The following is a 55477-nucleotide window of genomic DNA, read 5'->3' as shown; positions in this document are numbered from 1 at the left end:
CGGGGCCTTGTGGTCCTCGTGCACGATCAGGGTCAGGCCGTTGGCCAGGGTGAATTTCGTGAACGGAATGTCGATCGGCGGCAGGGGCGCGAGCCGCTCGCCGCGCTGGGTGGCCGTGGAAGCCGGGGCGGCGGGTTCGGGCGCGGCCCAGGCGGCGGAGGCGAAGACGACAGAGGCGGCGACGCCTCCCATCAGGGCCAGACGGCGGGCGGTCGAACGCATGAAATCCTCCGGAATGCGAGGGGCCCAGCTGGGCCGTTACAGCTGCCTAGCCCGCACCCGCCGACCGGGAAAGCGACGTTTCCTGAACTTTTGGTCATGTTCCGGCGCCTTATCGCGAACCATTCGCAAACAAGCGTCGCTACACAGGGTCGGTTCGTCCTCAGGTTTGCACATCGTCGGCAAGATCATGCCGAATACCGTCCGAAAACCCCACTCTCGAGAAAATCATTTGCCGAAAAGCCTGTTTTTGGCTTTATGCGCGTATGCAGAACAAGGGATCATCCGGGCCGCAGGGCTTCGTCGTGCAACCGCGTCGTCTTCCCAAGACGACAGCGTCCGTCCGCGTGCAGGATTTTGGCGAGATCATCGTCAAACCGACGACCGAGAATATCGAGGTCCAGGCCGGGCGTTGCACCGACTGCGGCGTGCCCTTCTGCCAGAACGCCTGCCCGCTGCAGAACAACATCCCCGACTGGCTCGGCCTGTCGGCGGAAGACGAGATGCGCGAGGCCTGGCGCATCGCCTCCGCCACCTCGACCATGCCCGAGATCTGCGGCCGCATCTGTCCGCAGGACCGTCTGTGCGAGGGCTCCTGCACCCTGAACCAGTCCGGCTGGGAAGCCGTGACCATCGGCTCGGTCGAGGCCTTCATCGGCGACACCGCCTTCGACAACGGCTGGGTCGAGCCCATCCGTCCGGCGCATGAGCGCGGCCAGTCCGTCGGCATCGTCGGCGCCGGCCCGGCCGGTCTGGCCGCCGCCGACCGTCTGCGCAGCGCGGGCTACGCCGTCACCGTCTATGACCGCCACGACCGCCCCGGCGGCCTGCTGATCTACGGCATCCCCGGCTTCAAGCTGGAAAAGCGCGTGGTCCAGCGCCGCACCGACCGCTTGGTCGAGGGTGGCGTGGAGTTCGTGCAGAACTGCAACGTCGGCGTCGACGTGACGCTGGAGCAGCTGCGCGAGCGTCATGACGCCGTGCTTCTGGCCATGGGTGTCTATCAGGCGCGCGCCCTGTCGGTTCCCGGCGGCGGCCCCGGCGACACCGTCCCGGCGCTCGACTTCCTGATCCACCAGAACCGTCGTGATCTGGGCGAGACCGACAACGACACCTGGCACAATGCCAAGGGCCGCAAGGTCGTCGTCATCGGCGGCGGCGACACCGCCATGGACTGCGTCCGCACCGCCATCCGTCAGGGCGCGGAATCCGTCGTCTGCCTGTATCGCCGCGATCGCGACAACATGCCGGGCTCGGCCCGCGAGGTTCAGAACGCCGAGGAAGAAGGCGTCGTCTTCGAATGGCTGGGCGCGCCCAAGGCCCTGATGTCGCGCGACGGCGCCGTCTCGTCCGTCCGCGCCGCCCGCATGGCCCTGTCCGAGCCCGAGTTCGGCAAGCGCCGCGAGATCGTCACCGTCCCCGGCGGCGACTTCGACCTGCAGGCTGATCTGGTCATCGAGGCCCTGGGCTTCGAGCCGGAGCAGTTCGCCGCTCACCACAACGACCTGTCGCTGACCGAGTGGAACACCGTGGCCATCGCCCGCTCGGGCTTCGCCACCTCCCTGCCCGGCGTCTATGCCGCTGGCGACGCCGTCCGCGGCGCCTCGCTGGTCGTGTGGGCCGTGCGCGACGGCCAGGACGCCGCCGCTGAAATCGACCGTTATCTGCGTACCCAGACCGAGGAGCAGGCCGCATGAGCTGGCTCGCCCAATACACCGCCGACCGCCAGCGTCTGATCGACGCCAATGCCTATGAGCCCGCGTCGGAAAAAGACGCCTGCGGCGTCGGCCTCGTCGCCGCCATCGACGGCAAGCCGCGCCGTGAGGTCGTCGAGTACGCGATCAAGTCGCTGAAGAACGTCGCCCACCGCGGCGCCGTCGACCCCGACGGCCTGTCCGGCGACGGCGCCGGCCTGATGGTCGAGGCGCCCCAGGCCTTCTTCGCCGAACAGGTGCGTGTCATCGGCCAGACCCTGCGTCCGGGCCCGATCGCCATCGGCCAGATCTTCCTGCCGCGCACCGATCTGGGCGCTCAGGACCGCGCCCGCGCCATCGTCGAGACCGAAGTCCTGCGCGCCGGCTTCTACATCTACGGCTGGCGTCAGACCCCGATCGATCTGTCGGTCGTCGGCTCCAAGGCCGGGGCGACCCGGCCCGAGATCGAACAGATCATGCTGGCCACCCCCGCCCATCTGGCGGACCCGGAGGCCGGCGAGGATCTGGAGCGCGAGCTGTATCTCTGCCGCCGCCGGATCGAGAACGCGGTCGCCGCCGAGGCCGTGCCCGGCTTCTACGTCTGCTCCCTGTCGGCCCGGTCGCTGATCTACAAGGGGATGGTCCGCGCCGAGCTGCTGGACCAACTCTATCCCGACCTGCTGGATCCGACCTTCCAGTCGGCCTACGCCATCTTCCACCAGCGCTATTCGACCAACACCTTCCCCGAATGGCGGCTGGCCCAGCCGTTCCGGATGCTGGCCCATAACGGCGAGATCAACACGCTGAAGGGCAACCTGAACTGGATGCGGTCGCACGAGATCCGCATGACGGCCCAGGCCTTCGGCGACCACGACGAGGATGTGAAGCCGGTCGTTCAGGCTGGCGGTTCCGACTCGGCCGCCCTGGACAATGTGTTCGAGGTTCTGGTCCGGGCCGGACGTCCCGCGCCGATGGCCAAGGCCCTGCTGATCCCCGAGGCATGGGCCCGCGACGAAGGGCTGATGAAGGCCGACCATCGCGCGCTCTACGCCTATTGCAACGCGGTCATGGAGCCGTGGGACGGTCCCGCCGCCATCTGCGCCACCGACGGCCGCTACATCGTCTGCGGCAAGGACCGGAACGGCCTGCGTCCGCTGCGCGCAATGGTCACCCACGACGGCCTGCTGCTGGCCGGGTCGGAAGCCGGTCTGGCCGGCCTGCCCGAGGCCCGTATCGCGCGCCGCCTGCCCATCGGCCCGGGCCGGATGATCGTCGCCGACCTGAAGACCGGGACCATCCTCGACGAATCCGAGGCCATCGACGCCCTGGCCGCCGCCCACCCCTATCAGGAGTGGCTGGACAATATGATCGATCTGGAGCCGGTCATCGGCCCCGGACCCGAGCCGCGCGCCGCCACCGGCGAGGCCCTGACGCGTCGCCAGATCGCCGCCGGCTACAGCCGCGAAGACCTCGACATGCTGCTGGACCCCCTGATCCGGGACGGCAAGGAAGCGGTCGGCTCCATGGGCGACGACACCCCGCCGGCGGTGCTGTCGGACCTGCCGCGCCCGCTGGCCCACTACTTCCGCCAGAACTTCTCCCAGGTCACCAACCCGCCCATCGACCCCCTGCGTGAAGCCGGGGCCATGAGCCTGAAGACCCGGTTCAAGAACCTCGGCAACATCCTCGCCGAGGAAGAGGCCCAGACGAACGTCTTCGTCCTGAACAGCCCGATCCTGACCACCGGCATGTACGAGCGGATGCTGGGCGTCGTCGGCGCGGGCACGACCGTGACCATCGACTGTTCCTATCCGCTGCCGGCCGAGGGCGATCGTCCGGGCGCCGGGATGCGCGCCGCCATCGACCGGATCCAGACCGAGGCCGAGGCCGCGGTGAAGGCGGGTTCGGCGCTCGTCGTCCTGACCGACGAACGCGCCTCGGAAGAGCGCATCACCATCCCGATGATCCTGGCCACGGCGGCGGTTCACCTGCGCCTGACCGACAAGGGGCTGCGCAGCTTTGTCTCCATCGTGGTCCGCTCGTCGGAGGCGCTGGAGCCGCACGGCGTCGCCGTCCTGGTCGGCGTCGGGGCCACGGCCGTGAACCCCTGGCTGGCCCAGGAGATGTTCCAGGATCGTCTCGACAAGGGTCAGTATCCCGGCCTGTCGCTGCGCGACGCCTGCCTGAACTACAAGGCGGGCCTCGAGGCCGGCCTGATGAAGACCCTGGCCCGCAAGGGCATCTCGGTCATCTCCGCCTATCGCGGCGGCTGCGAGTTCGAGGTCCTGGGTCTGTCCCGCGCCCTGACCGCCGAGTTCTTCCCCGGCGCCCCGTCGCGCATCTCGGGCATCGGTCTGGCCGGTCTGGAGCAGCAGGCCTTGCGCCGCCACGCCCAGGCCTGGACCGAGGCCGTCCCCTCCCCGGCCATCGGCGGCTTCTTCCGCATCCGCGCCGGTCAGGAGAGCCACGCCCACGACGCGAAGACGATCCACCTGCTGCAGGACGCCTGCAACCGCGGCGACTACAAGCGCTTCAAGCAGTACACGGACGCCATCCGCGCCCAGCCCGACAACGCCCCGCGCGACCTGCTGGACTGGCGCGAAGGCTTGTCGCCGGTGCCGGTCTATGAGGTCGAGAGCGTCTCGGAAATCCGCAAGCGCTTCCTGACCCCCGGCATGTCGCTGGGCGCGCTGAGCCCCGAGGCCCACGGCGTCCTGAACGTCGCCATGAACCGCATCGGCGCCCGCTCGGTCTCCGGCGAAGGCGGCGAGGATCCGGAGCGCTATGCGACGCGCGCCGACGGCGACAACATGAACTCGGCGGTCAAGCAGATCGCCTCGGGCCGGTTCGGCGTCACCGCCGAATATCTGAACCAGTGCCGCGAGATCGAGATCAAGATCGCCCAGGGCGCCAAGCCCGGCGAGGGCGGCCAGCTGCCCGGCTTCAAGGTCACCGAGTTCATCGCCCGCATGCGTCACTCGACGCCGGGCGCGACCCTGATCTCGCCGCCGCCGCACCACGACATCTATTCGATCGAGGATCTGGCCCAGCTCATCTACGACCTGAAGTCGATCAATCCGGACGCCCGGGTGACGGTCAAGCTGGTCTCGGCCTCGGGCATCGGCGCCATTGCGTCCGGCGTGGCCAAGGCCAAGGCCGACGCCATCCTGATCGCCGGCCACAACGGCGGCACCGGCGCCTCGCCCCAGTCGTCGATCAAGCACGCCGGCCTGCCCTGGGAAATCGGCCTGGCCGAGACCCATCAGGTGCTCAGCCTCAACAATCTGCGCAGCCACGTCGTGGTTCGCGCCGACGGCGGCATGCGCACCGGCCGCGACATCGTCATCGCCGCCATCCTGGGCGCCGAGGAGTTCAACATCGGCACCGCGTCCCTGATCGCCATGGGCTGTCTGATGGTGCGTCAGTGCCACTCGAACACCTGCCCGGTCGGCGTCTGCTCCCAGGACCCGCGCCTGCGCGAGAAGTTCACCGGCACGGCCGACAAGGTCGTGAACCTGTTCAGTTTCATCGCCGAGGAAGTCCGCGAATACCTGGCCATGTTGGGCGCGCGGACGCTGGACGAAATCGTGGGCCGCACCGACCTGCTGCGTCAGGTGCGTCGCGGCGGGGCGCATCTCGACGACCTCGACCTCAACCCCCTGCTGGTTCGCGTCGAGGCCCCCGAGAAGAAGCTGTGGGCCGAAAAGGGCCGCGCCGAGGTTCCCTCGACGCTGGACGCCCGTGTCCTCAACGACGCCTGGGCCTTCCTCGACCGGGGCCAGACCTCGGAGCTCAGCTATCCGATCTCCAACGTCATGCGCACCATCGGCGCGGGCGTGTCCTCGGCCATCGTGCGCCGCTGGGGCCCGACCGGTCCGACCGGCGTCCTGACGCTGAAGCTGCAGGGGTCGGCCGGCCAGTCCTTCGGCGCCTTCTGCGCCAAGGGCCTGAAGCTCGAGCTGACCGGCGAGGCCAATGACTATGTCGGCAAGGGCCTGTCCGGCGCCGACATCGTGGTCAAGCCGATCGAATACCGGGAGAACCAGCCGGCGGTGGGCAACACCACCCTGTACGGCGCGACCTCGGGCCGGCTGTTCGTCGCCGGTTCGGCGGGCGAGCGGTTCGCGGTGCGCAACTCCGGCGCCGAAGCCGTGGTCGAGGGTCTGGGCGCTCACGGCTGCGAATATATGACCGGCGGCCGCGTCGTGGTCCTGGGCCCTGTGGGCTGGAACCTGGCGGCCGGCATGTCCGGCGGCGAGCTGTTCGTGCTGCAGGACCGGGCCCAGATCGACCTGGCCCTGAACGGCGACCTGGCCTCGGTCGCGGCCCTGACCCCGGCCGCCGCCGACCGTCTGGAAGCCCTGATCCGCGCCCACGCCAAGGCCACGGGTTCGCCCCTGGCCAAGCGCCTGATCGCGAACTGGGCCGAGAGCGTCACCCGCTTCGTGCGCATCGTTCCGATCCCGGTCGCCGAGGCGGAGGCCAAGCTTGACCATCCGGAGGCCGTGCCCGCATGATCCGGGTTCCTCCCTGTTTTCTCTAGTCGATAGGCCTCCCCGCCGATGACCCTGATCCGCCGCCTCGCTTCAATTCCATTGATGGGGGCGGCGCTTCTCGCCCTCTCCGCCGCGCCCGCTTCAGCGGCGGCGCCCGCGCTTCTGGGGCATCAGGCGGTGCTCGACCTGAACTCCGGAGCCAGCGCCTGGCTGCTGACGTCGACGGCCCTCGTCCTGATGATGACCCTGCCGGGTCTGGCCCTGTTCTACGGCGGCATGGTCCGCAAGAAGAACATCATCTCGGTCATCGCCCAGTCGACGGCGGCCTTCGCCCTCGTCTCGGTGCTCTGGTTCATCGCCGGCTACAGCCTCGCCTTCGGCAAGGGCCCTGACGCGGTCAACGGCTATATCGGCGGGCTACAGGCGGCCTTCCTGAACGGCGTCACCTCGACCACGGCCCACAGCCTCCTGCCCGGCATCCCGGAACTGCTGTTTGTCAGCTTCCAGATGACCTTCGCCATCATCACCCCGGCCCTGATCGCCGGCGCCTTCGCCGAGCGGATGAAGTTCTCGGCCTCCCTGCTGTTCTTCGGCCTGTGGCACCTGATCGTCTATGCGCCGATCTGCCATCAGGTCTGGGGCGGCGGCTATCTGGGCTCGCTCGGCGTGCTCGACTTCGCCGGCGGCGCGGTCGTCCACGTCAACGCCGGGATCGCCGGTCTGGTCTGCTGTCTGGTGCTGGGGCCGCGTCACGGCTTCGGGCGCGACAACATGGCCCCGGCCAATCTCGCCTACACCGCCATCGGCACCGGCCTGCTGCTGGTCGGCTGGCTGGGCTTCAACGCCGGTTCGGCGGGCGCCGCCGATGCGCTGGCGGGCACGGCCTGTTTCAACACCATCCTCGCCGCCGCCGCCGCCTCGCTCGGCTGGCTGGCCATCGAATGGATCGAGAAGAAGAAGCCGACCCTGCTGGGCCTGCTGTCCGGCATCGTCGCGGGTCTGGTCGCCATCACCCCGGCGGCGGGCTTCGTTGACCCCAAGGGCGCCTTCTTCATCGGCGTCATCGCGGGCCCGGCCTGCTATGCGGGCGCCGTCTGGCTCAAGCACGCCCTCAAATACGACGACAGCCTCGACGCCTGGGGCATTCACGGCATCGGCGGCATCGTCGGCGCCCTGCTGACCGGCGTCTTCGCCTCGACCGCCGTCAATCCGCTGTCCGAAGGCGCCTCGATCGTGAAACAGGCCATCGGCCTGGGCGGCGCCATCGCCTGGAGCGCGGTCGGCACCTTCATCGTCCTGATGATCTGCAAGTTCACGGTCGGCCTGCGCGTCACCAAGGAAGGCGAGGTCGAGGGCCTCGACTACTCCGAACACGGCGAAAGCATTCACAGCTAGGGCTCACCGGCCATTGACGAAGCCCCTTCCATCCGGCCCCATGCGCGCCGTCTGGAAGGGGCCTTCACATGAACTCTCGCGTCGCCATCGGCATCGCCGCACTGCTGCTCACGACCACCGCGAGCGCGGCCTTCGCGCAGGTCCCTCCAGCGCCCGCGACGACGCCCGCGCCCAACCCGGCGCTCGCAACCCTGCTCACCGACTATGAGGCCTTCCTCAAGGCCAACGACCCGATCTCGGCCGGGTTCGAGGGCGATCAGGCGGCCAAGTCGAAACTGCCCGACGTCACCCGCGCCGCCGAGATCGCCCAGCAGGCGCCGCTGGAAGGCTTCCTCGCCCGCGCCCAGGCCATCCCGACCGAGGGCCTGTCCTCCGACGACCGGCTGAACCGAGACTTCCTGATCTGGGTGCTCAGGCGCGCCATCGAATCGATCCGCTTCGACAGCGGCCGCCTGGCCTTCACCTCCGAGGGCGGGATCGGCCAGAACATGGCCTATGTCGCCTCCTCGACCCGGATCACCAATCGCGCCGACGCCGACGCCTGGATCGCCCGACTGGAAGGCCTGCCCAAGCTCTATGACGACAGTCTGGACAACGCCCGGCGCGGCCTCGCCACCGGCTTCACCCAGCCGAAGTCGGTGACCGAAAGCTACCTCGTCTCGCTGCGGAACGAGGTCGCCTTCACGCCAGAGACCGACCCGCTTCTGAAGCCCTTCGCCGCCCTGCCCACCACGATCCCGGCGGCCGATCAGGCGGCGCTGAAGGCGCGGGCGGCGGCCATCGTCGCCGACCAGATCAACCCGCGCCGCCGCCAGTGGCTGGCCTTCGTCCAGGACGACTACCTGCCCGCCGCCTCGGCCGCGGTCGGCATCGGCTCGCGCCCCGGCGGCAAGGACTACTACGCCTTCCAGGCCCGCTCCTACACGACCACCGACCTGACCCCGGAGCAGATCCACCAGATCGGCCTCGACGAAGTGGCCCGCATCCGCGCCCGCATGGATGTGGAGATGAAGGCCGCCGGCTGGACCGGGGACTTCGCCGGCTTCCTCCAGCACCTGCGCACCGACCCGCGATTCTATGCGACTTCGCGCGAGGACATGATCGAGAAGGCGTCGGAGATGGCCAAGCGCGCCGACGGCGGCCTGCCGGCCCTGTTCCGCACCCTGCCGCGCCTGACCTACAACGTCCGGCCCGTGCCGCTGGACATCGAGGACACCTACACCACCGGCCGCTACAACGGCGGCTCGCTCGCCGAGGGCGTGCCCGGCGGCTATATCGTCAACACCGGCAAGCTGGACCAGCGCCCGCTCTATGAGCTGCCGGCGCTGACCCTGCATGAGGCGGTGCCCGGCCACCACATCCAGATCGCCCTGCAGCAGGAAGCCGCGCAAGGTCCCTACTTCCGCAGGAACGTCGACGTCACTGCCTTCACCGAGGGGTGGGGACTGTATTCGGAGTTCCTCGGCGAGGAGATGGGCTTCTACCGCACGCCGGAAGAGCGCTTCGGCCGCCTGTCCTACGAGATGTGGCGCGCCTGCCGCCTGGTCGCCGACACCGGCATGCACTGGATGGGCTGGACCATCGAACAGGCGCGTCAGTGCTTCACCGACAACTCCGCCCTGTCGCCGCACAATATCGAGACGGAGTTGCAGCGCTACATCGGCTGGCCGGGTCAGGCCCTGGCCTACAAGATCGGCGAGATCCGCCTGCGCGCCATCCGCACCCGGGCCGAGACCGCGCTGGGGTCGAAGTTCAATGTGCGGGACTTCCACGACGCCCTGCTGGTCGACGGCCCGCTGCCGCTCGACCTGCTGGACCAGCGCATGGACGCCTGGATCGCGGCCCAGAAGGCGAAATAGGGCCTAGCGCTTCTTCGGCAGGTCGATCGCGGCCAGTTTCCAGCCGAAGACATTGCGGCGGTCCATCAGCAGATCGACATACTGGTCCGGCTCGTCCTCGCGCGTCAGCCGGATCGCGAAGGTGTTGAGACCGCGATAGCTGTAGCTCTGGTGGACCTTGCTGGAGGGTTCGTCCGGCACATGGGCGCGATTGCGGGCCACGCTCTTCGCGCTGGGGACCTCGCCGGAACGGACCATGGCGGCGACCGCCTGGGGCGTGACGAAGGCGTCGACGGCGCCGCTGATCAGGGTCGGCGCCAGGATCATGCCCAGACCACTCAGCCCGCCCGCCCGGTCGCCGAGGTCGGAGCGCATCTGCTCCACCAGCTTGGCGTTCAGCTCTTCCTTCATACTGGTGCGGAAGGCCGGGAAGTCGACCAGCTGCTCCAGCTTCGCCTCATCGCCCGCCTTGGCCGCCGAGATCAGGCCGCGCACGGCCAGCAGCGGCGAGGCGAAATAGGCCGCGAAGAAGAGGGCGAGAACGCCGCCGAGGACGATGAGCTGGGTCTTGCGGTTCATTGGCACTCCTCGAACCGCAACGCGGCGCAGGCTTGACGGTTTCGAGGGGTAGTCAAGGCGCGACGGATCCTTCCGGAGGGAGGCCGATATGCACCAGTTTCCATTCGAATGGCCCTCGCCGTTCGAAGGTGAAGATCGTCGGGGCGTGGGCGTCGTCGGCGATGCTCAGGCGAGCCCGGTTGACGCTCCAGTAGACCGGTTTCGGCCAGCCCTGCGCCGTCTGACCGGCGGGGTTATCGGCCACCGTCAGGGCGTCGCGGCCGGCGCCCGAGGTCAGGGCGATCAAGGGCTGCGGCGCCAGCCAGGCATCGACCGGCGGGGCGCTCGGGACGACCTGGGGCACGGCCTGTTCGAACTGGCGACGGATGGCGCCGAGCGGGTCCTGTAGGATCGAGGGCGGCGGCGTCAGGGGCTCGGTGCGCCCCGTGACCTGCGGCCTCAGCGAGGCGCGCACGGCGTCATAGTCGATCAGCTTCGACAGCCCCTGCACGTCCCCGGCCTGGGCGGCGGCGCGGATGCCGAAGAAGGCGACGGCGGGGGCGATGAAGAAGCCGACGGCGGCGACCACTACGGCGATGACGATCAGGTTCAGAATCAGCCGCTTGAACGAGGGATCGCGGCGCGACGCGGCCTTGCGGGCCTGGGAGCGCGCCCAGACCGGCTGATAGTCGGCGTCCTTCGACGTTTCGTCGCTCACGGCCTGTCCCTCACACGTCCCCCGACGGCTTCGCCGTTAACGCTATGCGCTCAAGACAACGCCCGCAACGGCCAAGCCGTTGCGGGCGAAGGTTTAGTCACGAAATGCGCTCAAGCAGCGGGCGACCGCGTCGCCCGCGTTAGCGCACTTAACCGACGTTCGGCAGTTCGGCGCGCAGGTTCTCGGCGACCTTGTCGAGGAAGCCCTCGGTGGTCAGCCAGCCCTGTTGGTCGCCGACCAGCAGCGCCAGGTCCTTGGTCATGAAGCCGGCTTCGACGGTGTCGACGACGACCTTTTCCAGGGTCGAGGCGAACTGCTCCAGCTCGGCGTTGCCGTCCAGCTTGGCGCGGTGCTTGAAGCCCTGGGTCCAGGCGAAGATCGAGGCGATCGAGTTGGTCGAGGTGGCCTCGCCCTTCTGGTGCTGGCGGTAGTGGCGGGTGACGGTGCCGTGGGCGGCTTCCGTTTCCAGCACCTTGCCGTCCGGCGTCATCAGGACCGAGGTCATCAGGCCCAGCGAGCCGAAGCCCTGCGCCACGACGTCCGACTGCACGTCGCCGTCGTAGTTCTTGCACGCCCAGACGAAGCCGCCCGACCACTTGATCGCGGCCGCGACCATGTCGTCGATCAGACGGTGTTCGTAGGTCAGGCCGGCGGCCTTGAACTTGTCGGCGTATTCGGCGTCGAACACTTCCTGGAAGATGTCCTTGAAGCGGCCGTCATAGGCTTTCAGGATCGTGTTCTTGGTCGACAGATAGACCGGGTAGTTGCGCTTCAGGCCATAGCCGAACGAGGCGTGGGCGAAATCGCGGATCGAGTCGTCGAGGTTGTACATGCCCATGGCGACGCCGGCGCCCGGCGACTTGAAGACCTCATGCTCGATCACTTCGCCGTCGTCGCCGACGAACTTGATCGACAGGGTGCCCTTGCCCGGCATCAGGAAGTCGGTGGCCTTGTACTGGTCGCCGAAAGCGTGACGGCCGACAACGATCGGCTGGGTCCAGCCCGGAACCAGACGCGGCACGTTCGAGCAGATGATCGGCTCGCGGAAGACGACGCCGCCCAGGATGTTGCGGATGGTGCCGTTCGGCGACTTCCACATCTTCTTCAGGCCGAATTCCTTCACCCGGGCTTCATCGGGGGTGATGGTGGCGCACTTCACGCCGACGCCGTGCTTCTGGATGGCGTGGGCGGCGTCGATCGTCACCTGGTCGTCGGTGGCGTCGCGGTGCTCCATGCCCAGGTCGTAGTAGTCGAGCTCGACGTCAACGAACGGGAAGACCAGCTTGTCCTTGATCCACTGCCAGATGATGCGGGTCATTTCGTCGCCGTCGATATCGACGATGGGGTTTGCGACCTTGATCTTGGCCATGCGGAGCGCCTCTGACGTTTGGGAAGGAGAACAGGTTGGCGGCGGTATAGCCACCTGAAGCCCCGCACGCAAAGGGGGGCCTGCCACCGGTTAACCCTGCCCTCAAAAAGTCGCCCACGGCAGAGCTGAACCGGCGCGGTTCGGACGGCTTACCTCTGCCGGAAGGGCGTCATGACTCATCGAGGGGCAGAGTGAGCCAGGAAGCCGAAAGACTGACCGAACAATGGATACTGACATTTCTGGAGGCGCCGCCGCTGGTGGACGTGGAACTGATGCGAATGGTGCTCGCTGAACATGAGGCCCGCGCCGAGGAGGACCCGCCGTGACCGAAAAGACCTTCAAAGCCGGCGAAACGGTCAAATGGGACCACAGCCAGGGCACGACCACCGGCAAGGTGGTCCGCAAACTGACGAGGCCGACGAAGATCAAGGATCACAAGGTCGCAGCGTCGCCCGACCATCCGGAGTATCTGGTCGAGAGCGGCAAGACCGGCGCCCGGGCCGCTCACAGGCCGTCCGAACTACGCAAGGGCTGAGCGGCCATGTCGTCATTGGGGGAAATCGGATGCGGATGATCTGGATGGGCGTCGCCGCCCTGGCTCTGGCGGCCTGCGGAAGCGAGAAGTCGGCGGCGAAGACCGAAGGAGGGTCGGGGGCACAGGCGGCGCCGGCCGCGACCGCCGCGATGAAGTCCGAAAGCAGAACCTTCCGCGATTGGTACGCCGTCTGCGATAACGGCAATTTCTGTGCGGCCTATACCGGCGGATCGACCGGCTGGATCCTGATCCAGATGGATGCGGGTCCTGCGGCACGGGCGACGGTCCGGGTCGGGATGTGGCCCGACGATGGAGGAGAACTGAAGTCTCCGATCACGGTAGTCGTCGACGGAAAGCGCTATGCGACCTCGTTTGGCGACGGGGACGGCTCCAGCACCAGACTGTCGGGAGGTGACGCCCATACCGTCATCGCGGCGTTGGCGGCAGGGCACGCGGCCAGCCTGTCCTATGAAGACCAGACCGTCGATCTGCCCGTCGCGGGCGTCTCCGCCTCCCTGCTCTGGTTCGACGAGCGGCAAGGACGGCTGGACACGACCACCGCCCTGATCCGCAAGGGAACGAGACCGGCCTCGACCGTGCCTGCCGCACCCGAGGTCCCCCACATCGTCGCCGCGCCGGCCATCAGCCAGACGGGCTTCAGCGCATCCCTCGACCCGATGAACGCCGCCGACGCCGACAACAACGCCAAACCCTCCGCAGCCCTCGAAGCCGTCCCCGCCGTCAAGCAATGCCGCGAGGGGACGTCGTTCAACGAATATCTGCAGAAGGCGGTCACCGCTTCGCGGCTCAACGCCACGACCGAACTGTGGGGCATCCCGTGCGACAGCGGCGCCTATAACGTCAGCTATGCCTATTATCTGACCGGCCCCGGCGGGACGAACCCGCGTGTGGTCAACTTCCCGGGCATCGACGGCCCCACCAAGCCGACCGGCGAGGACGGCGACAACGGCTGGCTGGTCAATCCGGCCTATGACCCCGCGACCCGCACCCTGAGCGCCTTCGCCAAGGGGCGTGGGCTGGGCGACTGCGGCGTGGCCCAGTCCTGGACCTGGACCGGCCAGGCCTTCGTGCTGAACCGCGAACAGGTGATGAGCGACTGCTGGGGCATGGTCTCCGACTTCTGGCCGACCACCTTCCGCAGTCGCTAGCCGTCAAGCCTGTTTCGACTTCACCCAGTCGGCGACCACCGTCTGGAGCACCGCGATCGGCACCCCGCCGACGCCCAGCGCCGTGTCGTGGAAGCCCTTGATGTCGAACCTGTCGCCGAGCGTCGTCTTGGCGTCCTCTCGCAGGCGCACCCACTCCGTATGGCCGATCTTGTAGCTGCAGGCCTGACCCGGCCAGACGCAGTAGCGTTCGACCTCGGAGGCGATGGAGCTTTCCTCGTCGCCGCCGGTGTCGACCATGTAGCGGATGGCCTGTTCGCGGCTCCACTTCTTGTGGTGCAGGCCGGTGTCGGCGACCAGCCGCGAGGCCCGGAACAGCAGCGACTGCAGATAGCCCAGCTCGCCGAACGGGTCGTTGGCATAGACGCCCATCTCGTCGGCCAGCTGTTCGGAATACAGCGCCCAGCCCTCGCCGTGGGCCGAGAAGAACAGGGCCTTGGAGATCAGCGGCAGGGCGGTGTTCTCGACCGCCAGCGTCCCCTGCAGATGGTGACCCGGAATGGCCTCGTGATAGGTCAGGGTCGGCAGGGTGTATTTCGGCCATTCGGCCGTGTCGCGCAGGTTGATGTAGTAGGCGCCGGGGCGCGAGCCATCCAGCGACGGCGACACCGCATAGCCGCCGGGCGCCCCCGCCTCGATGGCCACGGGCACGCGCCGCACCTCGACATCCGCCTTGGGCAGGCGCCCGAAATACTCCGGCAGCCGGGCCTTCATGGCGACGATCTGGGCGTTCAGATCGGTCAGGACCTGGGCCTTGCCGGCGTCGGTGTTCGGATAGAGGTGCTTCGGATCCTTGCCGAGCGCGGCCATGCGCTGGCCGACGGTCCCTTCCGTCAGCCCCTGGGCCTTCAGGATGGCGTCCATCCGCGAGAGGATGTCCTTGGACTGGTCCAGCCCCATCTGGTGGATGGCGTCCGGCGTCAGGTCGGTGGTGGTCATCAGCTTCAGGGCGGCGGCGTAATAGGCCGGGCCGTCCGGCAGACCCCAGATGCCGGCGTCGGACTTCGCCTTGGGCAGCAGTTCGTTCATCAGGGCGATCTGGCGGTCGAGCGCGGGATAGACCTGCTGCTCCACCAGGGCGGCGGCGCGGGCGTCCCAGTCGCCGGCCAGCCCCTTCTCCTTCGCCCGGCGCGACAGGCTGGTGGTCAGGCCGGCCTCGGCGGGCGCGGCCGCCCGCAGCGCCGTCATCTGGATCAGGGCCTTCTTGATGATGAAGTCGGGCGGGATCACGCCCTTGGCGGCGTCGGCGCGGCTGGAGGCCGTTTCCTGATCCATGGTCGTCGCCATGGCCGACAGGCGAGACAGATAGGCCTCGGCGTCGGCCGTCGTCTCGATCGAATGCTGGGTGTCGAGGAAGTCCGGCGCGAACTGGTAGGTCCCCGTCAGCTGGCTGATCGTATAGGGCTGGATCGGATAGGCCGAGGCGTCGACGAAGCCGAAGTCGCCGTAGCCGAAGCCCTTGGCGGTATCGAGGGTCTCGGCCTGGAACTTGACCACGCCGAAGCTGGCGGCGCTCTGGCCGGTCAGCTTCGAAGCGTCGACGGCCTTGATCTTGGCCACCCACTCGCTGTTGCGGGCGATGGCGGCCGCGCGGCCCTCGGCCCCCTTGGGTGAGAATTGGCCCTTGAGCGCGGCGCGGTTTCCGGTGTCCAGGCCCAGGTTGGTGGCAAGCGCCGGATTGACGTCCACCGAGGTCTCGCCGATCTCCGCGACCAGGGCGTCGGCGGCCGAGGACGGCGCCGCCCCTTCCGAAGCGCAGGCGCCCAGCGATCCGACCGCGGGCGCGAAGGCCCCGGCGGCGACGGCGGTCTGGAGCAGGCGGCGGCGATCGATCATGGGGCATCTCCGTTCAGGGAGGCGCATTGGCCCCCAAGCCGAAGCCCGCCGCAAGACGGCGCCGCCGATTTTCCGGTTCGCTCAACGCGCCGGAACAGCCCCGGCAGGGCGCGATCGTTTGGCCTTCGCCGCAGCGCGATCCTGTCGCGCATGGGTGACCAGGTCGGCGGCGACCGTGACCCATCCCCATACAGGCTCCTTATGCGTGCGGTACATCTCTTCCATAACAGCCTCCTGCGCTGCGGTTTATCGATGCTGACAAGTTGAGCTTGACGGCCCGGCTGCACAAACCGGATTATGCGTATCCACTACAAGGCGGGCTTATGTCTGATCCTCTTTCCGGAATTCCTCTCGCCTCCATCCGCGTGTTCGAGGCCGCCGCACGTCTGAAGAGCTTCACCCGCGCCGCCGAGGAGCTGGGCATGACCCAGGCCGCCGTCAGCTGGCAGATCAAGGCGCTGGAAAGCCGGCTGGGCATGAGCCTGTTCCGCCGCCTGCCGCGCGAGGTGGCCCCGACCGAGCCGGGCGAGCGGCTGGCGCGTGCCGCGACCGAGGCCATGCTGCTGCTACGCCGCGCCCTGAACGACCTGACTGACGCCGATCAGGGGGTGCTGTCGATCACCACCCTCGCCACCCTCGCCAGCCAGTGGCTGGCCCAGCGTCTGGGCGAATTCCAGATCGCCAATCCGGGTCTGGCGGTGCGGGTCGACACCTCCTCGGCCCTGATGGATCTGACGCGCGAGAACGTCGACATCGCCATCCGTTCGGGCACGGGTTCCTGGCCTGGACTGGAGGCGGCGCTGTTGATGCCGAGCGTCTTCACTCCGCTCTGCACCCCCGCCCTGTGCGAGAAGCTGAACCTGCGGACCCCCGCCGACCTGATCGCCGCCCCGCGCATCGGCGAAGAGAAGGAATGGGGCGCCTGGTTCGCCGAGGCCGGGGTCGAGGGCGTGGCCCACCCGGCGGTGCGGCTGCGCGCTGACTTCCAGGCGCTGGAGGTCAATGCGGCGCTGGGCGGTCAGGGCGTGGCCCTGGCCTCACCGATCCTCTATTCGCGCGAGATCGCCGCCGGCATGCTGATCCAGCCCTTCCCCCAGCTGGTCGAGCTGAGCCCCGGCTACTGGATCTGCTGGCCCGCCGACCGCCGGCGCTCGCCCAAGATCGTGCGTTTCCGCGAATGGCTGCTGAAGGCGGCGACGGACGATCCGTCGATCACCGCCGCCCTCGCTGCCGTGAGGTCTGCTTAAGCCTTCTTCGCAGCGACCCATTCGCCGACGACGGTCTTGAGCACGTCCAGCGGCATGCCGCCCGACGACAGGGCCACGTCGTGGAAGCCCTTGAGGTCGAATTTCGAGCCCAGCTGCGCCTTGGCGTCCTCGCGCAGGCGCACCCACTCCGTATGGCCGACCTTGTAGCTGGAGGCCTGCCCAGGCCAGACACAGTAGCGCTCGACCTCGGTGGTGACGCTCGATTCCTGATCACCCAGGGTATCGACCATGTAGCGGATGGATTGTTCACGGCTCCACTTCTTGTGATGCAGGCCGGAATCGACGACCAGACGCACGGCGCGGAACAACTGGGACTGCAGGAAGCCGAGACGGCCCCAGGCGTCGTTGTCGTAGACACCCATCTCGTCGGCCAGCTGCTCGGTATAGAGGGCCCAGCCCTCCGAATAGGCCGAGAAGCCGATCAGCTTGCGGATGGTCGGGATGCCTTGCGCCTCGGTCGAGATCGAGATCTGCAGATGGTGACCCGGAATCGCCTCGTGATAGGTCAGGGTCGGCAGGGTCCATTTGGGCCATTCCGCCGTGTCGCGCAGGTTGATGTAATAGGCGCCCGGGCGCGACCCATCCAGCGACGGCCCCTGATAGTAGCCGCCCGGGGCGCCTGCCTCGATCGCCGGCGGCACGCGACGGATCTCGACCGAGGCCTTGGGCAGGATGCCGAAATAGTCGGGCAGCCGCGCCTGCATGGCCCGCACCTGGGCGTTCAGCTCGTCGAGCAGGGTCTGTTTGCCAGCGTCGGTGTTCGGATAGATGAAGCGCGGATCCTTGGCCATTTCGCCCAGACGCACACCGACCGTACCCTCGGTCATGCCCTCGGCCTTGAGGATGGCGTCGGCGCGGGCGCTGATCTCGGCGACCTGGGTCAGACCCAGCTGGTGGACCTCGTCCCCGGTCAGGGTCGTGGTGGTGTAGCTGCGAATGCCGAAGTCGTAGTAGCCCTCGGCGCCCGGCAGGCGCCAGCAACCGGCGTCATGGGACGCGCCGGCCTTCGCGCTCTCGAACAGGGCGATCTGGGCCTTGAGGGCCGGATAGATCTTGTCGGCGACGATCGGGGTCGCTCGCCCGGCCCAGTCACCCGCGATGGACTTGTCAGCCGTGCGGCGGACCAGCGAACCGACCAGACCGCTTTCGGCCGGCGCCGCCGCGATCGAGGCGTTCATCTGGGTCAGGGTGCGCTCGATGACGAAGTCGGGCGGGACGATCCCCTTGCCGAAGTCGATCGTGACCAGACCGGTCTCGAGGGCCAGCAGGGTCGCGAACTGCTCCAGACGCGCCAGATAGGCCTCGGCGTCCGCCTCGGTCTCGATCGAGTGCATGGTGTCGAGGAAGTCGGGAATGTCGCGATAGGCGCCGCCCAGCTGGCTGATCAGATAGGGGTTGGCCGAGCCCTGATTGCCGAAGCGGTAGCGGTCATAACCGATCAGGCTGGTCTCGGAATCATAAAGGACGGTGGCCAGGTTGACCGCGTCCATCCCGGTCAGCTTCCCGGCGTCGATGACTTTCAGCTGGGCCACATATTTGCGGCGCATCGCCTCACTGGCGGCCAGGTATTCGGCGGTCGGCAGGTCGAGCTTGGACTTGGCGGCGGCGTTGTCGCCCTTGTCGAGACCGAGATAGGTGGCGGTCGTCGGGGAGGTGGCGACCACCTCCTTGAACATGGCGTCGAAGATGGCGTTCAGCTTGGCGGCCTCGGCCGGATCCGAGGTCACGGCGCGCGCCATCACGGGAACGGACAACCCGGTCAGGGCGGCGCCGGCGACGGCGGATACCAGCAGGCGGCGACGGTCGATCATCGGGAACTCCGGAAAAAAGGTGCGCCAATGAACGGCGAGGCCTGAACAACCGCAAGTGAATTCGGGGAAAGGCCGCACCGGAGAATTCCGGTCAGGCGAACTGCGCTTCCAGCACGGACAGCGGCACCGCGCCGTTCAGCAGAACCTTGTCGTGGAAGGTCTTGATGTCGAAGCCGCCCCGCGCTTCCACCTTGCGGCGGATGCCCTCGATGACGGTCTGTCCCAGCTTGTAGGAGCAGGCCTGGCCCGGCCAGACGACATAGCGATCGACCTCGGACTGGGCGGCGTTGGCGGGGGTGGCGGCCTCGGCGATCATATAGTCGATGGCGCGCTGACGGCTCCAGCGCTTGTCATGCAGGCCGGTGTCGACCACCAGCCGGACCGCACGGAACAGATAGGCCTGAAGATATCCGATCCGGCCCAGCGGATTGCCCGCGTACATGTTCAGGTCGTCGGCGGCGACCCGTTCGGAATACAGGGCCCAGCCCTCCGAATAGGCCGAGAAGCCGCCTGTGCGGCGATAGAGCGGCAGCGACCCTGCCTCGCGCGCGACCGAGATCTGGAAGTGATGGCCCGGCACGGCTTCGTGATAGGTCAGGGTCGGCAGCGACCACTTGGGGCGGTTCGCGGTGTCACGCAGGTTGATGTAGTAGGCGCCCGGCCGCGAGCCATCCAGAGACGCCGCCTGATAATAGCCCCCGGGCGCCCCGATCTCGATCGACGGCGGAACGCGGCGGATTTCGACCGGCGCCTTGGGCAAGGTCGAGAAGACTTCCGGCAGGCGCGGCGTGACGGCCGCGACCATCTCGTTCAGGGCCGCGATCAGCGCGACCTTGCCCTCCTCGGTGTTCGGGAACAGATGCCGGGGGTCCTTGCCCAAGGCATTCACCCGCTCGCCGACCGTGCCTTCCGTCATGCCGAGGCTCTCGAGAATGACGGCGATCTCGGCCTGAATCGAGGCGACCTGCTTCAGGCCGATCTCATGGATTTCCGCCCCGGTGTAGGTCGTGGTGGTCGAGCGCCGGAGACCGAGGTTGTAGAGGGCTTCGCCGTTCGGGAAGCGCCAGACCCCGACATCCTCCGACGCCGACGGGCGCTGGCTTTCGAACAGTTCGATCTGGCGACCGAGGGCCGGCTTGACCTGCTCGTCGACGATCACGGCGGCCCGATTGAACCAGTCGCCGACGATGTCCTTTTCGCCGGTCTTGCGGGTCAGGGCCTGGATCATGGCCATGTCGGCGGCGGGCATGTCGCGCAGCGCCCTGAGCTGGGTCAGGGTCTTGTCCATGATGACGGCGGGCAGCATGACGCCATGGCTCGCATCGGCGCGGATGCGGTCGTTCTCGTGATCGACATTGACCGCGAAGGCCTGCAGCCGCGACAGGAAGGCCTCCGCGTCGGCCGTGGTTTCCAGCCGGTGCTGGTTGGCCATGAAATCGGGGACCTGGAAATAGCTGCCGGTGTTCTGGGCCACGACATAGGGGGAGCCGAGGACCGGCAGGGACGCCTCAATGGCGGCGGTCTCGGCCTGGAACCGGGCCACCGCGAGCGAGACCTTCGAGGCTTCGGACAGGCCGTCGGTCGGCCAGTCCTTGAGCCGGGCCCAGCGCGCCACGGCGCGATCATTGTCGGCCCGGGCGGCCTCCAGGCTCAGGTCGCCGAGTTCGCCGGCGAGGTGGGCGCGGTCGCCCTTGTCCAGGCCCAGGCTGGTGGCCTGGGTCGGGCGGCGTTCGAGGTCGTCGTAGAACCATTCGCTCAGCAGGGCGTCGAGCCGCGCATCGGCCTCGGAAAGCGCCGTCTGCGCCCATGCACCGACAGGCAGGGAGGCGGCGAGGCCGACGCCGGCGGCGGACAGCATCAGGCGGCGGCGATCGATCATCCGGAGACTCCTTGAAGACCTTTCCATTGGTCAGCAAGTCGGCCGACGCGGCAAGCGCGGAAGCGTCGCAGCGCCTCGTTCACCCGCCTCAGCCCGCGTGGAGCTCCTGCTTCACGCGCTCGGCCAGGGTCTTGATGTCCAGCGGCTTGGGCAGGAAGGACACGCCCTTCTCGTCCTGCAACAGGTCCGAGAAGTCGCTCTCGGCATAGCCGGAGATGAACATCACCGGGGCGTCGCCCAGATAGGGCCGCGCCTTCTTGAGCAGGCTGGGGCCGTCGAGACCGGGCATGATGACGTCGGAGATCATCATGTCGATCTGCCCCGCCCACTCCTCGGCCAGACCCAGGGCCTCCTCGCCGTCGGCGGCCTCGATCACCTCATAGCCGCGCTGACGCAGCAGGCGAGCGGCGATGCCGCGCACGGCGGCCTCATCCTCGACGAACAGGATGCGGCCGGCGCCCGACAGGTCGCGCGGCGCCGCCTTGACCTTGACCACGACCGGAGCGGCCTCGACCAGTTCCTCGGGCGTGGCGGCGGGCAGGAAGATGCGGAAGGCGGCTCCGGCGCCCTCAAGGTTCGCAACGCCGATATGGCCGCCGGCCTGCTGGACGATGCCGTAGACGGTGGCCAGTCCCATGCCCGTGCCCTCATTGACCGCCTTGGTCGTGAAGAAGGGCTCGAAGATCTTGTCCAGCAGTTCGGGCGGCACGCCGGGACCGGTGTCCGACACCTCGATCAGGGCGATCTCGCCGCCCGCCTGTTCGTTGGCCGGGGCGTCGCGCCAGCCCAGCAGACGCGCCTCCTCGACCGTCAGCCGCTGGGTGCGGATGGTGACCACCCCGGCGCCCGGGGCGACCACGCCGCGCATGGCGTCGCGGGCGTTGACGGCCAGGTTCATGACCGCCGTCTCCAGCTGGGACTTGTCGGCCAGGACCACCGGCAGGTCGCGGCCATAGTCGGTCTCCAGCCGCACGTCCTCACGCAGCAGACGACGCAGCAGGACGGTGAACTCCGACACCAGCTCGCCCAGATCCAGCCGCTCGCGCCGCACCGTGGACTTCCTCGAGAAGGCCAGCAGCTTGCGCACCAGATCGGCGGCGCGGATCGCCGTCTGGCGGATCTCGTTCAGGCCTTCATAGGACGGATCGCCGACGGGGTGGCGCTCGAGCAGGCCGCTCAGCTGCAGCTGGATGGCCGTCAGCAGGTTGTTGAAGTCGTGGGCCACGCCCCCGGCCAGCTGGCCGACGGCCTGCATCTTCTGGGCCTGCGACAGCTGCAGCTCCATCGACTTCTGGGCCGAGACGTCGAACAGCCAGATGCGGCGTTTGTCACCCTCAGGCGCGACATAGAGGTGCAGCATCTTGTCGGGGAAGGCGCGGGCGACCAGTTCGATCGGGCCGGTCGAGCCGTCGGCCAGCCGCTTGCGGGCCTCGCCCACGCCGCCGGGTTCGAACAGATGGCCGAACGCGGCGTCGCCGGCGGCATTGGGGCCGGTCAGGACCGACAGGGCCGGATTGGGCTCCTCGGCGCGGCCGGCGAAGATGTCCTCGCCCGCGATCACGGCCGAGCCGAACGGGGCGCCGGCGGCCATGGCCCGGCCCTCGCCCTTGGCGGCGACATAGGGGCGCGGCGTGGAGGCGGCATGGGAGGTCAGGGCGGCCTCGGGCGCCTCGCGCACCAGGAAACGGCCTTCACCGGCCAGGCCGATCAGGACCTCGATCTCGCGCTCGCCCAGACGGACGATGGCGCGGCCCTGCTCGCCTTTCCGGGCCTGGGCGAAGGCCATATAGAGGGCCTGGGCCGACTTGCCCTTCGGCAGGGCCACGGTCGCGCCGTTATGCGAGGCCCAGGCGCCGTTATAGGCCAGCACCTGCCCCCCGGCCCAGACCAGGGCGGCGGGCTCAGCCATGGCGTCCAGCATCTCGACCGCCACGTCTCCGGCGGGACGTTTGGCGTCCACGCGACCGAAGGCGAACAGGCCGATCAGGGCCACGGCCGCGACCGTCAGCAACAGGATCATGCTCGGCGTCGTCGTCGGTCCGGCGCGGAAGGCCGGCCAGGCCAGGGCGGCGACCGCCACGGCGAAGCCGACAGCCATCGCGACCATCAGCAGGTCGAGACCCCGGCGTCCTTTTCGGACCTTCGGCAAATCGGAAATGACTGCGGTCATGCGACCCCGCAACGAATCAGAGCCCTGAGCATACGCGCAATCCGCGTCAGCGCTTCTTCCGCTTCTGCATGACGAAGCCGATGACCTTGGCGGCGGCCTCGAAATGCTCGCGCGGGATGGTCTCGTCGACGTCGACGGCGGCGTAGAGGGCGCGGGCCAGGGGCACGTTCTCAACGATCGGCACCTTGTGCTCCTTCGCCACCTCCCGGATGCGCAGGGCGAGCGCATCGACGCCCTTGGCCACGCAGACGGGCGCCGCGTCGCCCTGATCGGGCTCATAGCGCAGGGCCACCGAATAGTGGGTCGGGTTGGTCACGATCACCGTCGCCTTGGGCACATTGGCCATCATCCGCTGGCGGCTTTTCTGCATGCGGATCTGCTTCAGCTTCGCCTTGACGTGCGGATCGCCCTCGGTCTGCTTGTAGTCTTCCTTCAGCTCTTCCTTGGACATCCGCATCCGCTTGGCGAAGCGCAGCTTCTGCCAGATGAAATCGCCGCCCGCCGCCGCGCCGAGGAAGACCAGGGCCGAGGCCAGCAGGGCCACCGCCAGGTCGCGGGTCAGGGGCAGGATGGCCATCGGGCTCATCGCCGCCAGGTTCTCGAACTCCCGCATATGCGGCTTCAGCGTCATCCAGCAGATCACGCCCACAGCGATCAGCTTGAGCAGCGTCTGGCCGAAATGCATGAAGTTGTCGGGGCCGAACAACCGCTTGAACCCCGCCATCGGGTTCACCTTCTCCCACTTGGGCGCCAACTTGTCGGGGCTGAAGATCAGGCCGCCCATCTGGCCGACATTGCCGCCGACCCCGCCGATAATCGTCGCCAGCATCAGGGCGCCGAGGAAGGGCGCGGCGGCCCACATGGCGGTGATCCCGATCTGCACGCCCGACCCGGAATCCAGAATGCCCAGCATGGCGTGGGGCGAGGCGATGAAGGGGACGAAGGTCTCGGCCATGGTCGAGCAGAAGTAGCTGCCGCCGAAAATCACCACAGCGGCGGCGCCCATCAGGCTCAGGGTCTGGGCGACGTCCGGAGACTTGGCGACGTCACCCTTGCGTCGCGCCTCCTCGAGTTTTCGTGGGGTGGCGTCTTCTGTCTTGGAGTCGGGATCGGAGTCTTCAGCCACCGGCCGCTCCTCCCGCTCCAGCCGCGAACACCGACGCCAGGGCGCGGTAGCGGTCGATGAACACCGTGCCCAACACACCCAGCGACAGGGCGAAGATGGACAGACCCAGGATGACGCTCAGCGGCGCCGCGGCGAAATAGACCTGGAACTGCGGCATGACCCGCGCGACCAGGCCCGAGGCCAGGTTGAAGATCAGGGCGAAGACGATCACCGGCGCGGCCAGCTGGATGCCCAGCATGAAGCTGTCCCCAACGGTGCGCACCGCCATCTGGGCGAAGTCGGCGACGATCAGGGGCTTGGCCGGAGAAATCAGCTCATACGATCCGACGATGCCGGCGATGAACAGGTGATGGGTGTCGGTGGCGAAGACCAGCACAGTCCCGAACAACATCAGGAAGGAGGCGATGGTCGTGCCCGGCTGGGCCTGCAGCGGGTTGGCCGTCTGGGCGAAGCTGAGCGTCGTCTGCAGCGACACGATCTCGCCCGCCGTCGACAGGGCCGAGGTGAAGATGCGCAGCATGGTCCCGATCATCAGGCCGGTGGCGACCTCGCGGATGACCCAGCCCGCCATGCCGCCCAGGGTCGCCGGAAGCGCCGGCAGGCTGCCCGCCACGATGGGCCACAGCACCAGCGACATCAGAAGGGCCAGCGACAGCCGGATGCGCGGCGGCACATAGGTTTCGCCGATGCCGGGCATGGTCAGCAGAAGAGCGCCGATGCGGGCGAAGATCAGCCCGCCGGCCCAGACCTGATCGGCGGTGGCGTAAGGCTCCACGTCCTCGCTACATCCCGGCGATGCGGGCGGCGATGGTGCGCATGAAGCCGCCCAGCAGGGCGCCCATCAGCGGCAGGAACAGCACCAGGGAAATGAAGATGGCGATGATCTTGGGCGCATAGACCAGGGTCTGTTCCTGGATCTGCGTCAGCGCCTGGAACAGGCCGATGCCGACGCCGACGATCAGGCCGACGATGAGCACGGGGGCGCACAGCTGGATCGTCAGCCACAGGGCGTCGCGGCCCACGTCCAGAACTTCAGCGCCGTTCATTAATCTCTACGCTCCCGGGAACTCTTACGCTGGCCTATCGGCCTTCGGCCAGCTTGAGGCCGGTCGGCAGAAAATGCCGGGACCATGGTTAACGGCGGGTTAGCAAAGTCCCCCTCCCCCTTCAGACTTTCGACCGCTATATCCCCCCGATGACCGAAGAGATCTCCGCCGAAGAAGCCGAAGCCGCCGTTCGCACCCTGATCAAATGGGCGGGCGACGATCCCGACCGCGAGGGGCTTCTGGACACCCCGGCGCGAGTGGCCCGCAGCTACAAGGAACTGTTCCAGGGTTATGAGAGCGACCCGCGCGCCTATCTGGAGCGGACCTTCGAGGAGGTCGGCGGCTACAACCAGCTGGTCGTGCTGAAAGACATCCGCTTCGTCAGCTTCTGCGAACACCACATGCTGCCCGTCGTCGGCGTGGCCCATGTCGGATACCTGCCGACCGACCGGGTCGTGGGCATCTCGAAACTGGCGCGCGTCGTGCGCGGCTATGCCAAGCGCCTGCAGATCCAGGAGAAGATGACCGCCGAGATCGCCACCGCCATCGAGGAGGTGCTGCGGCCGCAAGGGGTAGGCGTGGTCATCGAGGCCGAGCACAGCTGCATGACCCTGCGCGGCGTCAACGTCCCCGGCGCCAAGCTGACCACCAGCGCCCTGCTGGGCGTGGTCAAGGACGACCCTCGCACCCGCGAGGAGTTCCTGCGCCTGACGCGGTGATCGGGTCCTGATGGCCGACATCGGCTGGAGCCCCGCCGAGCTGGAGCGCCTGCCTGACGATGGCGAGGCCCTGCACCGGCTCGCCGTGCTCTCGGCCATCGGCCTGGGGACGCCGCACGATCCGCCGCTGGCGTTGGAGCGTTTGCGCCGCGCCGCGGACCGGGGATACGCCGTCGCCGCCGCCAGCCTCAGTCTGCTCGAGGCCGAACCGGGCGGGCTTGAGGCCTGGTTCCGCCCGCCGGCGCCGCGCCGGGTCTCGGAACACCCGACGGTGTTTCTGGCCGACGGCTTCGTCTCTCCCGCCGTCTGCGACTGGATCCGCGGCCGCGCCGCGCCCCATCTGACGCCGGCGGAGGTCTACGATCCCGTGTCCGGCGCGGGACGGCCCGACCCGATCCGGACCAACACTGCCTTCGTCTTCGATCTGGCCGCGACCGACCTGGTGCTGGTGCTGGTGCGCGAGCGGTTCGCCCGACTGGCGGGCCTGCCCGTCCCCGGTCTCGAGCCCTGCCAGGTGCTGCGCTACACGCCCGGTCAGAAGTTCGACTGGCATTTCGACTTCCTCGATCCGGTCGTCTCCGGTCACCGCGACGACCTGACCCGCTCGGGCCAAAGGATCGCCACGGGCCTGATCTGGCTGAACGACGACTATGAGGGCGGCGAAACGGCCTTCGAAAGCGGCGACCAACGCTTCCGGGGCCGAAAGGGCGACGCCATACTCTGGGCCAATGTCACGCCCGACGGCGCGCCCGATCCCCTGACCCGCCACGCCGGCCTGCCCCCGATTTCGGGCGAGAAATGGATCCTGTCGCAGTGGATGCGGCCCAGAGCGCCCACTCGGGGTTAGGTCCGACCTCTCCGCAACCGCGGCTGTAGCCGATGGTCCGCTCCTTGCCCGGAGAGGCTCGAAGGAGCCTTTTGCGATGGCCTGGACCGCGATTTCGACCCGAAACGAGACACCGCCCATCTCCCGCGGCGGCTGGCTGGACGCCCTGCGTTTCATTGTGGCCAGCCTGATCATCCTGCACCACTTCCAGGCTGCGGGCCCGGCGCCCCTCGCCCATCTGATCAATCCGATCTTCGAGCGCGGCGGCTTCCTGCTGACCAACTTCTTCCTGATCGATTCCGGCTATGTGCTGATGCGGGTCTACGGCGCCGCCGTGAACGCTGGTCGGATGTCGCCGGGCGACTTCTTCCTGAAGCGGTTCCTGCGCGTGGTTCCGGCCCATCTGCTGGTCGGCCTGTCGCTGGTCACCCTCGTCCTCGTCGCCACGGCCGTCGGTATGCCGCCGCGCAATCCGGAATGGTTCCGCTGGGACCAGCTGCCGGCCCAGCTGACCCTGACCCAGGCCTTCGGCATCCATGGCGGCCTCGGCTGGAACGCGCCCAGCTGGTCGGTCTCGGCCCTGATCGGCTGCTACCTGGCCTTCCCCTGGATCCTGAAAGGGATGAGGCGTCTGGGCCCGTGGACGGCTCTGGCGGGCGTCACGGTCCTGTATCTGCTGTTCAACAAGGCGACCTGGGCTCTGTTCGGCTATCCGGTCTATCAGATGCCGATGATGTACGGCTTCTGGCGCGCCCTGCCCCTGTTCATCCTCGGCATGGGTCTGGCCCAGTTCACCGAGCGGGTCTGGATCGCGCCGAAGCTGGCCGCCGTGGTCGGGATCACCTCCGCCGTCGCCTTCTTCGTGCTGGAGCTGTTCGACAAACACGCCCTGATCGCCCTGGTCCTGATCTCCCTGATCATCCTGTCCGCCGGCGCCGTGCCGGTGCCCCGCCCGTCGAAGCTGGTGGAGCGGGCCTCGGTCATGTCCTTCTCGATGTTCATCACCAATGAGGTGACCCGCATCGCCTGGTTCGGAGTCGCCAACGCCCTGATCGCCCGGTTCGCCCTGTCGGTCGCGGTGCAATGGCTGCTGTTCGCCGGCGGGATCGGCGCGGCCTTCGCTGTCGCCTTCCTGTTCCATACGGTCATCGATCAGCCGATGCAGACCCGGATCAAGGGATGGTTGAAGAGGCGCAAAACCCGCCGCGCCGCGGTTGCGCCGACGCCCGCCGGAGCGCTCAAAACGCCCTAAAGTTATAGGTTTTACGGACTGTACGGAGGCGAAAAGTAGCTGGCGCGTAAACCAATCGCGGGCAGGATGGGACCAGTCTCATCCGTTCCCCCGAGCGCGCGCCATGCCTACCGAAATCGAACGCCTCGCCGAACTGCGCACCTTCAATGTGGTGGGCGCCCCCGCAAATCCGGTGCTGGACTCCGCCGCGCGCCTCGCGGCACGCCTGTTCGAATGCCCGATCACGGCCGTGACCCTGATCGACGAGGACACCCAGTGGCTGGCCGCCCGCACGGGCCTCGACGTCTGCTCGACCTCGCGCGAGGACGCCTTCTGCGCCGTGACCATCCAGCGCCCGCCGCGCGGCATCATGGTGGTCGAGGACGCCGCCGCCGATCCCCGCTTCAGGGACAACGCCCTGGTCACCGGCGATCCGCACATCCGCTTCTATGCGGGGGCGGCCCTGACCACCTCGGACGGGTTCAACCTGGGCGCCCTGTGCGTCATCGACACCGTGCCGCGCCGTCGCCCGTCGGACCAGGCCCTGGCCGACCTGCGGGGCCTCGCCGACCTGGCCGTCGCCGAGCTGGAGCGGCTGCGAGCCGAACACCTGCTGAAGGAACGCGAACAGGTTCTGTATATGGCTGAGGCCATGAGCGGCGTCGGCCACTGGAAATGCGATCTGAAGACCGGCGCGCTCGTCTGGTCGGACGAGGTCTACGCTATCTGCGGCCTGGACCGCGCGACCTTCAAGCCGATGCTGGGGCGGTCGATCCACCTCTATGACGCCGACGACCAGCAAATCCTGACCGCCGCCATCGAGGCCTCCACCCTGGGCAAGGGTCCCTTCCATCTGGAGCTGGGCCTGAACCGGCCGGACGGCGAGAAGCGCCGCGTCCTGGCCAAGGGCGACTGCCAGTTCGACCACGACGGTCGCCCGGTCAGCCTGTTCGGCGTCTTCCAGGACGTGACCGATCAGCGCGCCGCCATCGTCGCCGCCGAACAGGCCGCCGCGGTCAAATCCGAGTTCCTGGCCAATATGAGCCACGAGCTGCGCACGCCCCTGACCAGCATTGTCGGCTTCACCGACCTGGCCGCCGGCCAACCCGACCTGTCGCCCCAGATGCGCGACTACGTCCGCCGCATCGACAACGCCGGCCGCGCCCTGCTCTGCACCGTCAATGACATCCTGGACTTCTCAAAGCTGGAGGCCGGCCAGGTCGCCATCCGGCCCGAGCCGAGCGATCTGGAAGACCTGTGCCGTTCGACGCTGGAACTGTTCGCACCCCAGGCAGGGGCCAAGGATCTGCAGCTGGAATTCCGCATGGGCTCGGTTTCCTCGGCCCTGGTTCCGAACCTGATGATCGACCCGGACCGGGTGCGCCAGATCCTGCTCAACCTGATCGGCAATGCGGTGAAGTTCACGGCGGCCGGATCGGTCAAGGTCGTCGCCGCCTGGGATCCGCGCACGGAACGGCTGGGCGTCTCGGTCGCCGACACAGGCGCCGGCATCCCCGCCGAAAAGCTGGACCTGCTGTTCCAGCGCTTCTCCCAGATCGACGGCTCGGCCACGCGTGGCGCGGGCGGCACGGGCCTGGGCCTGGCCATCTGCAAGGGCCTGTGCGAGGCCATGGGCGGAACCGTGGGCGCCGACAGCATCGAGGGCCGCGGCAGCCGCTTCTGGTTCGAGATCGAGGCCCCGGCCGCCAGCGCCGCGCTCGAGATCGCCGCTCCCGTTTCCGTCACCCCTGTCTCGGCCCTGTCCGGCACGCGCGTCCTGGTCGCCGACGACCATCCGGCCAATCGTGAACTGGCGCGCCTGTTCCTGAGCGGGCTGGGCGCCGAAGTGGTCGAGGTCGTGGACGGCGCCGAGGCGGTCGAACGTCTGGCCGCCGAAACCTTCGACCTGGTCCTGATGGATCTGCGCATGCCGCGTCTGGACGGCCGCGAGGCCCTGAAGGCGGTGCGCGCCGACATCCCCTCGGCCAAGGACACCCCGATCCTCGCCTATACGGCCGACGGCGACGGCGACGCGCCGCTGCTGATGGCCTCGGGCTTCGCGGGCGTGGTGGCCAAGCCGCTCGTCGCGGCCGACTTCCTGCGGACGGTCACCCGCGCCCTCTACGGCGCGGCGATGAAGTCGGCGGCCTAGACTACGGCGGCCTAACCTCCGGCGCGGGCCTGGGTCATATCGTCGAGCCACAGCAGGCCCGGGTCGTCCAGCACGGCCCGGACCCTGGCCAGCAGGGTCGCCGCCCGGATCGGCTTGACCAGATAGCCGCGCGCGCCCAGCCGCCGGGCCGTGACGATGTCCTCCGTCAGGTCGGAGGCGGTCAGGAACAGCACCGGGACATCGGCCCAGGCCTCGACCGACTTGACCCGACGCAGGGCCTCCAGCCCGTCCATGACCGGCATGTGAAGATCCATCAGCACCAGGGCCGGCGGGGCGTAGGCCAGCCGCGTCAGCACCGCCGCCCCGTCCGCCGCCTCGACGATCTCATAGCCGGCGCCGGTCAGGACCGCCGAGAGAAAGTCGCGAACATCGGTCTGGTCTTCGGCGATCAGAATCTGCTGGGTCACGGCGAGGCTCGAATGGAGAGCGCCCCGGGGAGGCGTCGGGCGCGTAGCCAGCGTGCGGCCGTTCGCCGACCGGCGCAACCCGGCCTTAAGTACCGCTGTTGAGGTGCAGGATGTTGCCGTCCGGGTCCTTGAGCCAGACCATGCGGAAGTCACCCGCGTGGTGGATGCCGCCCGAGAAGGCGACGTCCGGCATGTCGTAGTGTTCGAACACCACGCCCTTCGCCGCCAGATCCGCGACGATGGCTTCCAGATCGTCGCCCACGCCCCAGACCACGGCGTTGGCCTGGTTGCTGCCCGCGAATTCGGAGACATAGACGCCCAGCCGGGTCGCCCCGGTCCGGAACATCACGACCTGATCGCCTTCTTCCCGGTCGACCTCCAGCCCGAGCGTCGTCTCATAGAAGGCCCGCGCCCGCGTCAGATCCTTCACCGCGACGATGGCCGACGAGGCCTTGTCCTTCAGCATGGCGATCTCCCTGTTTCGGAAGAGCCAGCGTCCGGAGCGGTGATCAGGTTCCGCCGGCCGATCAGGCCTGAACGGCCTCGTGGATCGTCTTCAGGGTCTTGAGCAGGCCGTGGGAGGCCGTCAGGGGCAGACAGCTCGGCCCGTCGCACAGGGCCTTGTCCGGATCCGGGTGGAACTCCAGGAAGACGCCGTCGGCGCCGGCGGCGACGGCCGCCTTGGCGATGATCGAGACGCCCTCGCGGCGCCCGCCGGTCGAACCGCCGCTGGTGCGCGGATCGGCGCCCGGCAGCTGGACGGCGTGGGTGGCGTCGATAGTCACCGGCACACCCAGCTTCTGCATCTGGCCGATGCCCAGCATGTCGACGACAAGGTTGTTATAGCCGAAGGACACACCGCGCTCGCACATGACGATGTCGAGTTCGGGCGCGGCCTCGCGGGCCTTCTTGATGATGTTGGCGCTGTCCCACGGGGCCAGGAACTGACCCTTCTTGACGTGCATCCAGCCGCCGGCGGCGGCCGTGGCCCGGGCTGCGGCGACGACCAGATCGGTCTGGCGACACAGGAAGGCGGGGATCTGGACCAGTTCGGCGACAGCGGCGATGCGCTCGGCCTGATCGACCTCGTGGATGTCCGTGCAGATCGGCACGTTCAGCTCGGCCTTGATGATCTCCAGCTGCTTCAGCCCCTCGTCGATCCCGGGGCCGCGGTAGGAGGTGATCGACGACCGGTTGGCCTTGTCGAAGCTGGCCTTGAAGACATAGGGCAGGCCCAGGTCCTCACAGTTGGCCTTCAGCTCGCGCCCGACGGCCAGGGCCATGTCGAGGTTTTCGAGCACATTGACGCCGGCGATGACGACGAGCGGTTGGCCGGCCCCGAGGGCGAGGTTCCAGCGTTTGAGATGAATCACGGACATGGCGGCCTATATAGGCCGTCAGATCGGCATGCGCATTATTTCCTGATAGGCCTGAATCACCTGGTCGCGAACGGCGATGACGGTTTCCAGAGAGGCCTCGGCGCTGGACACCGAGGTGACCACGTCGATCATGTTTCCCTGCCCCTGGATGGCGCCGGTCATCTGGGTCTCGGCGGCCCGGGTCTGTTTGGTCATGTCGCCCATGACGTTCTGCAGCATCTCGCCGAAGCCGGGCGCGGAGGGCGCCGCCGCTCCGCCCGTAGGCATTCCGCCGCCCTGCACCGCCGCATAGGCCTTCGCCGCCGCCAAGGGATTCATCGGCTAGCTCCTATCGCTTCAGGATGTCGAGGGTGCGGCTGTCCATCGACCGCGCCGTCTCGATGACGTTCAGATTGGCTTCGTAGGCGCGCTGAGCCTCGCGCATGTCCATGGCCTCGACCAGGGTGTCGACATTGGGCCGCTTCACATAGCCGTTGGCGTCGGCCGCCGGGTGCGAGGGGTCATAGTCCATGCGGAAATCGCTCTGGTCCGGCCGGACCTCGGCCAGCACCACCCCGGTCGCGCCGTCGACGTTGCGCGCCTCGAAGACCGGAATCTGGCGGCGATAGGGGTTGCCGCCCGGCGTCTCGGACGTCGACTGGGCGTTGGCGATGTTTTCGGCGATGACCCGCATGCGCGACTGCTGGGCGCGAAGCCCGCTCGAGGCCACGGCCATGGCGGTGTTACGGGGCGGAACCGGATCGGGCATGGGCTATTCCTCGTCCTGTCTCAGCCGCCGGGCTTCTTGGCGGCCATGCGCAGCATGGACATGGACTTCTGATACAGGCCGATCGCGGCGTCATAGGCCATGCGGCTCTCGGACATCTTGAGCATCTGCTCTTCCAGCACGACCGAATTGCCGTCCAGCGTCGTCTCGGAATCGGGCGAGGCCTGGGACGAGAAGCGCGCCACGTTCGGCTGGGCCGGTGCGATGTGGGCCGCATTGGTCCGCGCCATCTGCAGCCCCCCGCCCGCCCGCATGGCGGCGGCGAAGTCGGCGTTGGCCGGCTGCTGCAGGTCGCGGGCGACGAAGCCGGGCGTCGAGGAGTTGGCGATGTTCTGCGCGACCACGCGCTGGCGCTCGTCGAGCCAGTTCAGGCGGCCCTTGATCTGGCCCAGCAGCGGAACATCGGTGAAGCCCATCGGGGCGGTCTCCTGATCGGATAGGCAGAAAATGCCGCCTGCATGGTTAACAGGGCGTTATTTCAACGGCTCGTTAACCACGATGGTTAAAGAGTCCGCGTCGACCGGCCGCGCGTTCCCGCGGCCCCGGAACCGTCGCCCGCATGAATTTCCTCGATCTCGCCCGCGCCATCTTCGGCCTGGCCTTCGTGCTGGGCCTGATCGGACTCTGCGCCTGGGCTGCGCGCCGCTATGCGCCCCAGCTCATGGCGAAGCTGGGCGCCGAGCGCGGCGAACGCCGGCTTCAGGTCATGGAGACCCTGGTGCTGGATCCGGCCCGGCGGCTGGTTCTGGTCCGGGTCGATGACGAGGAGCGGCTGATCCTGCTGGGCGAGGGCCGCGAACTGATCGAGCCGCGCCAGCCCGCGCCGCGCGCCGTCGAGTCCGAACCGGAGCTCGTCTCGGCTCAAGCCCCTCGCCCCTTCGCCCGCCTGAACCTCTCCGCCCTGAACAAGGGAGGCCCGAAGTGAAGCTGGCTTCCTCGATCTTCACCGTCCCGACCCGCGCCGAGCTGAAGCGCGCGGCCCTGCTGTCGCTGGTCACCACCCTGCTGTGCCTGATCTGGCCTTTGGCCGCCTTCGCCCAGGACGCGGCGGCGGCGGCGAGCACCGGCTCCTCGATCAACGTCGACCTGGGCACCGGCGCCGGCCTGACCGAGCGCGTCGTCCAGCTGGTCGGTCTGATGACCGTCCTGTCGCTGGCGCCGTCCATCGTGATCATGACGACCAGCTTCGTGCGGATCATCGTGGTCCTGTCGCTGCTGCGCACCGCGCTGGGCATGCAGCAGTCGCCGCCGAACGCGGTTCTGGTCTCTCTGGCCCTGTTTCTGAGCGCCATCGTCATGGCTCCGACCTGGCAGGACGCCTATGATTCGGGCATCCGCCCCCTGCTCGATCAGCAGATGGAGCTGCCTCAAGCGTTTGATGCGGCGTCGGAACCTGTGAAAAACTTCATGCTTGCCCAGGTCGACCGCGGGGACCTTTCCCTGTTCACCCGACTGAGCAAGGTGGAGCCCAATACGGAGATGGCCGACCTGCCCCTGCGCGTGGTCACTCCGGCCTTCATGATCAGCGAATTGAAGAAGGCCTTCGAAATCGGATTTCTCCTTTTCGTTCCGTTCCTTGTGATCGATCTGGTGGTCTCCAGCGTGCTCATGTCCATGGGGATGATGATGCTCCCTCCGGTAGTGATTTCCCTGCCGTTCAAGCTCATCTTTTTCGTGCTCGTGGACGGCTGGAGACTGGTCGCCGGAAGCCTCGTGGAGAGCTTCACCCGACATACTGTCGGGGGGTAAACCCCCGCTGTCAGGGCGTTTGCGCGTCAACGGCGCTTGCCAAGCCGCCCCAAAAGCGTGTTGATCCCCCGGTCATCGTCCGGAATCGGGCGAGTTTATGGAAACGACCACATGACCACTCAAGCTGAACTGATCGCCGCTGTCGCCAAGGACGCCGGTGTTTCGCAGGCCGACGCCGGCCGCGTGCTGGAAGCGATCGTCAAGAACATCCATTCGTCGCTGACCGCCGGCGGCGACGTCCGCATCTCGAACCTGGGCGTCTTCGACACCGCCGCCCGCGCCGAGCGCGAAGGCCGCAACCCGGCCACGGGCGCGACCATCAAGATCGCCGCCTCCAAGGCTGTCCGCTTCCGGGTCTCCAAGCCCCTGAAGGACGCGGTCAACAAGTAAGACCGATCTCCACGCCGCATCGCGGCGCGGAATTGCGGGCGGGAGCGGTCAGCCGTTCCCGCCCGTTTGCTTTCTGAAGTCCGACTTCATCGTCTGGACCCACCCGGCGAAGGTGTCGGCGCCGGCGGTCAGGCTGCCGAAGTCGCTGGTCTGGACCGCCCCTTCCATGCCGTCGAAGCCCGACAGGGCGATGCGCATCGCCGCCGCCGACCGGGCCTTGGCGGCGAACGGCACATAGTTCTTCGACAGCCGCGTCAGGGCCGGCAGGTCGTGGCCCAGAGAATAGCCCACGCCCGCGCGGATCACCCGGCTCTCGTCGGCCGCGCTCAACGGGGTCGCCACGTCCTTGAAACGGTCGCCCAGCCGCTGCTCATAGATCTTCGCCGCTCCGGCCCAGTCCTGCTGCTTCCAGTAGACCTCGGCCCGGACGTCCAGCCCGTCGGGCGTGGTGTCGCCCTCCAGCAGCTCCAGCGCATGGTCGTAACGGCCCAGATCCATCATGGCCCGAGCCTCCAGCGCCCGGCGCTCGGCGGCCATGGCGGTGGGCAGAAGGGTCGTGCGCGAGCTCCACAGGGCCTGCAGCGCCTTCTCCGGCTGACGGTCCATCAGATAGACAGTGGCCAGATCCGTCGCGACCTGGGCCTTGGCCACCCCGTCCAGACGCTCGTCGACCTGATGCTTGAGCAGTTCGGCGGCCTGGTCCAGCAGGTCGACGTCGATCAGGCGGCGCGCCAGACGCCGCACCATCTCGTCGCCGTCGGCGCCGATCGGGGTCAGGTCGCGGAAGTCGTAGAACAGGGCCAGGGCCTGCACCGGCTGCAACCCGTCGGCGGCGCCCTGCAGGAACAGGGCGCGGAAGCTGTTGGACAGGTCGTCCTGAATCTCGCGCGCGCCCGGCAGGTCGCTCATCCGCTTGCCGGCGGTGCGCAGCACCTCCAGCGCCTCGCGATAGCGGCCCTGCTTCAGATAGATGTCGCCCAGGGTCCGGATCACGGCCAGTTCGGTCGCGTCGCCGCGCCAGCGCCACTTCAGCTGCTCCAGCTGGGTCGCGGCGGCGTCGGGCGTCATCAGCCCCTTGGCCAGGGAGATCTTGACCACGCCCAGCTTGGCCGGGGTCGCGATGCCGTCCAGGGGCGCGCGGGCGACGGCGGTATAGACGGCCAGGGCCGTATCGCTCTGCCCCTCCAGGTCGAACAGACGAGCCTGCACCAGGCGGGCGACCAACTGGTCCGCCGCCGGGGCGCGCTGGCTGAAACTGAAGGCCAGCAGCGCCTTGGCCGAGGACAGGTCCCCCAGCTCCAGCGCCGCCAGGGCGTGGGCCGCGCCGAACTTGGCCTTCCAGTCATTGGGAAACTGGTCGATGACCGCGGCGCCGGCGGTGAAGGCCAGCCGCGCCCCCGTCCAGTCGCCGCGCTGGGTTGCCACATAGCCCTGCCAGACCCTGGTCGAGGGATCGCCGGCCAGGGCGCCCGAGGCAAAGTCGGCCTCGGCCTCGTCGAAGCGGCCGATGGAGGCGCGCGCGGCGCCGCGCAGGCCGCGCACCTCGGGCTCGCCCTGCAGGCTCGGCGTCTTGGCGATCATGGCGTTGAGCACGCCGATGGCCTCATAGCCCAGGCCCGAGGCGATCAGGAAGCGGGCGAAGGCCAAGCGGTGCTCGATCGGAGTGCGCGGATCGTCGGTGACCTGACCGGTCTCCTGCTCGGCGCCCTCCTGAAGCTCGCGATAGCGGGCCGCGAAGCCCTCCTCGCCGACATCGGCCCAGTCGGCCAGGATCATCGCCGGATAGGCCGCCTTGCGCGGCAGATGCGCGGCCTCGGGTGCGGCGTCGAGGAAGGCCTCGGACGGCGCCGACATGGTCAGGCCCTGCGGCCGCGTCACCGTGACCAGATCCCCCGAAGGCGTGATGGTCAGGTCGTCGGTGGCGGTCTCGACCGCCAGACCCTGGGCGGTCGGCAGAAGGGTGACGTCGACGGTCTGACGGCGGCCGCCGAAGCCCTTGCCGGGGGCCAGGGCCGTGACGGCGGCGAAGCGGTCTCCGACCATGGGATCGGTCAGCCAGATAGCCTTGGTGGCCCCGGCCATGCGTGCGACCAGGGCGGTGCGCTCGCTGTCGTCGCGATCGACGTCGACGGCCTGTGCCGGGCCGGTCGGGACGCCGCCGATGGTCACGCTCCAGCTCGTGCCCTGTCCGCTGGCCGAGACCGGCAGGTTTTCCGCGGCCGGGATGCGGATGGCGGTGTAGCCCGGCCCCTGGGCCCAGCGCGCCTCGCCGGCGGGCCCCATCTTGGCCCCCTTGGGCAGGCCCATCTTGGCGGCGGTGTCGAAGACGATCCAGACCGCGTCGTCGCGGCGGAAGACGGCGGCCCCGACCGGCGCGGCCCACTGGAAGTTCAGGACGACCCGATCGGCCTCGGCCGTCGTCGTGACCGGCACGACGCCGTTGGCGGGCACGGCGTTGGACACGGCCCCGGGCTCGGCCTCGGGGCGCGCGCCGGACGGATAGAGATTCAGCCAGACGGCCCCGTCGGCGACGCCCGAACGGGCGTCCGCGCCCCCGGCCAGCCGCAGGATCAGTTCGGAGCCGCCGGTGACGGACCGCGTCTCGACCTTGGTCACACCCGGCGGCAGGCTGTTGCGCAGCAGGCCGATGTCCGGGGCGGCGGTCGTGCCGATACGAACGATGACGGCGTCGCCCTCACGGCGGACGCGCGACCGGGAGCCGATGACCCCGGCGAACTCGACGCGGGTGAAGTTCTGGGTCTGGCCCGGACGGGTGGTGCCCAGGCGGATGGTCAGGGGCTCGAGCGCGCTCGACGCCTCCTGCGCGATCGCCGGCGCGGCGGCGGTCATGATAGGGGCGAGCACGACCGCCCCCACGGCGCCCAGCGCCACGGAGGTCCTCGCGATCGATTTTCTCGAGGACGGCCCAACCATTGACGCGCACACTCGCGCGCGGGGCCTTTCAACGCGGTTAATACGGCGTTTGCCAAACCCCGTAGAACCACGGTTGGACAAATCGTCCAAGGACAGGACGCCGCCTTGCGCCGGACCGCCCGCGCGCCGACATCGGGCCAAAGGAAGACGCCATGTCAGACCCGACCCCCACGCCCGAATATCCGCCGCTCAACACCCTGAGCACCGGCATCCGGTGTCGTTGCCCGCGCTGCGGACAGGGGCCTTTGCTCAAGGGCTATCTGACGATTCGCGACAGCTGCCCGGTCTGTGGCCTCGACTACGGCTTCGCCGATCCGGCCGACGGCCCGGCCTTCTTCGTCATGTCCGGCGTCGGCGTGTTCGGGATGATCGCCTTCATGGCCTTCGAGTTCACCGTCCACCCGCCGGTCTGGGTGCATTTCGCGGTCACCTTCCCCCTGATCGCCCTGATGTGCCTGGGGACTCTCCGGCCCTTCAAGGGCTGGCTGGTCTCGGAGCAATACGTCCACAAGGCCGCCCCGCCCGAATGGAAGAGCATCGGCAAACACGGCGAAGGTTCGCCTTGGCGCTAGCCAAAGCAAAAGGGCCGGTGCTTTCGCACCGGCCCTTTGATCTTTCAGGTCGTCGCCGAAATCAGGCGGCGGCTTGCTCGGCCAGCTTGGACTTGACCTGACGCTTGATGCGCTGGGCCGCGATCGACAGCTGCTCGTCGCCGGCCTTGACGATGTAGGCGTCCAGGCCGCCCTTGTAGTCCAGGGTGCGCAGGGCGGCGTTCGAGATCCGCAGGGTGAAGGTCTGGCCCAGGGCTTCCGAAGCCAGCTTGACCTTCTTCAGCGACGGCAGGAAGCGGCGCTTGGTCTTCACATTCGAGTGGCTCACGTTGTGGCCGACCATCGGGCCGATACCGGTGAGTTCGCAACGACGAGACATCGTCTGATCCTTGAGGTGGTCGCCCGCCGAAACGCGGCGAGCGCATGAAATGAGGACGCGCAAGAGACGGGCTCCTGCGCGAGAGGGGGCCGTATAGAGGAACGGCGGGCGCGACGTCAAGACATTAAGGCCGGGAAACCGAGTCTCCGCCTGACTGAAACCTCCTGTTCAGCCGCCGTTCAAAAGCCGCCATATAGTGAAGGCATAACAGCGAAAGCCGCTGACCGGGACCTTCAAGAGATGAACACGCTCGCTATCCGTATCGCCGCCGTCGCCGCTCCCGCCCTTGCGGGTGCGATTCTGCTGGCCTCGCCGACGCGCGACCTGCACGCCCAGACCCCCGCCCCCGCCCAGCCCGTCCTGCCAGGCTATTGGGAATACACCACCAGCGCCGTCGGCGACCGCAACACCGAGACCAAATGCGTGCGCCCGCAGGACATCTCCCGCTTCTTCGGCGGCATCTCGACCCGCCGCTACGCCTGCACCTATCCGGTGCGCGAGGTCGGGGGCGGCAACGCCCACTTCGAAGGGACCTGTCAGGACAAGAAGGGTCGTCGCTTCAATGTGCGCCTGCGCGGCACCTATCAGCCCGAGAGCTTCCGCTTCAACGGCGGCGCCCAGCTGCTGCGCGGCACCCCCTACATCCCCGCCAGCATCACCGCCCGTCGCCTCAGCGCCCAGTGCCCGGCCAACGCCGAGTACTTCTGATCGGCGGCCCGCCCCAGTCAGCCTGCCGACACATCGACAAGGCGGGAATCCTGCTCTAGGCCCGAGGGTCTCCCCTCCTCGAACCTGAAGCGCGCCCATGCCCTCCGGACTCATCGCCCTGCTCGACGACGTGGCGGGCATCGCCAAACTGGCCGCGGCCTCGGTCGACGACATGGGCGCCGCCGCCGGCAAGGCCTCGACCAAGGCGGCGGGCGTGGTCATCGACGACACCGCCGTCACCCCCCGCTACGTCGTCGGCCTGTCCCCGGCCCGCGAGCTGCCGATCATCGGCAAGATCGCCGTGGGTTCGATCCGCAACAAGCTGCTGGTCATCCTGCCGGTCGCTCTGCTGCTGACCGCCTTCGCCCCCTGGCTCATCACTCCCATCCTGATGTGCGGCGGCGCCTACCTCTGTTTCGAGGGCGCCGAGAAGCTGATGGAGATGTTCGGCGCGGGCGGTCACGAGGACGACGGCCCGGCCCATGACGATCCCGCCGCGCTGGAGAAGGCCACCGTATCGGGCGCGGTGCGCACCGACCTGATCCTGTCGGCCGAGATCATGACCATCGCCCTGTCCGACGTCTCGAGCGAACCGCTCCTGACCCAGGCAGGCGTCCTGATCATCGTCGGCCTGATCATGACCGTGGTCGTCTATGGCGCGGTCGGGCTGATCGTGAAGATGGACGACGTCGGCCTGCATCTGGCCCAGCGCGAGAGCAAGGGCGTCCGGGCTTTCGGGCGGGGGATGGTCAAGGCCATGCCCGTGGTGATGAGCGCCCTGTCCACCATCGGCACCTTCGCCATGCTCTGGGTCGGGGGCGGCATCCTGCTGCACGGCTCCCACACCCTGGGCCTCCACTGGCCCGCCGTGCCGGTGGAACACCTGTCCCACGCCGTGGCCTCGGCCCTCGGCCCCATCGGCGCCCTCGCCGGCTGGCTGGTCACCGCCCTGATTTCGGCCCTGATCGGCGCCGTGGTCGGCGGCATCATCGCCTTCGTCCTGCACCAGGCGCTGCGCCTGAAGCCGGGCGCGAAACACTAGTCGCACGACAGGCGACGCCACAGCCCGCCAGAAAAGCCACATTTCCCGCTTCCCGCCTTGATGTGAGGCGCCATCGGTGTCGTCTTCTTTGTGCGGGATCGTATGACGGGCGGGAAAAAAGCCTCGCGACGGTCCGGCGCCCGGTGAGCGTGGTCGGCTCTTCAAAACCGGGGGTGGGGGTAGTCGATCGGGGGATCAGCGCCGCTGGATCCCGGCGATAGCTCGTGGCTGACCGGGACGCAGTCCCTGAGGAACGCCTGGGTGAAGCTCCTGCACGTCATCGCCTCGATGAACCCTGCCGACGGCGGCCCGGTCGAGGGGATTCTGAGACAGGCCGAGGCGACGCGCGACGCCTGCGTTTGCGAGGTCGTCTGCCTTGACCATCCCGGCGATCCCTGGCTCGAGACCACGCCCCTGACCGTCCACGCCCTTGGCGGGACCGGAGCGTATCCGCCCCTGCTGCGTCACTGGCGCTATTCGCCTCTGCTGGCGCCCTGGCTGCGAGAGAATCTGGAGCGATACGACGCCGTCATCGTCAACGGCCTGTGGAACTACGCCGCCTTCGGCGCCTCACGGGTCCTGCCGGGCGGGCCCGTCCCCTACTATGTCTTCACCCACGGGATGATGGATCCCTGGTTCCGGCGCACCTATCCGCTCAAGCATGCCGCCAAACAGCTGTTCTGGACAGTGGGCGAGGGTCGGCTGATGGCGGGGGCGACCAGCGTCCTGTTCACCACCGAAGAGGAACGGCTGCTGGCGCGCGGCCAGTTCCTGGACCATCCCTACCGCGAGACCGTCGTCGGATACGGCGCCTCGGCCCCGCCGCCGGCGACGCCGGACCAGACCGCGGCCTTCAAGGCGGCCGCGCCCGGGCTCAAGGATCGACCGTATCTGCTCTATCTGAGCCGCATCCACGAGAAGAAGGGCTGCGATCTCCTTATCGAGGCCTTCGCCCGCGCCAGGAACCGGGCCGGCGTCGGCGATCCTGACCTGCAGCTGGTCATGGCCGGTCCGGGATCGCCCGTACTGCTCCAGTCGCTCAAGCATCTGGCGGAACGGCTGGGCGTCGCCAAACACATCCACTGGACCGGCATGCTGACCGGCGACGCCAAATGGGGCGCCTTCCGCGGCGCCGAGGCCTTCGCACTGACCTCGCACCAGGAGAATTTCGGGGTCGTGGTCGCCGAGGCCCTGGCCTGCGGCTTGCCGGTCCTGATCAGCGACAAGGTCAACATCTGGCGCGAGGTCGATCAGGCGAAGGCCGGGCTGGTCGCTCCCGACACCCTGGAAGGCGCCATCGCCCTGATCCAGGACTGGATCGCCACCCCGCCCCCGGAGCGGCGCGAGATGGGCGAGCGCGGCAAGGTTCTGTTCGAGCGGAGCTTCGACATTCGCGCGGTCGGCCCCGCGCTTATCGAGGTCATCCGGCGCACTGGCCAGCGCGCCGCCGGATAGCAAAAAGCCCGGGATCGCTCCCGGGCTTTTCAGTCTTGCGGTTCCGCGAACGGATCAGGCGGCTTCGGCTTCCTCGGCGTCCGCATCGGCGGCGACGGGGGCGGCGGCCTTCTTGGCGCTCAGCGACTTGGACAGCAGCTCGACGGCGGCGTCCTTGTCGATGCGGTTGGCGGCGGCGACTTCACGGGCCATCCGGTCCAGGGCCGATTCATAGAGCTGGCGCTCCGAGTACGACTGTTCCGGCTGGGTGTCGGCGCGGTGCAGGTCACGAACCACTTCGGCGATCGAGATCAGGTCGCCCGAGTTGATCTTGGCTTCATACTCCTGCGCGCGGCGCGACCACATGGTGCGCTTGATGCGGGCGCGGCCCTTGAGGGTGGTCAGGGCCTTGGTGACGACGTCGTCGGCGGCCAGCGAGCGCAGGCCGGCGGTCTTGGCCTTCTTGGTCGGGACGCGCAGGGTCATCTTCTCGTGGTCGAAGGTCACGACATAGACTTCCAGCGACATGCCGGCGACTTCCTGGGTCTCGATGGCCACGACCTTGCCGACGCCGTGCGCCGGATAGACGACCGCGTCGCCAACCTTGAATTCCAGACCGCTCTTGTTCGTCATGTCATTCCTTTCCCGGACGCAGGGGACCGGCGAAGCGCAGGCGTGTGACGCAAACAGGTTTCCCACCGCCGGCGAGGGCCGTCGGGGGGACTATCAAAGCGTCAAATGCAGAAACGGATCACCAAACCTCTGGCCGACCCCGCCTTCATGGGCGGGATTCTGTCGCAAACTCGGGCGGCGCAGTGAAACTGCAGACCGCCCGATCCAATGTGAAGGAACATATCACAAAACGAGGCAATTTCAAAACGTCCCCTCGGCCTATGGTACGAAGGGGTCCATTGTGACCGCATTGCGACGATAGGCCAAAGGTTCGATCAGGAACCCTTGCCGGGGTTCGGACTGAAATGGTTCTCGAACTTGTTCTCGACCCGCTCCCACTCCTCGCGGTCGGCGGGCGGCGTGCCCTTCACGGTGATGTTCGGCCAGACCTTGGCGTAGGACGCGTTGATCTGCAGCCACTTGCCGTCGGGCTCGTCCTCGGTGTCCGGCTTGATCGCGTCGATCGGGCATTCCGGCTCGCAGACGCCGCAGTCGATGCATTCGTCCGGCGCGATGACCAGGAAGTTCTCGCCCTCATAGAAGCAGTCGACGGGGCAGACCTCGACGCAGTCCATGAACTTACATTTCACGCAGGCGTCGGTGACGATGTAGGTCATGGCGGGCGGAGATCACGTCAGGCGGTTAAGAGAGGGCGGTTCGGGGACATGGCCCCGGCGGCCGGGGGTGTCAACTCAGCGGTTCTATCGACGCCCGACAGCATGGCTTTCTTGTCGCACCGGCCGTGACCGGATCAGGCGGCCCCCTCCGCCTGCGGCTCGCCCAGATCGACATAGAGGGCGCGGGCCTCGGCCGGCGGTCCGCGCCGCTCGCCCAGCGCCTCCACGCGCACCGCCCGCACCCGGCCATCGATGGCGAAGGTGATCTCATCGCCCGGGTGGACCAGACGGCTGGGCTTGTCGAGCCGCGTCTGCCGCCCCTGATGGGTCAGCCGCACCGCGCCCCGCTCGACCAGATCCGCCGCGATCGACCGCGACTTGGCGAACCGCGCCCGCCACAGCCAGACATCGACGCGGACAGAGCTCTCGTTCATGCGGGGCGATCATCCTTTCATTGCCTGCGTCCAAACCTGCGCCTTCCCGTCGCGAGCACAAGACGCCGAGGCTCGAAAATCGCCGTTCCCGGCCGCTTGACGAAAAACTCTACATATGTAGAGTTATAGCCATGACCGCCTCCGGCCGACGCCTTTCCGTCCAGACCGCGACCGTCCTTGCGGCGCTCGCCCTGAACCCCCAGTCCTGGCTGTACGGACTCGAGATCGCCGCCGCGACCGGGCTGAAGTCGGGCAGCCTCTATCCGATCCTGATCCGCCTGGCCGAGCGCGGCATGCTGGAAAGCCAGTGGCTGGAGCCGGGCATTCCGGGCCGTCCGCCGCGCCACGCCTACCGGATCACCGCCGCCGGCAAGGCCGCCCTGCGCGCCGCGACCGCCGCCCGCCCCGCCCTCTCGCCGAAGGAATCGCTCGCATGACGTTTCAGGCCCTGATCGCCCGCCCTCTGATGGCCCTCGCCGCCGTCCTGACCCCCGCCTCGCGCACGGAATGGTCGCTGGCGATGCGTCAGGAGTTCGAGGCGCTTCAGGACGGTCCCGGTTCATTGGCGTGGGCCACGGGCTGCCTCGCCAACGTGCTTGGCTGGCGGATACGGGCCGAGGCCCCGTTCGGTCTCACCCTCGCCGCCCTCATCCTCGCGGGCAGCTGGATCAACGGCCAGATCTTCTTCGCCCTCGTCGACACCCTGACGCCACGCGGCCTGTCGTGGATGCCCTTCATGGCCGTTACCACGCCCCTGCTGCAGGCCGGTCTCTGCTTCGGCGTCGCCCTGCTCTGGCCCCGGCGCGCCGCCTGGACGGGCGCATTCTTCCCCTTCGCCTTTGCAATGGGGGCCATGCCGCAGTTCTTCCTGCTCATTCTCAGCCAGGCGCTGGCCGATCCATGGACGACCGTCGGCAATCACCCGGCCCTGCCCAGCATCCTCTTCCCGTTCCTGTTCATCGCGCAGGAAATGTGGCCCAGCGCGCTCGGCGCGGCGCTGGGCTGGGGCGCGTCCCGCCTCTCGCCCGCCCGTCGAACCCCCGCCGTCTGAGCCTTAGTTCGCCGCCTTCTTCCGTCTCGGCCGCTTGCGCCGCGCAGGCTGGGGCGCCGCAGTCAGCTCGGCCAGTTTGGCAAAGGGCGAATCCTTGATGACCACCGGCTTGCCCGGCCGGTCCGGCTGCTGGGCGCGGGTGGTCTTCAGCGCCGCCAGAAGCGCCCCCGCCTCCCCCGCCTTCAGGCCCAGTTCGGTCAGGGTCGCGTCGGGGATATTGCCCTTGCCGGCCGCCTGCTTGGCCTCGGCCAGCTTCTCCAGCAGCTCGACCGGCGCCGACCACCGCCCCACCGCCCGTCGCCCGAACGCCGAAAGCGCGCGCACGGACGGCCCCGGAAGCGGCAGCAGGGCCAGCCCCTCGCCCGACGCCCGGAAAGGTTCGCCCGCGGCGAAGGCCTGGGCCATCACCCGCCCGCGCGCCTTCAGCACGCCCGGCAGCCAGACCGAATGGACGCCCACCCTGATGGCGAAGGTCTTGATCGTGCGCCGCTCGACCTGGCTCAGCGCCGCCAGATCGCGTTCGACGTCGCGCCGGTCGATGATCCCGCCGGCCTCCAACAAACGGAAGGCGATGCCGCGCGGCAGGCCCTTCAAGCCCCCGCTCTCCACCGCCTGCTTCAGCCGCTTCAGATCGCGCAGCGCCCGGCCTGCCTCCGTCGCCAGCCAGGCCTCAATGCGCCGCTGCGCCCGGTCGCGCGCCGCCTGCGGGCCCAGATCACCGATCAGTCGCACGCGCGGGCTGAACGGTTCGGCATTGACGATCTTCGCCGCCAGCGCGCCCGACCACAGCACCTCGCCCTCCGGCGTCACCGTGAAGGCCTCATCCGGATCGGCCGCCAGCCGTCCCAGCCGCCGCGTGATCTCCGGCCCCACGGCGCGCAGGGCCGCGGCCTTCAGCGTCCTGTCGGCCAACAGCGACCCGCCGGTCTGACCGGCGAAGCTGACGCCCTCCAGATGGCCGACGGCCTCCCCGTCCACGGTCACGACTCCGTCGTCCGCGACCGCCGCCAGCGTCCCGGCCCGGTCGTTCAGCGACCGCATCAGGGCCGTGGTCTTGCGGTCGACGAACCGCGCCGTCAGCCGTTCGTGCAGGACGTCGGACAGCCGGTCCTCCAGCGCCCGCGTCTTCTCGCGCCAGCCCTTGGCCTGATCCAGCCAGTCGGGTCGGGCGGCGATATAGGACAGCGTCCGCACGCCCGACAGCCGCGCCGACAGCTGGTCGATCTGGCCGTCGTCGCGATCCAGCTCGGCGAAGCGCGGCGCCATCCAGTCGTCGGTCAGCCGACCGCGTTTTCCGGTCAGGGCCTGGAAGATATCGCGCGACAGCCGCATATGCTCGTCCAGGGTGGTCTTCTGGAAGTCCGGCAGCTGGCAACATTCCCACAGGCGCATGATCGTCCCGCGCGACCGGCTGATGCGCTTGATGTCCTCGTCCTGCATGGCCCGCCGCAACAGGGTCTCGTCCAGGGACTGGGCGGTCAGTTTCAGCCCGGCGCGCTCCGGCGTCTTCGTCAGCGACCGCAGCAGGTCCGGCAGGGTGTCGAAATCCAGCCGGGCGTTCCTCCACTCCGCCGCCTGCACCGGATCGAACTGGTGCGACACCACCTGCTCGACCAGATCCTCATCCAACTCCTCGCACTCGCCCGTCACCCCGAAGGTGCCGTCGCGCACGTGTCGCCCCGCCCGACCGGCGATCTGGGCGATCTCATGGGCGTGCAGCCAGCGCGTCCGGCGACCGTCGAACTTGCGCATGCCGGCGAAGGCCACATGGTCGACGTCCATGTTCAGCCCCATGCCGATGGCGTCGGTCGCGACCAGGAAGTCCACCTCGCCCGACTGGAACAGGGCCACCTGGGCGTTGCGGGTGCGCGGGCTCAGCGAGCCCATCACGACCGCCGCCCCGCCGCGCTGCCGCCGGATCAGCTCGGCGATGGCGTAGACCTGATCCGTGCTGAAGGCGACGATGGCCGACCGGCGCGGCAACCGGGTCAGCTTCTTGGAGCCGGCGTAGGTCAGATGCGACAGCCGCTCGCGGGTGACGATCTCCAGATCCGGGATCAGCCGCCGCATCAGGGGCGCCATCGTCCCGGCGCCCAGGAACATGGTCTCGAACTTGCCGCGGGCGTGCAGCATCCGGCTGGTGAAGACATGGCCCCGCTCGGGGTCGGCCACCAGCTGGATCTCGTCGATCGCCAGGAACTCGACCTCGCGCTCCAGCGGCATGGCCTCGACGGTACAGACCCAATAGTGGGGCCGCGTCGGGATGATCTTTTCCTCGCCGGTGATCAGGGCCACGGCCGAGGCGCCGCGCAGTTTGACGATCCGCTCATAGATCTCGCGCGCCAGCAGCCGCAGCGGCAGGCCGATCATGCCCGAGGCGTGGCCCAGCATCCGTTCGACCGCGAGGTGGGTCTTGCCGGTGTTGGTCGGGCCCAGCACCGCGACGACGCGGGAGGGGCCAAGGCCGGTGGGGCGATCGCTCATGACCTGCATAAGGTGGCGATTCTGTTTCGGTTGCTCAAGCGACGCCGAGCGCTTCGGAGCAACACTTTGCCCGCCTCGCCCGTTAGACCGGCCTCGGGGGTGGAGTGGAGGCTTTCTATGCGTATCCCCGTAACAGCGGCCCTCGCCGCATCTACGATTCTGGCCCTCGGCCAGCCCGTTCTGGCCCAGACGGCAAATGCCGACGCCCCAGGCACAGTCGTCCGCGCCGGCGACGACGCCCTGACCTGCGCCCAGATGGCCGATGAGGCCGCGTCGATCAGCGCCGACATGGGCGAACGCGGTCCTGGCCTGCTCGGCCGCGCCGCCGGCGTCGCCCGCGCCGGCGCCTCGCTTCTGGTCCCCGGCGCGGGTCTGGCCATGGCCGGGGCCCAGGCCCTGACCGGCTCGAACGGCGAAAAGAAGGAGGCTGCGGCCGACGCCCGTCGCGACCGCTGGAACTATCTGAACGGCCTTTACGCCGGACGAGGCTGCGGCCAGGGCTCGGCGGAAACGGCCTCGGCCTCCGCCGTCCCTGCCGCTGCGACGTCGGCGCCCGCTCCGACGCCATCCGCCCCGGAGATCACCCCGGCCGCCTTCCCGCACTGACGGCCGCCCCTCGCCAGAGCGCCGAAATCGTGGCATCCGCAAGCGCCGCAGTTTCAGAAAGCGACCGCCTTGGCCCGATCGACCCACATCCACTGGCCCGTCCTGATCCGTCAGGCTCACCTCTATCTGGGCATGCTGATCGCCCCGAGCCTGCTGATGTTCGCGGCCAGCGGCGCCTTCCAGATCTTCCGGCTGAACGACGCCAAGCCCGGCTACACCCCGCCCGCCGTCATCAAGACCCTGGGCGAGTTGCACAAGAGCCAGCGCCTGACGGCGCCCCCGCGTCCGCCCCGTCCCGCCCAGCCCGGCGGGCGTGCCCGTGCGCCCGAGGTCGCGCCGAAGACGCCCCTCTCGCGCACCCTGCTGCAATGGTTCTCGCTGGTGGTCGCCATCGGACTGTTCGTCTCGACTGCGCTCGGCATCTGGATGGGGGCCATGCAGAGCCGCTGGAAGGTCACGGCGCGCTGGCTGCTGCTGGCCGGGATCGTCATCCCGGTCCTGGTCCTGTTCATTCCCGGCTGATCAGGCCAGCGAGTCAGGCCTCGAACAGCAGGTCCTCGATCTGGCCCAGCCGTTCCTTGCCGAAGAACATCTCGTCCCCGACCCAGAAGGTCGGCGCTCCGAAAGCCCCGCGCTCGACCGCCGCCGCCGTATTGTCCGCCAGCTTCGCCTTGACGGCGTCGGTCTGGGCGAGGGTCAGCAGCCGCTCGGCCTCCAGCCCGGCCTCGTCGATCACCCCCGCCAGCACCGCCGGATCGGCCATCGGCAGGCTGCGCTCCCAGAAGCCGGCCAGCACCGCGTCCGTATAGCGGTCGAACTCCTCGCCGGGCTCGCAGGCGCACAGACCGCGCATGGCCAGAAGACTGCTGACCGGGAAATGCGGGTTCATCTGGAAGTCGACGATGCCGTGCGCCTTCACGAAGCGGCGGATCTCCAGCATCTCATAGTCCAGCTTTCCCTTGATCCCGGCGAAGGCCGAGAACGGCGCCTGGTTGCCCGTCGCCTTGAAAATTCCGCCCAACAGGCAGGGGATGACGTTCACCGTCGCCCCCGTCCGCCCGACCAGGTCCGGCAGGGCGCGATAGGCCAGATAGGCGTTCAGGCTGGCGAAATCGAAGATGAAGTCGATGGTCTTGGGGGCTGGCATCACCAGGTCTCCTTCCACGGGCGCAGGTCCAGTTCGAACGTCCAGGCGCTGCGATGCTGACGGTGCAGCCAGACATAGTTCTTCGCGAGTTCATCGGGCCTGACGATTTCGTCGTCGGCCAGCCGGGCCTCCGCATCCGCAACCATCGACCGGATGAAGGCGCCGTCGATCATCCCGTCGACGACGACGTGGGCGACGTGAATTCCCTGCGGTCCCAGCTCCCGCGCCATCGACTGGGCCAGCTGCCGGAGCGCCGCCTTGGCCCCCGCGAAGGCTGAAAAGCCCGCCCCGCCCCGCGTCGAGGCCGTGGCCCCGGTGAACAGGATCGTGCCCCTTCCGCGCGGCGTCATCACCCGCGCCGCCTCGCGCCCGGCGAAGAAGCCGGCCAGGGCCGCCATCTCCCAGACCTTGGAATAGACCTGGGCCGTGGTCTCGCGCACCCCGAAGCGGACATTGGCCCCGATGTTGAAGACCACGACCTCCAGCGGCCCCACCTCGGCCTCGATCCGGTCGACCAGGGCGATCATCTCCGCCTCGTCTCTCGCGTCGACGCCGTAAGCGTGGGCCTCGCCGCCTTCGTCGCGGATCGAGGCGGCCAGGGCTTCAAGCTGGTCCAGATGCCGGGGCCGCCGGGTCACGCAGACCGCCAGACTGTCCCGCGCGAAAGCCCGCGCCACCGCCGCCCCGACACCGTCTCCGGCGCCGACGATCAGACAGACGCCTCTTCCTTCTCCCGTGGTCGCCATTTCGCGATCTCCGTTCAAGAGACAGTTTCAGATCGAAACGGAGGAGATGTCAAAGCCGGATCGGCCGCCCGGCGATCGGGATCAATCAGCCGATTAACGGCGACGCTTCCGGGGGCGGAACAGGCACGAAACGAATCAGGACCGAATCACCGACACGGCCCGATTCAGGATTTGTTCCCTACAAGATATTGTATCTTAAGGGCGATTAACCACAAGCGAGAACAGCGCTTTCGAAACGCCTCTTTGCGGGGATCACCCGGCGCAGGCTCCGCCCCGCGTCACGGGGGCTTTTCCCGCCAGCTTCGAACGGCTAGGTCACCCCCAGTGTGGCTCCGTAGCTCAGCCGGATAGAGCAAGGCTTTCCTAAAGCAGAGGTCGGGGGTTCGAGTCCCTCCGGAGTCGCCACTTCTCCAACCCCCGGAGCCCCCATGAGCCGACTGATCTCGAAGACGCCCGTCTACGAGGGCTGGTCGAAACTCTACAAGGCCACCATCGAGCTCGACTCCGGCGTGGTGATCAGCCGCGAGGTCGAGGATCACGGCTCGGCCGTCGCCGTCCTGCCCTATGATCCCGAACGCCGCGTCGCCCTGCTGGTCCGCCAGATGCGCACCGGCCCGCTCGTCGACGGCGCCGCCGATCCGCATCTGCTGGAAGCCCCCGCCGGCCTCGTCGATCCGGGCGAGAGCGAGGAAGTCGCCGTGCGCCGCGAGGCCCTCGAGGAAGTCGGCGCGACCCTCGGCGTCCTCGACAGCGTCGGTTCCGCCTATTCCTGCCCCGGCGTCTCCACCGAGCGCATCGCCCTCTATCTCGGCGCCTATGCCCTGGCCGACCGCGTCGCGACCGGCGGCGGGCTGGAAGAGGAGAATGAGGAGATCGAGGTGATCGAGGCCCCTCTCGCCGACCTCGCCCGGCGTCAGGACGACGGAACGCTCAACGACATGAAGACCCTGGTCCTGCTCTCGGCCCTGCGCCTGCGTCGCCCCGAACTCTTCTGACGGCCGAGGGCGTTCGACAGCCCGCCCCGCACCGGTCTAGGGTCGCCCGACATTGTTCGGAGCTTTCATGACCGCGTCCCGGCTTCTTCTCGCCGCCTCCTTCGCCGCCCTGACGATGGCGGCCGCGACCGCTGCGTCAGCCCAGACGGCGAGTCCGGCCCGCGCCCCGGCCTCGGCAAGCACCGCTTTCACTCTGACCACCGGCACGCCGCGCACGCCCGAACAGCTGGCCATGCGCTTCGACAAGGCGGACCTGGCCTTCAAGGTCATGCCCGAGACGAAGACCATCGACGCGGTCGCGACGCTGGACTTCACCGCGACCGCCCCGCTCGAGCGGCTCGTGGTCGAGCTCGACACCATCTTCGCCGTTTCCTCCATCTCGGTGAACGGCCAAACGCTGGACGCGGCCCAGTGGACCAATCCCGATGGCCGGATGACCATCACCCTGCCGACACCGCTCGCCGCCGGCCAGACGGCCTCCCTCCGCATCGCCTATGCCGGCGCGCCGCATCAGGCGAAGAACGCCCCTTGGGACGGCGGCTTCGTCTGGGCCCAAACGACCGACCGCAAGCCGTGGATCGCCACCGCCGTCCAGGGCGAGGGCTGCGACCTGTTCTGGCCCTGCATCGATCATCCGGAGGGCGAGCCCGCCCGCGCCAACCTGCACATCACCGTCCCCTCAGACCTCTCGGCGCCGTCCAACGGCCGCTTCCTCGGCAAGACCGACAACGGCGACGGCACGACCACCTGGAACTGGTCGGCCGCCCACCCCGACACCTACGCCATCGCGCTCAACATCGGGCCCTATGTCGAGATGACGGCCGACTATCACAGCCGCTTCGGCAACACCGTGCCGCTGCACTTCTGGCGCCTCGCCTCCGACCGTCAGGACCGCGCCGAGGCCCTGTTCGCCGAGTTCCCCAGGATGCTCGACTTCTACGAATCCGAGGTCGGTCCCTTCCCCTTCGGCGACGAGAAGATGGGGGTGGTCGAGACCCCGCACCTGGGCATGGAGCACCAGACCATCAACGCCTACGGCAACGCCTACAAGCTGGACGGCAAGGGCTATGACTGGCTGCTCCAGCACGAACTGGCCCACGAGTGGTTCGGCAACCAGATGACCAACACCAGCTGGGACGACATGTGGCTGCACGAGGGGCTGGGCTCCTACATGCAGCCCCTCTACGCCCGCTGGCTGAACGGCGACCGCTATATGGAGAGCGAGCTGGCGACCATGCGGCTGGCGCTGCACAACACCTTCCCGCTGGTCTCGGGCAAGCCGCTGGATTCCGCGACCGTCTATACCGACGCCACCGGCCCGGGGCTGGACCTCTACAACAAGGGGGCGCTGGTCGCCCATTCGCTGCGGCTGCTGATCGGCGACGAGGCCTTCAAGCGCTCACTGACCCGGCTGGTCTACGGCCGCCCCGATCCGCGCCCGGGCAATTTCGAGCCGCTCTACGCCTCGACGCCCGACTTCATCCGCATCGTCAATGAGGAAAGCCGGCGCGATCTCGGCTGGTTCTTCGCGACCTATGTCTATCAGGCGGCCCTGCCCAAACTGGTCCTGACCCGCGACGGCGACCGCGCGACGGTGGCGTGGACAGACACGGCGGGCGCCTTCCCCATGCCGGTCGAGGTCGAGGTGGACGGCCAGCTGCGCACCCTGCCGATGCGCGACGGCAAGGGCGAGTTCACCGCCCCCGAGGGCGCCCACATCATCCTCGACCCGTCGAACAAACTGCTGCGCCAGCTCGACTTCATCGACGCGTACCAGGCCCGCCAGCGCGAGGACAACGGCCCGGCGCGGCCGAGGCATTAGACGGCGACGTCAGGGGGCATGCGCGTCATGAAAATCATCAATCCGGAGCCACGAATGTCGACCATCAGAACCGAAAGCCTGAACCTTCGGCCGTGGGTCGGTTTGCTGACCCTCGCGTTGGCGCTGGTGTTCGGGCTCGGTTCGGTCGGTTCGGCGCAGGCGCAGTCCTCGCCCGAGGACAAGGCGCGCTTCGTCTCGATCACGCGTGCACTTGAGGAGGCCCCGCTGAAGCCCGACGCCCGGGCGGATCGCGCCTGGGCGCTTAAATGGCTCACCGATGCGCCCGATGTGTCGGTGACCGCCTGCCTCGACGTCCTCGGCGGCCTCGACGTGGACCAGCCTCGTGCCGGAGAGGTCGCGCTTCAATACATCTTCGAGATGGCCAGGTTCGTGATCGAACACCCGGAACAGGCTGGCGATCAGAATGCGCAACAGTTCGCAGGCATCGAAGGAGCTCAAAGCCTATCGCGCGATCCTTCAGCTTGAACCCGGCGCGAAATCGCCCGCCTTCGATGTCTTGCTCGAAACCGAGGCGCGGGGCGACCTTCCCGGCTTCATCGCAAGTGCTTCGGCGAGCTGTTCCGCGCGCGACCAGGCGTCGGCGACCCCCTAGGCCGCCTGCCCCGTCATCGACTTCGCCACGGCCTCCGCCACCTTGATGCCGTCCACCGCCGCCGAGAGGATGCCGCCCGCATAGCCGGCGCCTTCGCCCGCCGGGAACAGGCCGCGCACGTTCAGGCTCTGGAAGTCGGCGCCGCGCGTCATGCGGATCGGCGAGGAGCTGCGCGTCTCCACCCCCGTCAGCACGGCTTGCGCGTCGTCATAGCGCGGGATCTTGCGGCCGAAGACCGGCAGGGCCTCGCGCATGGCGGCGATCACATAGTCGGGCATCAGGGGCGCCAGATCGGTCGGCGTCACGCCGGGCTTGTAGCTGGGAATCACCTCCCCCAGCGCCGTCGAGGGCCGGCCCGCCAGGAAGTCTCCGACCAGCTGCCCCGGCGCGAAATAGTCGCCGCCGCCGGCCGCATAGGCCCGGGTCTCGAGATCGCGCTGCAGTTCGATCCCCGCCAGCGGGTGGTCGCTCGGATAGTCCTCCGGCGAGATACCGACCACGAAGCCGGAGTTGGCGTTCCGCTCATTGCGCGAATACTGGCTCATGCCGTTGGTCACGACGCGGCCCGGCTCGCTGGTCGCCGCCACCACCGTCCCGCCCGGGCACATGCAGAAGCTGTAGACCGTCCGGCCGTTCGAGCAGTGGTGCGACAGGGAATAGGCCGCCGCCCCCAGATCCGGATGCCCGGCGCAGGGACCGAACAGGGCCCGGTCGATCCACGATTGCGGATGCTCGATGCGGAAGCCGATCGAGAAGGGCTTGGCCTCGATATGGACGCCCCGGTCGTACAGCGTCTGGAAGGTGTCGCGCGACGAATGGCCGATGGCGAAGACCACATGGTCGGCCTCCAGAAACTCGCCGGTGTGCAGATGCACGCCCCGCAGGACTCCCTTGTCCAGCTCCACATCGACGACCCGGTGCTCGAAGCGGTACTCCCCGCCCAGGGCCTCGATCTTCTCGCGCATGGCCTCGACCATGGTCACCAGCCGGAAGGTGCCGATGTGCGGATGGGCCTCGGTCAGGATCTCCTCGGGCGCGCCCGCCGCGACGAACTCGGTCAGCACCTTGCGCGCCAGGAAGCGCGGATCCTTGATCTGGCTGTAGAGCTTGCCGTCCGAAAAGGTGCCCGCCCCGCCCTCGCCGAACTGCACGTTCGACTCCGGATGCAGCTTGCTCTTCCTCCACAACTCCCAGGTGTCCCTGGTCCGCTCCCGCACCACCTTGCCGCGGTCGAGGATGATCGGTCGGAAGCCCATCTCGGCCAGGATCAGCCCGGCGAACAGGCCGCACGGCCCGGCCCCGATCACCACCGGCCGCCGCGTCTCCCCCTTCGGGGCCGTCGTCACCGGGCGATACGCCACGTCCGGCGTCGGCTTCAGGTGCGGATCATCCCTGAACCGGGCCAGGACATTGGCCTCGTCCCTGACCTCGACGTCGAGGATATAGACCTTCAGGATCGCCGACTTCTTCCTCGCATCATGCGCTCGCTTCCACACCGACCACGAAACCAGATCGTGCGGCGCCACGCCCAGACGCGCGGCGATCGCTTCGGGCAGGGCCTCGGGCGTATGGTCGAGGGGCAGTTTGAGTTCGGACAGGCGCAACATCCGCGCCTTCTAGCCGGTCATGACGCTGAACGCATGGGGCAAGATCCGGCAAGGTTGCAGACAGTCGGTAAGCCCTTAGTCTTCGCGGGTTCATTCCTCCCGCGAGACCATATCATGACCCGCATCGGAAGCCTCGCCTTGCTGGCTGTGATGGCGACTGGCGCCTGCGCGCACCGGCCTGAGATTCACGACCGCGCGCCGCTCGCCATTCAGGCTGAACGTGTTCGGGAGCGATGCACGTTTGTCGATGACGATGACTATTCGGAGAACGCCATGCGCTGCGTCGACGCCTATTTCATCGTATCCATGACATTCGAAGACCTCGCGGACGAGGTAGGCCAGGGACGGCGGCTATCGCGTCGCGAACGGGACAACGTGATCCACGCGGCCAACGTCATCGTTCGCTATGAAAGCTTCCAGTCCCAGGAAGCCGTGGACAGTGTTCGGTCTAGGCTGGTCGCGCTTGTCGGAAATGATCCCGCCGCCGCTTCGCTCGACGCAAGGTATCGAGCCCCGCAAAACCCGACCTAGCGCCGCCCCCTCAAACCGCCTCGGCGGTGATCGACTGCCGCACCATCTGGCAGTTCCCCTGGGTGCTCAGGAAGGCGATGTCGGCGGCGTCGCGGCCGCAGGCGATGCGGACCAGACCCTCGATGGGCGCCAGTCCCGTCGGATCGACCAGCCACCAGCCGGCGTCCAGATAGACCTCGAAGATGGCGTGGAAGTCCGGCGGCGTCAGCTGGTGGGCATAGGCGCTGACCGCCCGCGCCGGAATGCCTGACGCCCGGCACAGGGTGATGCCCAGATGGGTGAAGTCGCGGCACACCCCGGCCCGGTCGATGAAGGTCCG

54 protein-coding genes and 1 tRNA gene (2 of these 55 running past the window's edge) are annotated in these 55477 nt (G+C 68.3%); 28 read left to right on the top strand and 27 right to left on the bottom strand.

Annotation, left to right across the window (positions count from 1 at the left end):
• Positions 1-222 carry the 5' portion of a M16 family metallopeptidase gene (locus tag ACW172_RS12240; RefSeq protein ID WP_492031717.1) on the bottom strand. The gene continues 2586 nt to the left of window position 1, outside the view, so 222 of the gene's 2808 nt are visible here — the first part of the coding sequence; it begins with the start codon at positions 220-222; its stop codon lies off the left edge, out of view.
• A gap of 263 nt (positions 223-485) precedes the next feature.
• Between ACW172_RS12240 and ACW172_RS12235 the strand changes: the two genes are divergently transcribed.
• From ACW172_RS12235 to ACW172_RS12220, 4 genes are all read left to right on the top strand, one after another.
• Positions 486-1916 carry an NAD(P)-dependent oxidoreductase gene (locus tag ACW172_RS12235; RefSeq protein ID WP_492031716.1) on the top strand — a complete coding sequence of 477 codons (1431 nt, stop codon included), beginning with the start codon at positions 486-488 and terminating at the stop codon, positions 1914-1916.
• A complete protein-coding gene (gene gltB / locus ACW172_RS12230; protein ID WP_492031715.1) occupies positions 1913-6430 on the top strand; it encodes a glutamate synthase large subunit in 4518 nt (1505 codons plus the stop codon). Before ACW172_RS12235 ends, gltB begins: the two co-directional genes overlap by 4 nt.
• 81 nt (positions 6431-6511) lie before the next feature.
• Entirely contained in the window at positions 6512-7804 is a 1293-nt protein-coding gene (locus tag ACW172_RS12225; RefSeq protein WP_492034976.1) for an ammonium transporter, read from the top strand.
• Between the two features lie 68 nt (positions 7805-7872).
• Positions 7873-9663, top strand: coding sequence for a DUF885 domain-containing protein (locus ACW172_RS12220; protein ID WP_492031714.1), 1791 nt, complete (start codon positions 7873-7875; stop codon positions 9661-9663).
• Positions 9664-9666: 3 nt separating this feature from the next.
• On the opposite strand, the gene ACW172_RS12215 is transcribed toward ACW172_RS12220, so the two are convergent.
• From ACW172_RS12215 to ACW172_RS12205, 3 genes are all read right to left on the bottom strand, one after another.
• Complete coding sequence (locus ACW172_RS12215) at positions 9667-10221, bottom strand: DUF2939 domain-containing protein (protein ID WP_492031713.1); 555 nt, start codon at positions 10219-10221, stop codon at positions 9667-9669.
• A 52-nt stretch (positions 10222-10273) separates the two neighbouring features.
• On the bottom strand, positions 10274-10918 hold the full coding sequence (locus tag ACW172_RS12210; RefSeq protein WP_492031712.1) for a DUF2939 domain-containing protein: 645 nt from the start codon (positions 10916-10918) through the stop codon (positions 10274-10276).
• Between the two features lie 148 nt (positions 10919-11066).
• Entirely contained in the window at positions 11067-12287 is a 1221-nt protein-coding gene (locus ACW172_RS12205) for an NADP-dependent isocitrate dehydrogenase (RefSeq protein ID WP_492031711.1), read from the bottom strand.
• Positions 12288-12478: 191 nt separating this feature from the next.
• Here ACW172_RS12205 and ACW172_RS12200 point away from each other — a divergent pair, with 191 nt between their 5' ends.
• Genes ACW172_RS12200 through ACW172_RS12190 form a run of 3 tightly spaced genes read left to right on the top strand, consistent with a single transcriptional unit; the run spans position 12479 to position 13991 of the window.
• Positions 12479-12613, top strand: coding sequence for a hypothetical protein (locus ACW172_RS12200; protein ID WP_263972982.1), 135 nt, complete (start codon positions 12479-12481; stop codon positions 12611-12613).
• Positions 12610-12822: a hypervirulence associated TUDOR domain-containing protein gene (locus tag ACW172_RS12195; protein ID WP_492031710.1), complete on the top strand. Its 213-nt coding sequence runs from the start codon at positions 12610-12612 to the stop codon at positions 12820-12822. The genes ACW172_RS12200 and ACW172_RS12195 overlap by 4 nt, the downstream gene beginning before the upstream one ends.
• Before the next feature lie 29 nt (positions 12823-12851).
• A complete protein-coding gene (locus tag ACW172_RS12190; RefSeq protein ID WP_492031709.1) occupies positions 12852-13991 on the top strand; it encodes a DUF1176 domain-containing protein in 1140 nt (379 codons plus the stop codon).
• A 3-nt stretch (positions 13992-13994) separates the two neighbouring features.
• Here the strand turns inward: ACW172_RS12190 and ACW172_RS12185 are convergent, their stop codons facing one another.
• A complete protein-coding gene (locus tag ACW172_RS12185; RefSeq protein WP_492031708.1) occupies positions 13995-15845 on the bottom strand; it encodes a DUF885 domain-containing protein in 1851 nt (616 codons plus the stop codon).
• Between the two features lie 323 nt (positions 15846-16168).
• Between ACW172_RS12185 and ACW172_RS12180 the strand changes: the two genes are divergently transcribed.
• Positions 16169-17092, top strand: a complete 924-nt coding sequence (locus ACW172_RS12180; protein ID WP_492031707.1) for a LysR substrate-binding domain-containing protein — start codon at positions 16169-16171, stop codon at positions 17090-17092.
• On the opposite strand, the gene ACW172_RS12175 is transcribed toward ACW172_RS12180, so the two are convergent.
• The 6 genes from ACW172_RS12175 to fliQ form a co-directional block, all read right to left on the bottom strand.
• Positions 17089-18924 carry a DUF885 domain-containing protein gene (locus tag ACW172_RS12175; RefSeq protein ID WP_492031706.1) on the bottom strand — a complete coding sequence of 612 codons (1836 nt, stop codon included), beginning with the start codon at positions 18922-18924 and terminating at the stop codon, positions 17089-17091. The two genes, ACW172_RS12180 and ACW172_RS12175, sit on opposite strands and share 4 nt — an antisense overlap.
• A gap of 91 nt (positions 18925-19015) precedes the next feature.
• Complete coding sequence (locus tag ACW172_RS12170; protein WP_492031705.1) at positions 19016-20803, bottom strand: DUF885 domain-containing protein; 1788 nt, start codon at positions 20801-20803, stop codon at positions 19016-19018.
• A gap of 88 nt (positions 20804-20891) precedes the next feature.
• The gene (cckA, locus tag ACW172_RS12165; protein WP_492031704.1) at positions 20892-22973 is read right to left on the bottom strand and encodes a cell cycle histidine kinase CckA; all 2082 of its coding nucleotides are present in this window, start codon (positions 22971-22973) and stop codon (positions 20892-20894) included.
• Between the two features lie 46 nt (positions 22974-23019).
• Positions 23020-24099, bottom strand: coding sequence for a flagellar biosynthesis protein FlhB (flhB, locus tag ACW172_RS12160; protein WP_492031703.1), 1080 nt, complete (start codon positions 24097-24099; stop codon positions 23020-23022).
• Positions 24092-24874, bottom strand: a complete 783-nt coding sequence (fliR, locus tag ACW172_RS12155) for a flagellar biosynthetic protein FliR (protein ID WP_492031702.1) — start codon at positions 24872-24874, stop codon at positions 24092-24094. Before fliR ends, flhB begins: the two co-directional genes overlap by 8 nt.
• A gap of 7 nt (positions 24875-24881) precedes the next feature.
• Positions 24882-25145 carry a flagellar biosynthesis protein FliQ gene (gene fliQ / locus ACW172_RS12150; protein WP_492031701.1) on the bottom strand — a complete coding sequence of 88 codons (264 nt, stop codon included), beginning with the start codon at positions 25143-25145 and terminating at the stop codon, positions 24882-24884.
• Positions 25146-25294: 149 nt separating this feature from the next.
• Between fliQ and folE the strand changes: the two genes are divergently transcribed.
• The 4 genes from folE to ACW172_RS12130 all read left to right on the top strand — a co-directional run bounded on the left by folE (position 25295) and on the right by ACW172_RS12130 (position 30073).
• Positions 25295-25864: a GTP cyclohydrolase I FolE gene (gene folE / locus ACW172_RS12145; protein ID WP_492031700.1), complete on the top strand. Its 570-nt coding sequence runs from the start codon at positions 25295-25297 to the stop codon at positions 25862-25864.
• A gap of 10 nt (positions 25865-25874) precedes the next feature.
• The gene (locus ACW172_RS12140; protein ID WP_492031699.1) at positions 25875-26711 is read left to right on the top strand and encodes a 2OG-Fe(II) oxygenase; all 837 of its coding nucleotides are present in this window, start codon (positions 25875-25877) and stop codon (positions 26709-26711) included.
• Between the two features lie 76 nt (positions 26712-26787).
• The gene (locus ACW172_RS12135; RefSeq protein WP_492031698.1) at positions 26788-27942 is read left to right on the top strand and encodes an acyltransferase family protein; all 1155 of its coding nucleotides are present in this window, start codon (positions 26788-26790) and stop codon (positions 27940-27942) included.
• Positions 27943-28045: 103 nt separating this feature from the next.
• The gene (locus ACW172_RS12130; protein ID WP_492031697.1) at positions 28046-30073 is read left to right on the top strand and encodes an ATP-binding protein; all 2028 of its coding nucleotides are present in this window, start codon (positions 28046-28048) and stop codon (positions 30071-30073) included.
• An 11-nt stretch (positions 30074-30084) separates the two neighbouring features.
• Here ACW172_RS12130 and ACW172_RS12125 read toward each other — a convergent pair whose 3' ends face one another.
• The 6 genes from ACW172_RS12125 to flgB form a co-directional block, all read right to left on the bottom strand.
• Complete coding sequence (locus ACW172_RS12125) at positions 30085-30501, bottom strand: response regulator (RefSeq protein ID WP_492031696.1); 417 nt, start codon at positions 30499-30501, stop codon at positions 30085-30087.
• An 85-nt stretch (positions 30502-30586) separates the two neighbouring features.
• Entirely contained in the window at positions 30587-30967 is a 381-nt protein-coding gene (locus tag ACW172_RS12120; RefSeq protein WP_492031695.1) for a VOC family protein, read from the bottom strand.
• Between the two features lie 61 nt (positions 30968-31028).
• A complete protein-coding gene (gene kdsA, locus ACW172_RS12115; protein WP_492031694.1) occupies positions 31029-31880 on the bottom strand; it encodes a 3-deoxy-8-phosphooctulonate synthase in 852 nt (283 codons plus the stop codon).
• 18 nt (positions 31881-31898) lie between these two features.
• Positions 31899-32198: a flagellar hook-basal body complex protein FliE gene (gene fliE, locus ACW172_RS12110; RefSeq protein ID WP_492031693.1), complete on the bottom strand. Its 300-nt coding sequence runs from the start codon at positions 32196-32198 to the stop codon at positions 31899-31901.
• 10 nt (positions 32199-32208) lie between these two features.
• Entirely contained in the window at positions 32209-32628 is a 420-nt protein-coding gene (gene flgC, locus ACW172_RS12105) for a flagellar basal body rod protein FlgC (protein ID WP_492031692.1), read from the bottom strand.
• Positions 32629-32648: 20 nt separating this feature from the next.
• On the bottom strand, positions 32649-33062 hold the full coding sequence (gene flgB, locus ACW172_RS12100; protein ID WP_492031691.1) for a flagellar basal body rod protein FlgB: 414 nt from the start codon (positions 33060-33062) through the stop codon (positions 32649-32651).
• 143 nt (positions 33063-33205) lie between these two features.
• Between flgB and ACW172_RS12095 the strand changes: the two genes are divergently transcribed.
• The 3 genes from ACW172_RS12095 to ACW172_RS12085 all read left to right on the top strand — a co-directional run bounded on the left by ACW172_RS12095 (position 33206) and on the right by ACW172_RS12085 (position 34785).
• Positions 33206-33571 carry a FliO/MopB family protein gene (locus tag ACW172_RS12095; protein WP_492031690.1) on the top strand — a complete coding sequence of 122 codons (366 nt, stop codon included), beginning with the start codon at positions 33206-33208 and terminating at the stop codon, positions 33569-33571.
• Positions 33568-34395, top strand: a complete 828-nt coding sequence (gene fliP / locus ACW172_RS12090) for a flagellar type III secretion system pore protein FliP (protein ID WP_492031689.1) — start codon at positions 33568-33570, stop codon at positions 34393-34395. The genes ACW172_RS12095 and fliP overlap by 4 nt, the downstream gene beginning before the upstream one ends.
• A gap of 111 nt (positions 34396-34506) precedes the next feature.
• A complete protein-coding gene (locus ACW172_RS12085; RefSeq protein ID WP_207868550.1) occupies positions 34507-34785 on the top strand; it encodes an HU family DNA-binding protein in 279 nt (92 codons plus the stop codon).
• Positions 34786-34833: 48 nt separating this feature from the next.
• On the opposite strand, the gene ACW172_RS12080 is transcribed toward ACW172_RS12085, so the two are convergent.
• Positions 34834-37677, bottom strand: a complete 2844-nt coding sequence (locus ACW172_RS12080; protein WP_492031688.1) for a tetratricopeptide repeat protein — start codon at positions 37675-37677, stop codon at positions 34834-34836.
• Between the two features lie 194 nt (positions 37678-37871).
• Between ACW172_RS12080 and ACW172_RS12075 the strand changes: the two genes are divergently transcribed.
• Entirely contained in the window at positions 37872-38291 is a 420-nt protein-coding gene (locus ACW172_RS12075; protein WP_492031687.1) for a DUF983 domain-containing protein, read from the top strand.
• A 61-nt stretch (positions 38292-38352) separates the two neighbouring features.
• Here the strand turns inward: ACW172_RS12075 and rpmB are convergent, their stop codons facing one another.
• Entirely contained in the window at positions 38353-38649 is a 297-nt protein-coding gene (rpmB, locus tag ACW172_RS12070) for a 50S ribosomal protein L28 (protein WP_492031686.1), read from the bottom strand.
• A 240-nt stretch (positions 38650-38889) separates the two neighbouring features.
• On the opposite strand from rpmB, the gene ACW172_RS12065 reads away from it, so the two are divergent.
• The 3 genes from ACW172_RS12065 to ACW172_RS12055 all read left to right on the top strand — a co-directional run bounded on the left by ACW172_RS12065 (position 38890) and on the right by ACW172_RS12055 (position 41854).
• Positions 38890-39357: a DUF3617 domain-containing protein gene (locus ACW172_RS12065; RefSeq protein ID WP_492031685.1), complete on the top strand. Its 468-nt coding sequence runs from the start codon at positions 38890-38892 to the stop codon at positions 39355-39357.
• Positions 39358-39454: 97 nt separating this feature from the next.
• Positions 39455-40399 (top strand): DUF808 domain-containing protein, encoded by a 945-nt coding sequence (locus ACW172_RS12060; protein ID WP_492031684.1) that lies wholly within the window; start codon positions 39455-39457, stop codon positions 40397-40399.
• A 261-nt stretch (positions 40400-40660) separates the two neighbouring features.
• Positions 40661-41854, top strand: coding sequence for a glycosyltransferase (locus ACW172_RS12055; RefSeq protein ID WP_492031683.1), 1194 nt, complete (start codon positions 40661-40663; stop codon positions 41852-41854).
• Positions 41855-41908: 54 nt separating this feature from the next.
• Here the strand turns inward: ACW172_RS12055 and ACW172_RS12050 are convergent, their stop codons facing one another.
• From ACW172_RS12050 to ACW172_RS12040, 3 genes are all read right to left on the bottom strand, one after another.
• Entirely contained in the window at positions 41909-42466 is a 558-nt protein-coding gene (locus tag ACW172_RS12050) for a CarD family transcriptional regulator (RefSeq protein ID WP_492031682.1), read from the bottom strand.
• Between the two features lie 314 nt (positions 42467-42780).
• Positions 42781-43122, bottom strand: coding sequence for a ferredoxin FdxA (gene fdxA, locus ACW172_RS12045; RefSeq protein WP_207868559.1), 342 nt, complete (start codon positions 43120-43122; stop codon positions 42781-42783).
• Between the two features lie 134 nt (positions 43123-43256).
• Entirely contained in the window at positions 43257-43556 is a 300-nt protein-coding gene (locus ACW172_RS12040) for an RNA-binding S4 domain-containing protein (RefSeq protein ID WP_492031681.1), read from the bottom strand.
• A 131-nt stretch (positions 43557-43687) separates the two neighbouring features.
• Between ACW172_RS12040 and ACW172_RS12035 the strand changes: the two genes are divergently transcribed.
• Together ACW172_RS12035 and ACW172_RS12030 are read left to right on the top strand one after the other, a co-directional pair.
• Complete coding sequence (locus tag ACW172_RS12035) at positions 43688-43993, top strand: PadR family transcriptional regulator (RefSeq protein WP_492031680.1); 306 nt, start codon at positions 43688-43690, stop codon at positions 43991-43993.
• Positions 43990-44607, top strand: coding sequence for a hypothetical protein (locus ACW172_RS12030; protein WP_492031679.1), 618 nt, complete (start codon positions 43990-43992; stop codon positions 44605-44607). Before ACW172_RS12035 ends, ACW172_RS12030 begins: the two co-directional genes overlap by 4 nt.
• Positions 44608-44610: 3 nt before the next feature.
• Here ACW172_RS12030 and ACW172_RS12025 read toward each other — a convergent pair whose 3' ends face one another.
• The gene (locus tag ACW172_RS12025) at positions 44611-47091 is read right to left on the bottom strand and encodes a helicase-related protein (RefSeq protein ID WP_492031678.1); all 2481 of its coding nucleotides are present in this window, start codon (positions 47089-47091) and stop codon (positions 44611-44613) included.
• A 117-nt stretch (positions 47092-47208) separates the two neighbouring features.
• Between ACW172_RS12025 and ACW172_RS12020 the strand changes: the two genes are divergently transcribed.
• Positions 47209-47697: a hypothetical protein gene (locus tag ACW172_RS12020; protein ID WP_492031677.1), complete on the top strand. Its 489-nt coding sequence runs from the start codon at positions 47209-47211 to the stop codon at positions 47695-47697.
• Between the two features lie 69 nt (positions 47698-47766).
• Positions 47767-48219, top strand: coding sequence for a hypothetical protein (locus ACW172_RS12015; protein WP_492031676.1), 453 nt, complete (start codon positions 47767-47769; stop codon positions 48217-48219).
• A 13-nt stretch (positions 48220-48232) separates the two neighbouring features.
• Here ACW172_RS12015 and ACW172_RS12010 read toward each other — a convergent pair whose 3' ends face one another.
• Together ACW172_RS12010 and ACW172_RS12005 are read right to left on the bottom strand one after the other, a co-directional pair.
• A complete protein-coding gene (locus tag ACW172_RS12010; RefSeq protein WP_492031675.1) occupies positions 48233-48844 on the bottom strand; it encodes a 2-hydroxychromene-2-carboxylate isomerase in 612 nt (203 codons plus the stop codon).
• Positions 48844-49590: an SDR family NAD(P)-dependent oxidoreductase gene (locus ACW172_RS12005; RefSeq protein WP_492031674.1), complete on the bottom strand. Its 747-nt coding sequence runs from the start codon at positions 49588-49590 to the stop codon at positions 48844-48846. Before ACW172_RS12005 ends, ACW172_RS12010 begins: the two co-directional genes overlap by 1 nt.
• A 328-nt stretch (positions 49591-49918) precedes the next feature.
• Here ACW172_RS12005 and ACW172_RS12000 point away from each other — a divergent pair.
• The 4 genes from ACW172_RS12000 (at position 49919) to ACW172_RS11985 (ending at position 52893) form a co-directional block, all read left to right on the top strand.
• Positions 49919-49995: transfer RNA gene (locus ACW172_RS12000), tRNA-Arg, on the top strand.
• 23 nt (positions 49996-50018) lie between these two features.
• Positions 50019-50585 (top strand): NUDIX domain-containing protein, encoded by a 567-nt coding sequence (locus ACW172_RS11995; RefSeq protein ID WP_492031673.1) that lies wholly within the window; start codon positions 50019-50021, stop codon positions 50583-50585.
• 67 nt (positions 50586-50652) lie between these two features.
• Entirely contained in the window at positions 50653-52407 is a 1755-nt protein-coding gene (locus ACW172_RS11990) for a M1 family metallopeptidase (protein ID WP_492031672.1), read from the top strand.
• A 54-nt stretch (positions 52408-52461) separates the two neighbouring features.
• The gene (locus tag ACW172_RS11985; RefSeq protein WP_492031671.1) at positions 52462-52893 is read left to right on the top strand and encodes a hypothetical protein; all 432 of its coding nucleotides are present in this window, start codon (positions 52462-52464) and stop codon (positions 52891-52893) included.
• Between the two features lie 123 nt (positions 52894-53016).
• Here ACW172_RS11985 and ACW172_RS11980 read toward each other — a convergent pair whose 3' ends face one another.
• Positions 53017-54627, bottom strand: coding sequence for an NAD(P)/FAD-dependent oxidoreductase (locus ACW172_RS11980; RefSeq protein WP_492031670.1), 1611 nt, complete (start codon positions 54625-54627; stop codon positions 53017-53019).
• Positions 54628-54741: 114 nt separating this feature from the next.
• On the opposite strand from ACW172_RS11980, the gene ACW172_RS11975 reads away from it, so the two are divergent.
• The gene (locus ACW172_RS11975; protein WP_492031669.1) at positions 54742-55158 is read left to right on the top strand and encodes a hypothetical protein; all 417 of its coding nucleotides are present in this window, start codon (positions 54742-54744) and stop codon (positions 55156-55158) included.
• A 10-nt stretch (positions 55159-55168) separates the two neighbouring features.
• On the opposite strand, the gene ACW172_RS11970 is transcribed toward ACW172_RS11975, so the two are convergent.
• Positions 55169-55477: the final stretch of a transglutaminase-like domain-containing protein gene (locus tag ACW172_RS11970; protein WP_492031668.1), read on the bottom strand. It continues 468 nt past the right edge of the window; the window shows 309 of its 777 coding nt (coding positions 469-777); its start codon lies beyond the right edge, outside the window — the gene reads right to left on this strand; it ends in the stop codon at positions 55169-55171.

This window comes from Brevundimonas sp. ALps5 (assembly GCF_058681645.1).
This window is presented reverse-complemented; position numbering and strand designations above follow the sequence as displayed.

What these genes read in the sequence shown, in the direction of transcription:
- ACW172_RS12235 (WP_492031716.1), top strand. Translation starts at nt 486, where the DNA reads ATGCAGAACAAGGGATCATCCGGGCCGCAGGGCTTCGTCGTGCAACCG.
- gltB (WP_492031715.1), top strand. Translation starts at nt 1,913, where the DNA reads ATGAGCTGGCTCGCCCAATACACCGCCGACCGCCAGCGTCTGATCGAC.
- ACW172_RS12225 (WP_492034976.1), top strand. Translation starts at nt 6,512, where the DNA reads ATGGGGGCGGCGCTTCTCGCCCTCTCCGCCGCGCCCGCTTCAGCGGCG.
- ACW172_RS12220 (WP_492031714.1), top strand. Translation starts at nt 7,873, where the DNA reads ATGAACTCTCGCGTCGCCATCGGCATCGCCGCACTGCTGCTCACGACC.
- ACW172_RS12215 (WP_492031713.1), bottom strand. Translation starts at nt 10,221, where the DNA reads ATGAACCGCAAGACCCAGCTCATCGTCCTCGGCGGCGTTCTCGCCCTC.
- ACW172_RS12205 (WP_492031711.1), bottom strand. Translation starts at nt 12,287, where the DNA reads ATGGCCAAGATCAAGGTCGCAAACCCCATCGTCGATATCGACGGCGAC.
- ACW172_RS12190 (WP_492031709.1), top strand. Translation starts at nt 12,852, where the DNA reads ATGCGGATGATCTGGATGGGCGTCGCCGCCCTGGCTCTGGCGGCCTGC.
- ACW172_RS12185 (WP_492031708.1), bottom strand. Translation starts at nt 15,845, where the DNA reads ATGATCGATCGCCGCCGCCTGCTCCAGACCGCCGTCGCCGCCGGGGCC.
- ACW172_RS12180 (WP_492031707.1), top strand. Translation starts at nt 16,169, where the DNA reads ATGTCTGATCCTCTTTCCGGAATTCCTCTCGCCTCCATCCGCGTGTTC.
- ACW172_RS12175 (WP_492031706.1), bottom strand. Translation starts at nt 18,924, where the DNA reads ATGATCGACCGTCGCCGCCTGCTGGTATCCGCCGTCGCCGGCGCCGCC.
- ACW172_RS12170 (WP_492031705.1), bottom strand. Translation starts at nt 20,803, where the DNA reads ATGATCGATCGCCGCCGCCTGATGCTGTCCGCCGCCGGCGTCGGCCTC.
- cckA (WP_492031704.1), bottom strand. Translation starts at nt 22,973, where the DNA reads ATGACCGCAGTCATTTCCGATTTGCCGAAGGTCCGAAAAGGACGCCGG.
- fliQ (WP_492031701.1), bottom strand. Translation starts at nt 25,145, where the DNA reads ATGAACGGCGCTGAAGTTCTGGACGTGGGCCGCGACGCCCTGTGGCTG.
- folE (WP_492031700.1), top strand. Translation starts at nt 25,295, where the DNA reads ATGACCGAAGAGATCTCCGCCGAAGAAGCCGAAGCCGCCGTTCGCACC.
- ACW172_RS12140 (WP_492031699.1), top strand. Translation starts at nt 25,875, where the DNA reads ATGGCCGACATCGGCTGGAGCCCCGCCGAGCTGGAGCGCCTGCCTGAC.
- ACW172_RS12135 (WP_492031698.1), top strand. Translation starts at nt 26,788, where the DNA reads ATGGCCTGGACCGCGATTTCGACCCGAAACGAGACACCGCCCATCTCC.
- ACW172_RS12130 (WP_492031697.1), top strand. Translation starts at nt 28,046, where the DNA reads ATGCCTACCGAAATCGAACGCCTCGCCGAACTGCGCACCTTCAATGTG.
- ACW172_RS12120 (WP_492031695.1), bottom strand. Translation starts at nt 30,967, where the DNA reads ATGCTGAAGGACAAGGCCTCGTCGGCCATCGTCGCGGTGAAGGATCTG.
- kdsA (WP_492031694.1), bottom strand. Translation starts at nt 31,880, where the DNA reads ATGTCCGTGATTCATCTCAAACGCTGGAACCTCGCCCTCGGGGCCGGC.
- fliE (WP_492031693.1), bottom strand. Translation starts at nt 32,198, where the DNA reads ATGAATCCCTTGGCGGCGGCGAAGGCCTATGCGGCGGTGCAGGGCGGC.
- flgC (WP_492031692.1), bottom strand. Translation starts at nt 32,628, where the DNA reads ATGCCCGATCCGGTTCCGCCCCGTAACACCGCCATGGCCGTGGCCTCG.
- flgB (WP_492031691.1), bottom strand. Translation starts at nt 33,062, where the DNA reads ATGGGCTTCACCGATGTTCCGCTGCTGGGCCAGATCAAGGGCCGCCTG.
- ACW172_RS12095 (WP_492031690.1), top strand. Translation starts at nt 33,206, where the DNA reads ATGAATTTCCTCGATCTCGCCCGCGCCATCTTCGGCCTGGCCTTCGTG.
- ACW172_RS12085 (WP_207868550.1), top strand. Translation starts at nt 34,507, where the DNA reads ATGACCACTCAAGCTGAACTGATCGCCGCTGTCGCCAAGGACGCCGGT.
- ACW172_RS12075 (WP_492031687.1), top strand. Translation starts at nt 37,872, where the DNA reads ATGTCAGACCCGACCCCCACGCCCGAATATCCGCCGCTCAACACCCTG.
- rpmB (WP_492031686.1), bottom strand. Translation starts at nt 38,649, where the DNA reads ATGTCTCGTCGTTGCGAACTCACCGGTATCGGCCCGATGGTCGGCCAC.
- ACW172_RS12065 (WP_492031685.1), top strand. Translation starts at nt 38,890, where the DNA reads ATGAACACGCTCGCTATCCGTATCGCCGCCGTCGCCGCTCCCGCCCTT.
- ACW172_RS12060 (WP_492031684.1), top strand. Translation starts at nt 39,455, where the DNA reads ATGCCCTCCGGACTCATCGCCCTGCTCGACGACGTGGCGGGCATCGCC.
- ACW172_RS12050 (WP_492031682.1), bottom strand. Translation starts at nt 42,466, where the DNA reads ATGACGAACAAGAGCGGTCTGGAATTCAAGGTTGGCGACGCGGTCGTC.
- fdxA (WP_207868559.1), bottom strand. Translation starts at nt 43,122, where the DNA reads ATGACCTACATCGTCACCGACGCCTGCGTGAAATGTAAGTTCATGGAC.
- ACW172_RS12040 (WP_492031681.1), bottom strand. Translation starts at nt 43,556, where the DNA reads ATGAACGAGAGCTCTGTCCGCGTCGATGTCTGGCTGTGGCGGGCGCGG.
- ACW172_RS12035 (WP_492031680.1), top strand. Translation starts at nt 43,688, where the DNA reads ATGACCGCCTCCGGCCGACGCCTTTCCGTCCAGACCGCGACCGTCCTT.
- ACW172_RS12030 (WP_492031679.1), top strand. Translation starts at nt 43,990, where the DNA reads ATGACGTTTCAGGCCCTGATCGCCCGCCCTCTGATGGCCCTCGCCGCC.
- ACW172_RS12025 (WP_492031678.1), bottom strand. Translation starts at nt 47,091, where the DNA reads ATGAGCGATCGCCCCACCGGCCTTGGCCCCTCCCGCGTCGTCGCGGTG.
- ACW172_RS12020 (WP_492031677.1), top strand. Translation starts at nt 47,209, where the DNA reads ATGCGTATCCCCGTAACAGCGGCCCTCGCCGCATCTACGATTCTGGCC.
- ACW172_RS12010 (WP_492031675.1), bottom strand. Translation starts at nt 48,844, where the DNA reads ATGCCAGCCCCCAAGACCATCGACTTCATCTTCGATTTCGCCAGCCTG.
- ACW172_RS12005 (WP_492031674.1), bottom strand. Translation starts at nt 49,590, where the DNA reads ATGGCGACCACGGGAGAAGGAAGAGGCGTCTGTCTGATCGTCGGCGCC.
- ACW172_RS11995 (WP_492031673.1), top strand. Translation starts at nt 50,019, where the DNA reads ATGAGCCGACTGATCTCGAAGACGCCCGTCTACGAGGGCTGGTCGAAA.
- ACW172_RS11990 (WP_492031672.1), top strand. Translation starts at nt 50,653, where the DNA reads ATGACCGCGTCCCGGCTTCTTCTCGCCGCCTCCTTCGCCGCCCTGACG.
- ACW172_RS11985 (WP_492031671.1), top strand. Translation starts at nt 52,462, where the DNA reads ATGTCGACCATCAGAACCGAAAGCCTGAACCTTCGGCCGTGGGTCGGT.
- ACW172_RS11980 (WP_492031670.1), bottom strand. Translation starts at nt 54,627, where the DNA reads ATGTTGCGCCTGTCCGAACTCAAACTGCCCCTCGACCATACGCCCGAG.
- ACW172_RS11975 (WP_492031669.1), top strand. Translation starts at nt 54,742, where the DNA reads ATGACCCGCATCGGAAGCCTCGCCTTGCTGGCTGTGATGGCGACTGGC.